Origin of the sequence: Streptomyces sp. NPDC005302, from assembly GCF_040607345.1 — a bacterium.
Lineage (GTDB): Bacteria > Actinomycetota > Actinomycetes > Streptomycetales > Streptomycetaceae > Streptomyces.
Window position 1 is genome coordinate 1 of sequence record NZ_JBEXGN010000005.1, and the last position, 57,671, is coordinate 57,671.

Annotated in this window: 43 protein-coding genes and 2 tRNA genes (1 of these 45 running past the window's edge); 12 read left to right on the forward strand and 33 right to left on the reverse strand. The window is 70.6% G+C overall.

Annotation, left to right across the window (positions count from 1 at the left end; genetic code table 11):
• Positions 1 to 259 precede the first annotated feature (259 nt).
• From obgE to ABZT74_RS08790, 6 genes are all read right to left on the reverse strand, one after another.
• Positions 260 to 1,696, reverse strand: coding sequence for a GTPase ObgE (gene obgE / locus ABZT74_RS08765; RefSeq protein WP_356434067.1), 1,437 nt, complete (start codon positions 1,694 to 1,696; stop codon positions 260 to 262).
• 188 nt (positions 1,697 to 1,884) lie between these two features.
• On the reverse strand, positions 1,885 to 2,139 hold the full coding sequence (rpmA, locus tag ABZT74_RS08770) for a 50S ribosomal protein L27 (RefSeq protein WP_037618784.1): 255 nt from the start codon (positions 2,137 to 2,139) through the stop codon (positions 1,885 to 1,887).
• 16 nt (positions 2,140 to 2,155) lie between these two features.
• Complete coding sequence (gene rplU, locus ABZT74_RS08775) at positions 2,156 to 2,476, reverse strand: 50S ribosomal protein L21 (protein WP_081221565.1); 321 nt, start codon at positions 2,474 to 2,476, stop codon at positions 2,156 to 2,158.
• Positions 2,477 to 3,000: 524 nt separating this feature from the next.
• The gene (locus tag ABZT74_RS08780; protein WP_356433830.1) at positions 3,001 to 6,951 is read right to left on the reverse strand and encodes an Rne/Rng family ribonuclease; all 3,951 of its coding nucleotides are present in this window, start codon (positions 6,949 to 6,951) and stop codon (positions 3,001 to 3,003) included.
• A gap of 260 nt (positions 6,952 to 7,211) precedes the next feature.
• Positions 7,212 to 8,000, reverse strand: a complete 789-nt coding sequence (locus ABZT74_RS08785) for a TIGR03936 family radical SAM-associated protein (RefSeq protein WP_355863450.1) — start codon at positions 7,998 to 8,000, stop codon at positions 7,212 to 7,214.
• 48 nt (positions 8,001 to 8,048) lie between these two features.
• Positions 8,049 to 9,299, reverse strand: a complete 1,251-nt coding sequence (locus tag ABZT74_RS08790; protein WP_356433831.1) for a hypothetical protein — start codon at positions 9,297 to 9,299, stop codon at positions 8,049 to 8,051.
• 140 nt (positions 9,300 to 9,439) lie between these two features.
• Here ABZT74_RS08790 and ABZT74_RS08795 point away from each other — a divergent pair, with 140 nt between their 5' ends.
• Positions 9,440 to 10,129, forward strand: coding sequence for a DUF899 family protein (locus ABZT74_RS08795; RefSeq protein ID WP_356433832.1), 690 nt, complete (start codon positions 9,440 to 9,442; stop codon positions 10,127 to 10,129).
• A 78-nt stretch (positions 10,130 to 10,207) separates the two neighbouring features.
• Here the strand turns inward: ABZT74_RS08795 and ABZT74_RS08800 are convergent, their stop codons facing one another.
• From ABZT74_RS08800 to ABZT74_RS08850, 11 genes are all read right to left on the reverse strand, one after another.
• Positions 10,208 to 12,172: a TIGR03960 family B12-binding radical SAM protein gene (locus ABZT74_RS08800; RefSeq protein ID WP_355863444.1), complete on the reverse strand. Its 1,965-nt coding sequence runs from the start codon at positions 12,170 to 12,172 to the stop codon at positions 10,208 to 10,210.
• Positions 12,173 to 12,268: 96 nt separating this feature from the next.
• Entirely contained in the window at positions 12,269 to 13,825 is a 1,557-nt protein-coding gene (locus tag ABZT74_RS08805) for a CYTH and CHAD domain-containing protein (protein WP_356433833.1), read from the reverse strand.
• A 121-nt stretch (positions 13,826 to 13,946) separates the two neighbouring features.
• Entirely contained in the window at positions 13,947 to 15,143 is a 1,197-nt protein-coding gene (rodA, locus tag ABZT74_RS08810; protein ID WP_355863440.1) for a rod shape-determining protein RodA, read from the reverse strand.
• A gap of 34 nt (positions 15,144 to 15,177) precedes the next feature.
• Positions 15,178 to 17,442: a penicillin-binding protein 2 gene (gene mrdA, locus ABZT74_RS08815; RefSeq protein WP_356172865.1), complete on the reverse strand. Its 2,265-nt coding sequence runs from the start codon at positions 17,440 to 17,442 to the stop codon at positions 15,178 to 15,180.
• A gap of 140 nt (positions 17,443 to 17,582) precedes the next feature.
• Positions 17,583 to 18,254 (reverse strand): rod shape-determining protein MreD, encoded by a 672-nt coding sequence (mreD, locus tag ABZT74_RS08820; RefSeq protein WP_355863436.1) that lies wholly within the window; start codon positions 18,252 to 18,254, stop codon positions 17,583 to 17,585.
• Between the two features lie 18 nt (positions 18,255 to 18,272).
• Positions 18,273 to 19,211 carry a rod shape-determining protein MreC gene (mreC, locus tag ABZT74_RS08825; protein WP_356433834.1) on the reverse strand — a complete coding sequence of 313 codons (939 nt, stop codon included), beginning with the start codon at positions 19,209 to 19,211 and terminating at the stop codon, positions 18,273 to 18,275.
• Between the two features lie 220 nt (positions 19,212 to 19,431).
• Positions 19,432 to 20,451 carry a rod shape-determining protein gene (locus ABZT74_RS08830; RefSeq protein ID WP_164369335.1) on the reverse strand — a complete coding sequence of 340 codons (1,020 nt, stop codon included), beginning with the start codon at positions 20,449 to 20,451 and terminating at the stop codon, positions 19,432 to 19,434.
• A gap of 384 nt (positions 20,452 to 20,835) precedes the next feature.
• The gene (gene ndk, locus ABZT74_RS08835; RefSeq protein ID WP_355863432.1) at positions 20,836 to 21,249 is read right to left on the reverse strand and encodes a nucleoside-diphosphate kinase; all 414 of its coding nucleotides are present in this window, start codon (positions 21,247 to 21,249) and stop codon (positions 20,836 to 20,838) included.
• Positions 21,250 to 21,407: 158 nt separating this feature from the next.
• Positions 21,408 to 21,761: a DUF4233 domain-containing protein gene (locus tag ABZT74_RS08840; RefSeq protein ID WP_356433835.1), complete on the reverse strand. Its 354-nt coding sequence runs from the start codon at positions 21,759 to 21,761 to the stop codon at positions 21,408 to 21,410.
• Positions 21,762 to 21,766: 5 nt separating this feature from the next.
• Entirely contained in the window at positions 21,767 to 23,302 is a 1,536-nt protein-coding gene (locus ABZT74_RS08845) for a folylpolyglutamate synthase/dihydrofolate synthase family protein (RefSeq protein ID WP_355863428.1), read from the reverse strand.
• A 174-nt stretch (positions 23,303 to 23,476) separates the two neighbouring features.
• Positions 23,477 to 26,101: a valine--tRNA ligase gene (locus tag ABZT74_RS08850; protein WP_356433836.1), complete on the reverse strand. Its 2,625-nt coding sequence runs from the start codon at positions 26,099 to 26,101 to the stop codon at positions 23,477 to 23,479.
• Positions 26,102 to 26,237: 136 nt separating this feature from the next.
• On the opposite strand from ABZT74_RS08850, the gene ABZT74_RS08855 reads away from it, so the two are divergent.
• A complete protein-coding gene (locus ABZT74_RS08855) occupies positions 26,238 to 27,221 on the forward strand; it encodes a hypothetical protein (protein WP_356433837.1) in 984 nt (327 codons plus the stop codon).
• Positions 27,222 to 27,289: 68 nt separating this feature from the next.
• Here ABZT74_RS08855 and ABZT74_RS08860 read toward each other — a convergent pair whose 3' ends face one another.
• The 6 genes from ABZT74_RS08860 to ABZT74_RS08885 form a co-directional block, all read right to left on the reverse strand.
• Entirely contained in the window at positions 27,290 to 27,562 is a 273-nt protein-coding gene (locus tag ABZT74_RS08860; RefSeq protein ID WP_356433838.1) for a hypothetical protein, read from the reverse strand.
• A 212-nt stretch (positions 27,563 to 27,774) separates the two neighbouring features.
• A complete protein-coding gene (gene clpX / locus ABZT74_RS08865) occupies positions 27,775 to 29,061 on the reverse strand; it encodes an ATP-dependent Clp protease ATP-binding subunit ClpX (RefSeq protein WP_081221566.1) in 1,287 nt (428 codons plus the stop codon).
• Positions 29,062 to 29,221: 160 nt separating this feature from the next.
• Positions 29,222 to 29,902 carry an ATP-dependent Clp protease proteolytic subunit gene (locus ABZT74_RS08870; protein ID WP_355863422.1) on the reverse strand — a complete coding sequence of 227 codons (681 nt, stop codon included), beginning with the start codon at positions 29,900 to 29,902 and terminating at the stop codon, positions 29,222 to 29,224.
• 117 nt (positions 29,903 to 30,019) lie between these two features.
• Entirely contained in the window at positions 30,020 to 30,625 is a 606-nt protein-coding gene (locus ABZT74_RS08875) for an ATP-dependent Clp protease proteolytic subunit (RefSeq protein WP_060897745.1), read from the reverse strand.
• 448 nt (positions 30,626 to 31,073) lie between these two features.
• Positions 31,074 to 32,459, reverse strand: a complete 1,386-nt coding sequence (tig, locus tag ABZT74_RS08880) for a trigger factor (protein ID WP_356433839.1) — start codon at positions 32,457 to 32,459, stop codon at positions 31,074 to 31,076.
• 201 nt (positions 32,460 to 32,660) lie between these two features.
• Positions 32,661 to 32,737: transfer RNA gene (locus ABZT74_RS08885), tRNA-Pro, on the reverse strand.
• 162 nt (positions 32,738 to 32,899) lie between these two features.
• Here ABZT74_RS08885 and ABZT74_RS08890 point away from each other — a divergent pair.
• Positions 32,900 to 32,973 (forward strand) — tRNA-Gly (locus ABZT74_RS08890).
• A gap of 214 nt (positions 32,974 to 33,187) precedes the next feature.
• Here the strand turns inward: ABZT74_RS08890 and ABZT74_RS08895 are convergent.
• Positions 33,188 to 33,382, reverse strand: a complete 195-nt coding sequence (locus tag ABZT74_RS08895) for a hypothetical protein (protein ID WP_016435177.1) — start codon at positions 33,380 to 33,382, stop codon at positions 33,188 to 33,190.
• Positions 33,383 to 34,029: 647 nt separating this feature from the next.
• On the opposite strand from ABZT74_RS08895, the gene ABZT74_RS08900 reads away from it, so the two are divergent.
• A complete protein-coding gene (locus ABZT74_RS08900) occupies positions 34,030 to 35,229 on the forward strand; it encodes an acyltransferase family protein (RefSeq protein ID WP_356433840.1) in 1,200 nt (399 codons plus the stop codon).
• A gap of 191 nt (positions 35,230 to 35,420) precedes the next feature.
• Here the strand turns inward: ABZT74_RS08900 and ABZT74_RS08905 are convergent, their stop codons facing one another.
• A complete protein-coding gene (locus tag ABZT74_RS08905; protein ID WP_355863416.1) occupies positions 35,421 to 35,876 on the reverse strand; it encodes an HD domain-containing protein in 456 nt (151 codons plus the stop codon).
• 113 nt (positions 35,877 to 35,989) lie between these two features.
• The gene (locus tag ABZT74_RS08910) at positions 35,990 to 37,162 is read right to left on the reverse strand and encodes a PP2C family protein-serine/threonine phosphatase (RefSeq protein WP_355863414.1); all 1,173 of its coding nucleotides are present in this window, start codon (positions 37,160 to 37,162) and stop codon (positions 35,990 to 35,992) included.
• A 170-nt stretch (positions 37,163 to 37,332) separates the two neighbouring features.
• On the opposite strand from ABZT74_RS08910, the gene ABZT74_RS08915 reads away from it, so the two are divergent.
• Positions 37,333 to 38,562, forward strand: coding sequence for a GNAT family N-acetyltransferase (locus tag ABZT74_RS08915; RefSeq protein ID WP_356172843.1), 1,230 nt, complete (start codon positions 37,333 to 37,335; stop codon positions 38,560 to 38,562).
• Positions 38,563 to 38,598: 36 nt separating this feature from the next.
• On the opposite strand, the gene ABZT74_RS08920 is transcribed toward ABZT74_RS08915, so the two are convergent.
• Together ABZT74_RS08920 and ABZT74_RS08925 are read right to left on the reverse strand one after the other, a co-directional pair.
• A complete protein-coding gene (locus tag ABZT74_RS08920) occupies positions 38,599 to 39,408 on the reverse strand; it encodes a DNA-formamidopyrimidine glycosylase family protein (protein ID WP_356172841.1) in 810 nt (269 codons plus the stop codon).
• A 64-nt stretch (positions 39,409 to 39,472) separates the two neighbouring features.
• Positions 39,473 to 39,961: a ribose-5-phosphate isomerase gene (locus ABZT74_RS08925; protein WP_081217270.1), complete on the reverse strand. Its 489-nt coding sequence runs from the start codon at positions 39,959 to 39,961 to the stop codon at positions 39,473 to 39,475.
• Positions 39,962 to 40,221: 260 nt separating this feature from the next.
• On the opposite strand from ABZT74_RS08925, the gene ABZT74_RS08930 reads away from it, so the two are divergent.
• On the forward strand, positions 40,222 to 41,709 hold the full coding sequence (locus ABZT74_RS08930) for an amino acid permease (RefSeq protein ID WP_355863408.1): 1,488 nt from the start codon (positions 40,222 to 40,224) through the stop codon (positions 41,707 to 41,709).
• 137 nt (positions 41,710 to 41,846) lie between these two features.
• On the opposite strand, the gene ABZT74_RS08935 is transcribed toward ABZT74_RS08930, so the two are convergent.
• Entirely contained in the window at positions 41,847 to 44,804 is a 2,958-nt protein-coding gene (locus ABZT74_RS08935) for a protein kinase (RefSeq protein WP_356433841.1), read from the reverse strand.
• Positions 44,805 to 44,990: 186 nt separating this feature from the next.
• On the opposite strand from ABZT74_RS08935, the gene ABZT74_RS08940 reads away from it, so the two are divergent.
• Positions 44,991 to 45,710, forward strand: coding sequence for an LPXTG cell wall anchor domain-containing protein (locus ABZT74_RS08940; protein WP_356173042.1), 720 nt, complete (start codon positions 44,991 to 44,993; stop codon positions 45,708 to 45,710).
• A 139-nt stretch (positions 45,711 to 45,849) separates the two neighbouring features.
• Here ABZT74_RS08940 and ABZT74_RS08945 read toward each other — a convergent pair whose 3' ends face one another.
• Positions 45,850 to 46,434 carry a biotin transporter BioY gene (locus ABZT74_RS08945; protein ID WP_356172835.1) on the reverse strand — a complete coding sequence of 195 codons (585 nt, stop codon included), beginning with the start codon at positions 46,432 to 46,434 and terminating at the stop codon, positions 45,850 to 45,852.
• A 513-nt stretch (positions 46,435 to 46,947) separates the two neighbouring features.
• On the opposite strand from ABZT74_RS08945, the gene ABZT74_RS08950 reads away from it, so the two are divergent.
• Positions 46,948 to 48,342: an amino acid permease gene (locus ABZT74_RS08950; RefSeq protein ID WP_356433842.1), complete on the forward strand. Its 1,395-nt coding sequence runs from the start codon at positions 46,948 to 46,950 to the stop codon at positions 48,340 to 48,342.
• Positions 48,343 to 48,931: 589 nt separating this feature from the next.
• Positions 48,932 to 49,138, forward strand: a complete 207-nt coding sequence (locus ABZT74_RS08955; protein WP_355863400.1) for a hypothetical protein — start codon at positions 48,932 to 48,934, stop codon at positions 49,136 to 49,138.
• An 81-nt stretch (positions 49,139 to 49,219) separates the two neighbouring features.
• Here the strand turns inward: ABZT74_RS08955 and ABZT74_RS08960 are convergent, their stop codons facing one another.
• Positions 49,220 to 49,888, reverse strand: coding sequence for a DsbA family protein (locus tag ABZT74_RS08960; RefSeq protein ID WP_355863398.1), 669 nt, complete (start codon positions 49,886 to 49,888; stop codon positions 49,220 to 49,222).
• Between the two features lie 197 nt (positions 49,889 to 50,085).
• On the opposite strand from ABZT74_RS08960, the gene pepN reads away from it, so the two are divergent.
• The 3 genes from pepN (at position 50,086) to ABZT74_RS08975 (ending at position 54,823) form a co-directional block, all read left to right on the forward strand.
• Positions 50,086 to 52,689 carry an aminopeptidase N gene (gene pepN / locus ABZT74_RS08965; RefSeq protein ID WP_356172832.1) on the forward strand — a complete coding sequence of 868 codons (2,604 nt, stop codon included), beginning with the start codon at positions 50,086 to 50,088 and terminating at the stop codon, positions 52,687 to 52,689.
• 282 nt (positions 52,690 to 52,971) lie between these two features.
• Positions 52,972 to 54,024 carry a hypothetical protein gene (locus ABZT74_RS08970; protein ID WP_356172829.1) on the forward strand — a complete coding sequence of 351 codons (1,053 nt, stop codon included), beginning with the start codon at positions 52,972 to 52,974 and terminating at the stop codon, positions 54,022 to 54,024.
• A 232-nt stretch (positions 54,025 to 54,256) separates the two neighbouring features.
• Positions 54,257 to 54,823 carry an isochorismatase family protein gene (locus tag ABZT74_RS08975; protein WP_356173039.1) on the forward strand — a complete coding sequence of 189 codons (567 nt, stop codon included), beginning with the start codon at positions 54,257 to 54,259 and terminating at the stop codon, positions 54,821 to 54,823.
• 15 nt (positions 54,824 to 54,838) lie between these two features.
• Here ABZT74_RS08975 and ABZT74_RS08980 read toward each other — a convergent pair whose 3' ends face one another.
• Both ABZT74_RS08980 and ABZT74_RS08985 read right to left on the reverse strand, forming a co-directional pair.
• The gene (locus ABZT74_RS08980) at positions 54,839 to 56,011 is read right to left on the reverse strand and encodes a serine hydrolase domain-containing protein (protein ID WP_356172827.1); all 1,173 of its coding nucleotides are present in this window, start codon (positions 56,009 to 56,011) and stop codon (positions 54,839 to 54,841) included.
• Positions 56,012 to 56,102: 91 nt separating this feature from the next.
• Positions 56,103 to 57,671, reverse strand: the 3' portion of a protein-coding gene (locus ABZT74_RS08985; RefSeq protein WP_356172824.1) for a TIGR03767 family metallophosphoesterase. 216 nt of this gene lie beyond the right edge of the window; the window shows 1,569 of its 1,785 coding nt (coding positions 217-1,785); the start codon falls outside the window, past its right edge; its stop codon occupies positions 56,103 to 56,105.

Here is a 57,671-nt window from a genome sequence, read left to right on the forward strand (position 1 = left end):
GGGGCCCCCGGCCGGCCGCCGGCCCCCCCCCCCGCCGCCCCCCCCCCCCCCCCCCGCCGCCCCCCCCCTCTCTGCGTGTGCCTCCCCGGACCGGAGGCGGAGGCGGGGGTGGAGCGAACCCGCGATCCGCCGGTGTGACGCGATCCGCCGGTGAGACGCGGGCCGCCGCAGCGGCGCGGGCCCGGCCTCCGGAGAGGTCGGGCCCGCGGTGCTGCTCCGGCTGTCCCGCCGTCCCCGGGGGACGGCTCGCGGCCGTCGTCTAGAACGGCTCGAAGTCGTCGTACTCCTGCTCCGACTCGTCCCGCTCGGCCTGCTTGTCCCGGCGGCGCTGGGCGGAGGGACGCGGAGCCTCGAAGCGGTGGTCCTCACCGCGTCGGCCCAGCATCTCGGCGCCGGCCATGACGGTCGGCTCCCAGTCGAAGACGACCGCGTTCTCCTCGGGGCCGATCGCGACGCCGTCGCCGGAGCGGGCGCCCGCCTTCATCAGCTTCTCCTCGACACCGAGGCGTGCCAGCCGGTCGGCGAGGTAGCCGACGGCCTCGTCGTTGTTGAAGTCGGTCTGGCGCACCCAGCGTTCGGGCTTCTCGCCGCGCACGCGGTAGAGACCGTCCTCCTCCTGCGCGACGGTGAAGCCGGCATCGTCGACCGCCTTCGGGCGGATGACGACGCGGGTCGCCTCCTCCTTGGGCTTGGCGGCACGCGACTGGCCGACCACCTCGGCGAGGGCGAAGGACAGCTCCCGCAGGCCCGTGTGGGCGACCGCGGAGACCTCGAAGACGCGGTAGCCGCGGGCCTCCAGCTCGGGGCGCACCATCTCGGCCAGGTCCTTGCCGTCCGGCACGTCGATCTTGTTGAGGACGACCATGCGGGGCCGCTTGTCCAGGCCGCCGTACTGCGTCAGCTCCTCCTCGATGATGTCGAGGTCGGAGACCGGGTCGCGCTCGGACTCCAGGGTGGCCGTGTCCAGGACGTGGACGAGGACGCTGCACCGCTCGACGTGGCGCAGGAACTCGAGGCCGAGGCCCTTGCCCTGGCTGGCACCCGGGATGAGGCCGGGGACGTCGGCGATCGTGTAGACGGTCTCGCCCGCGGTCACGACGCCCAGGTTCGGGACGAGGGTCGTGAAGGGGTAGTCCGCGATCTTCGGCTTGGCGGCCGACAGGACGGAGATGAGCGAGGACTTGCCGGCGCTCGGGTAGCCGACGAGGGCCACGTCGGCGACGGTCTTGAGCTCCAGGACGATGTCCAGGAAGCCGCCGGGCACACCGAGCAGCGCGAAGCCGGGCGCCTTGCGGCGGGCCGAGGACAGGGCCGCGTTGCCGAGACCGCCGCGGCCGCCTTCGGCCGCGACGAACGAGGTGCCGTGTCCGACGAGGTCCGCGAGGACGTTGCCCTCCTTGTCGAGGACGACCGTGCCGTCCGGCACCGGCAGGATCAGGTCCTGGCCGTCCTTGCCGGAGCGGTTGCCGCCCTCGCCGGGCTTGCCGCTGGTGGCCTTGCGGTGCGGCGAGTGGTGATAGTCGAGCAGCGTGGTGACGGACTGGTCGACGACCAGCATCACGTCACCGCCACGGCCGCCGTTGCCGCCGTCCGGGCCGCCGAGCGGCTTGAACTTCTCCCGGTGTACGGAGGCACAGCCGTGACCTCCGCTACCCGCGGCGACATGCAGCTCGACGCGGTCCACGAAGGTGGTCATGTGGGGTGCCTCCAGCACTTCGGTACTTCTTGTACGTACGGAATGTCTCTTACGTAACACGCGAAAGGCGGACCCTCTTCCCGTGGGGGAAGTGAGGTCCGCCTCGCGAAGAACTCTGTTCTGCGGAGCCTGGGCCCCGAGGCATGGGGTCCGTCCGCGGGGGACGGATCAGCCTCGACGGGACTGGATCAGGCGACCGGAACGATGTTCACGACCTTGCGGCCACGGTGCGTGCCGAACTCGACCGCACCGGCGGCCAGCGCGAACAGCGTGTCGTCCTTGCCACGGCCGACGCTGACGCCGGGGTGGAAGTGGGTGCCACGCTGGCGGACCAGGATCTCACCGGCGTTGACGGTCTGACCGCCGAAGCGCTTCACACCGAGCCGCTGAGCGTTGGAGTCGCGACCGTTCCGAGTGGACGATGCGCCCTTCTTGTGTGCCATGTCTCAGTCCCTACCCTTACTTCGCAGCCGCGGGGATCTCAGTGACCTTGATCGCCGTGTACTGCTGGCGGTGGCCCTGACGACGGCGGTAGCCGGTCTTGTTCTTGTAGCGAAGGATGTCGATCTTGACGCCCTTGTGGTGATCCACGATCTCGGCCTGGACCTTGATGCCGGCCAGGACCCAGGGGTCGCTCGTCACGGCTTCGCCGTCGACAACGAGCAGGGTCGAGAGCTCGACCGTGTCGCCAACCTTGGCAGTGGAAATCTTGTCAACCTCAACGATGTCGCCGACAGCAACCTTGTGCTGGCGACCACCGCTGCGCACGATGGCGTACACGCGGATCTCTCTCTCGCTCGGAACCGAACCCCCGCAGTCCAGCCGCCGGCGGGTGCGAGCGGCCTCTACCAGGGCTCGAAGCGTGTGCGAACACGCCTGGTCCCGGGAGGAATGAGGTTTACGGGGATGTGGCGTGTCAATGGACACGCCGACGGTCCAGGTTACGAGACCGTCCCCACCGGGGTCAAACCGGCCCCGGCTCGGCCGGAGACCGTCGCGACGTACTCGGCGCAGGCCTCCCGGACGCGGTCCGGCGACAGCTCCAGGCGCCGGACCGTGAGCCGGCCGGGCCCGTCCGCGGTGCGAACTCCACGGCCCGTACGAAGGCGCACAGGGCCCGCGCCCCGGGACGCGGCTGCCCGTACCCGGGGCCGGAACCCAGTGTGGGGGCGCCCCCCGGGGGGGGGCCCCCCCACGGGAGGGGGGGGGTGAGCCCCCCGGGGGCGGCGGCCCCCCGCCCCGGGGCCCGACCCCCGGGGGGCCCCCCCCCCCGGGGGGCCACCACACTCAGGTCAGGGGCTGGTTCAGCCCTCGTCGGCCGAGGCCGTGACGGCGGAACCGGTCTGCTCCGCGGCCACGGTCTTCTTCGCCGTGGACTTGGCGGCCGTCTTCTTCGTGGTCGCCTTCTTGGCCGTGGTGGTCTTCTTCGCGGCCGTCTTCTTGGCCGCCACGGTCTTCTTGGCGGCGGCCTTCTTCGCGGGCGCCTTCTTGGCCGCCGTCTTGCGCGCGGTCTTCTTGGCGGCCGGTTCCTCGGCGTCGGCCTCGGCGGCCTCCGTCGCGGCGGGCTCGGCGGCCGGTTCGGCCGCGGCCGACGGGACGACCGTGACGGCCGCCTCCTCGGACGCGGTCGGCGCGGTGGCCTTGCGAACGGCACGGCGGCGCGGACGGGCCGGGGCGGCGCTCTCGGCGGCGGCCTCGGCCACCGGCTCGGGCTGCGCCTCGGGGACCTCGGCGACCGGTGCCGGAGCGGGCTCCGTGACCGTCACCACGGTCTCCTTGGGCGAACCGGCGGGCGCCGACACCTTCCGGGTGGCACGACGGCGCGTACGGCCCTTGGGGGCGGCGTCCTCCTCGACGACGGCGGCCGGAGCCGCCTCGACGGGAGCCTCGACGACCGGCTCGGCGACCGGCTGCTCGGCGGCAGGGGCCTCGACGACCGGGTCCTCGATGGCGGCCGGCTCGGCCTCCGCGGCCTCGCGGGACCGGGCGGCTGCCCGCTCGGCCCGCTCCTCACGGCGGCTCCGCGGAGCGCGCTCCTCGGCCTTCGGCGCACCGGCCGGAGCCGACGCGCGCCGGGTGGCACGGCGCCGCGAACGACCGCGGCCTGCCGCGGCCTCCGCCTCGGCGGCGCTGCCGTACAGCTCCTCGTCCGGCTGGAAGTCGGGCTCGACGGCGATGGGCGCTGCGACCTCGGCGGCGACCTCGGCCTCCGTCTCGACCGTCTCCGGCTCCTCGGCCGTGTCGTGCGTGTCGTGGTCGTGCTCGTGGACCTGCTCGGCGCCACCACGGCCGCGCTTCTTGCGCTTGCCGCCACCGCCGACGGACGTCGGCTGCTCCATGTGCACGATGACACCGCGGCCGTTGCAGTGGACGCAGGTCTCGGAGAACGACTCCAGCAGGCCCTGGCCGACCCGCTTACGGGTCATCTGGACCAGACCCAGCGAGGTCACCTCGGCGACCTGGTGCTTCGTACGGTCGCGGCCCAGGCATTCCAGCAGGCGGCGCAGGACCAGGTCGCGGTTGGACTCCAGGACCATGTCGATGAAGTCGATGACGACGATGCCGCCCAGGTCGCGCAGCCGCAGCTGGCGCACGATCTCCTCGGCCGCCTCCAGGTTGTTCCTGGTGACGGTCTCCTCGAGGTTGCCGCCCTGGCCGGTGAACTTGCCGGTGTTGACGTCGACGACGACCATCGCCTCGGTCTTGTCGATCACCAGCGAGCCGCCGCTGGGCAGCCAGACCTTGCGGTCGAGCGCCTTCATCAGCTGCTCGTCGATCCGGTAGGTCGCGAAGACGTCGACCTCGGAGGTCCACTTCGAGAGGCGGTCGGTCAGGTCGGGCGCCACGTGCGCGACGTAGCCGTGGATGGTGTCCCACGCCTCGTCACCGCTGACGATGACCTTGGAGAAGTCCTCGTTGAAGATGTCGCGGACGACGCGGACGGTCATGTCCGGCTCGCCGTAGAGCAGCGTCGGGGCGTTGCCGCTCTTCGCCTTCTTCTGGATGTCCTCCCACTGCGCCTGCAGACGCTCGACGTCGCGGCGCAGCTCGTCCTCGCTCGCGCCCTCGGCCGCGGTGCGCACGATGACGCCCGCGTCCTCGGGGACGATCTTCTTGAGGATGGTCTTCAGACGCGCGCGCTCGGTGTCGGGCAGCTTGCGGCTGATACCGGTCATGGAGCCCTCGGGCACGTACACGAGGTAGCGGCCCGGGAGGGAGACCTGGCTGGTCAGACGCGCGCCCTTGTGGCCGATCGGGTCCTTGGTGACCTGCACGAGGACCGACTGGCCGGACTTGAGGGCGGACTCGATGCGGCGCGGCCCGTGGGCCATGCCGAGCGCCTCGAAGTTGACCTCACCGGCGTAGAGCACGGCGTTGCGGCCCTTGCCGATGTCGATGAAGGCGGCCTCCATCGACGGCAGCACGTTCTGGACCTTGCCCAGGTAGACGTTGCCGACGTACGAGGTCGACTGCTCCTTGTTGACGTAGTGCTCGACGAGCACGTTGTCCTCGAGGACGCCGATCTGGGTGCGCTCACCGCTCTGGCGGACGACCATCACCCGCTCGACGGCCTCACGGCGGGCCAGGAACTCGGCCTCGGTGATGATCGGGACGCGGCGGCGGCCCTGCTCGCGGCCCTCGCGGCGGCGCTGCTTCTTCGCCTCCAGACGGGTCGAGCCCTTGATGGACTGGACCTCGTCCACGGCGTCGGCCCGCTCGTCCTTCTTGCTTCGGGGCTCACGGACCTTGACGACCGTGCGCTCGGGGTCGTTGTCGCCCGGCTCGCTGTCGCCACCGGAGTCACCGGCGCGACGGCGACGGCGACGGCGCCGACGGCTGCTGCTGGAACCGCCCGACTCCCCGCGCTCGTCGTCGTCGGACTCCTCGGCGTCCTCCTCGACCTGCTCGGCCGTGTCCTCGGCGTCCTGCGCGGCCTGTTCGGCGGCGTCGTCCTCTTCGGCGTAGGCGGCGTCGCCGGACTCGTGCTCCGAGTCGGCGGACTCGCCACGACGGCGACGACGGCCGCCACGACGACGACGGCGGCGGGAGCCCGCGGACTCCTCCTCGCCGTCCTCACCCTCGGCGGTGTCCTCGGCGTCCTCGGGGGACTCCTCCGGCTGCTCCTGGACGTCCTGCGGCTCCTCGGCGGCCACGGTCACCGGCTCGTCCTCGACGGCCCGGCGACGGCGACGGTTCCGGCGGCCGCCGGTGGGCTCCTCGACCGCCTCGGCCGGCTCGGGTGCCTCGACGGGCTCGGGGGCCTCGGTGCTCGCTCCCGCCGCCTCGGCGGCGGCGGCCGCTGCGGCGCGCTCCGGCGTCTGGAACATCGGCTCGGTGAACACCGGCGCCTGGAAGACGGCGACGGCGGGACGGCCGGGACGACGCGATGAGTCGTCGGTCTCCTTCGGCGCGGGCGCCGAGAAGCCGCCCGCGGCCTTGCGGGTGGCGCGACGGCGGCCACGGCGCGGGGCACCGTCCTCGGCAGCCGCGGCGTCCGCCTGGACGGCCTCGGGACGCTCGGACTCCGCGGGCTTGCTCTCGCTGGTCACGGGCGCCTCCACACGCTCGTCGGCGGCGTCGCCCTCGGGCGCGCCGGCCGGGGCGGAGACGCGCCGGGTGGCACGACGACGGGTGGCGCGGCGCGGAGTCGCGTCCTCCTCCGCCTCCACCGTTTCGGCGGGCGCCTCGGCCTCCACGGGGGCGGCGACGGGCTCGGCGGGTGCCGTCACCGTCTCGGCGGCCTCGGCAGCGGCGGGCGCGGCGACCCGGCGGGTGGCGCGGCGGCGCGTACGGGGAGCGGGCTCCTCGACGGGGGCCGGGGTCTCCTCGGCCGCCTGGGCGGCGGGGTCGGCGACGGCCGCGGGGGCGGGCACCACGGTCTCGGCGGCCTCGTCGGCCACCGGTACACCGGCGGGGGCCGAGACACGGCGGGTGGCGCGGCGGCGCGTACGGCGCGGTGCGGCGTCCTCGGTGTCGGCCGCGGGGGCCTGGGCCGCCTCGTCCGTCTCCTCGGCCTCGGCGTCCACGGGGTCCGTGGCGGCGGGGAGGGATTCGTCCGCGACGGATTCGGCGGACGCTACGGCCGGTATGGCCGGCGCGGTGGTCTCGGCCGCGGCCTCGGAGGCGGCGGTCGGAGGACCGGCGGGGCGCGACGCCGCACGGCGGCGGCGCCGCGGCGGCAGGGTGTCGCTGGGGCTGTTGTTGTTGTCGTCGGCGCCCGTGGAGGGCTCGGCGGCTTCGGTCGGCTCGAGCATGCGGGTGGATCTCCCGTCAGGCTCCCGGGCGCCGCGCCTGGTCCGGCAGTGCCGGTGACGTCCGCGGCTCGCGCGATGCGCGGTGCCGCCGTCCGGGGCGCGGGCGCCGCACGGGAGCTCTCTGTGTCCTGTCTCGCCGGTTCCGTACGCCATGTGTGCGTACGGCCTGGCGAAAGTCTTCTGGTGGGGTGCGCTGCCCGACCCAGGTGGCTCCCGGATACGAGGGCTGCGCTACGACGTGCGTCCTTACGCGGACTTCCTTACGCCGACGCCTTCGCGGCGGCAGTTTCGGCGGCCCCTGTGCGATCGGCTGGGGCGGCTGCGACTGCCTCGCGGTCGGGCGCGAGCGGGTCGGTCACCGTGCCGGTCTCTTCATCGAACAGCCCCTGCGCCAGCCTGGTCACCGCAGCGGCGACCGGCGGCGCCAGGTCGGCCACGGCGCGAAGACCGGACAGGACGTCGTCGGGTCGAACGGCAGGCGTCACGTGCCGAACAACCAGCCGCAGTATCGCACAGGGCTGGTCGCTCGGCCTATCAGCCTGGGGACCGTGCGTCCCGGGGACCGTCTCAAGACCCGCCACGGCGCTCCGGGCATCGAACGTCCGTACGCCATTCTTGGTCTTGCGGCTGACCTCGACGGTCTCGGCCGCCGTGAACGCCGCCACCGCGCGCTCCGCCTCGGCCGGTTCCACGCCGTCGAGCCGCAGCTCCCACACGGAAGCGGTGAGCCGGTCGGCGAGACCCGAGGTGCGGGCCTCCACCGCCTCGATGATGTCGAGGCCCGAGGGCATCGACTCGTCGAGGAGCTCACGCAGCTTCTCCGGGTCGCGCGCCTCGGTGAGCGCGATCTCGAGGTACTCCGCCTCACTGCCCGTGCCGGTGGGTGCGGCATTGGCGTACGACACCTTGGGGTGCGGCGTGAACCCTGCCGAGTACGCCATGGGTACGGCGGCACGGCGCAGGGCGCGCTCGAAGGCGCGCTGGAAATCACGGTGGCTGGTGAACCGGAGGCGGCCGCGCTTGGTGTAGCGCAGTCGGACGCGCTGCACCGCCGGAGCGGGAGGCGGGCCTTCGGGCTGTCGCTTGCCCAGTGTCGTTCAGTCCTTCGTGAGTGCGGTCGTACTGCTACCTAGAGTACGTGTCCCGCCCGCGACTGGTTCCCGCGGACCGGGCGGCTCCGTCTCCCGGGGGATGCCGGCCCATGGTTCGGGGGGTGCTGCGGGCCGTGATTCCGGCGCCGCGACGAGCTGCGGCTCCCGGGGTGTGCCGAAGAGCAGACGGCGGAAGTCGCGGGCGGCGGCCAGCGCCTGGCGCGCCGTCCGCCCCGCGCTGCGCGCCGCCTCGGCGGCGGGCTTGAGCACCAGGTCGCGGACGGTGTGCCCGACCGGCGTCAGCACCGTCCGGTAGGCCCAGCGTGCCGGATCCACGAGGGTCCAGCGCAGGAGCCGTCCGAGGAACCGTCCGACGGCGAGCGAGATGTGTCCGGCGACCCGCCACGCGTGTCCGAGGGCCTCGCCGACCTCCCGTCCGACGACGGCGAGGACGCGGCCGGCCGGGACGAGCACCCAGCGCCACAGCGCGAGCGCGGGCAGCACCAGCAGAAGGCGTCCCGTCCAGTAGAAGACGGCGCCGATGCCGAGCAGGATCATCCGGACGACCCATACGAGCCCGGTGAGCAGCAGGGCGACCGCCCTGGCCACGGGCGTGAGGACCCATGTGTGGAGCCATCTGGCCGGCACGACCACCAGGTGACGCGCCAGCCAGGTGACAGCCGTCCAGAGTCCGCCGCCGACAGTGGCCAGGACCAGCCCGATGCCCCTCAGCAGCGCGGCGACCGCGTGCCCGACGGGCGTGAGCAGCCGTGCGTACATCCAGCCCAGCACCACTGCGATCCCGCCGGCGAACCAGGCGAGCACCGCCGCGACCCCGCCGGCGAACCAGGCGAGCACCGCCCCGACCCGGCCGGCGAACCAGACGAGCGCGTGGCCGAGCGGGGTCAGGACGGCGCGGTACAGCCACACCGCCGGCACGACGAGCAGCACCCGTCCCAGCCAGGCCAGCGCGGTGCCGACGGGCAGGACGGCGTACCGCCACAGGGCCACCCACGGCCAGACGAACAGGGCCCGCGCCACCCAGCCGACGACCCGCCCCAGCGGGCGCAGCACGGTGTCCCGGAGAAGCCTTCCCCCGACGACGCACACGTCCCACAGCATGCGCACCGGCACGACCAGCACGAGCACCACGATCCGGACGGGAACGCGGATCGCGACGGCGAGACAGCCCTCGGCCGCCACCCCGGGCGGCCCGGGCGGCCCGGGCGACGTGGCGGGCGGTTTTTCCAGATCCATACCTGCCTAGACGCAGCGACCACCCCGATGGATGCGCCGCACGGGCACTCGGCGCGCGTGCGGCGGCCGATGAGTTCCCGTCGCTCGCGGAGTCTGAGTCTGCGCAAGGGAACGTCGCGTACGAGCTCTGTGAGGGGACCATGAGCGCACTACCACCCGTCGTCGACACGGCGACCTGGGAGAACCGGCTGGAGTCGCTGCGAGCGCGGGAGAAGGCCGCGACGCGGGAGCTCGACGCCGTCGCCGCCGAGCGCCGCCGGCTGCCGATGGTCGAGATGCCCGCGTACACGCTGGAGGGCGCGGACGGACCCGTCCGGCTCGCGGACGTCTTCGAGGGCAAGCGGCAGCTGATCGTCTACAACCACATGTGGTCCGCCGGCCAGGAATGGCAGTGCCCGGGCTGTACGGGGTTCACCTCGCAGTACACCCGACTGGAGTTCCTCGACCAGTACGACGCCCGCTTCGTCGTCGTCACCCAGGGCCCCATCGAGGAGGCGCTCGCCTACAAGGAGCGGGTCGGCAACCGGATGACGTGGTACTCGACGGCGAACAGCACGTTCGGCGCGGACGTCGGTGCCCCGCCCGGCGGCGGCTACGCGGTCAACGTGTTCCTGCGCGACGGCGACACCGTCCACCGCACCTGGCACACCGACGGCCGCGGCACCGAGCAGCTGAGCCACACCTTCGCGCTCATCGACCTCCTGCCGTACGGACGCCAGGAGGAATGGCAGGACTCCCCCGACGGCTGGCCCCAGTCCCCCACCTACAGCCGCTGGGCCGCGTCGAAGGACATCGCGGCGGCCTACGGCCCGGGGACGGGCCACGCCTGACCCAGGCCCGCGCACGACGAGGCGCCCCCCTCCCGTCGGGAAGGGGGCGCCTCGTTCGGTTCCGCGGTCAGCCGGCGCTCAGTGCGCGTGACCGCCCGCCGCAGGAGCGGCGTTCTTGACCGTCAGCGGCAGCAGCTTCTTGCCGGTCGGGCCGATCTGGATGCTCGTGTCCAGCTGAGGACACACCCCGCAGTCGAAGCAAGGGGTCCAGCGGCAGTCCTCGACCTCGGTCTCGTCGAGGGAGTCCTGCCAGTCCTCCCAGAGCCAGTCCTTGTCGAGACCGGAGTCCAGGTGGTCCCAGGGCAGGACCTCCTCGTAGGAGCGCTCGCGGGTCGTGTACCAGTCGAGGTCCACGCCGAAGTCGGGGAGCGTCTTGTCGGCGCAGCGCATCCAGCGCTCGTACGAGAAGTGCTCGCGCCAGCCGTCGAAGCGGCCGCCGTCCTCGTAGACGGCGCGGATGACGGAGCCGATGCGGCGGTCGCCGCGGGACAGCAGTCCCTCGATGATGCCGGGCTTGCCGTCGTGGTAGCGGAAGCCGATCGAGCGGCCGTACTTCTTGTCGCCGCGGATCTTGTCCCGGAGCTTCGTGAGGCGGGCGTCCGTGTCCTCGGCGGAGAGCTGCGGCGCCCACTGGAAGGGGGTGTGGGGCTTGGGCACGAAGCCGCCGATCGAGACCGTGCAGCGGATGTCGTTCTGGCCGGAGACCTTGCGGCCCTCGGCGATCACCTTCATCGCCATGTCGGCGATCTGCAGGACGTCCTCGTCCGTCTCGGTCGGCAGGCCGCACATGAAGTACAGCTTCACCTGGCGCCAGCCGTTGCCGTAGGCGGTGGAGACGGTCCGGATGAGGTCCTCCTCCGAGACCATCTTGTTGATGACCTTGCGCATGCGCTCGGAGCCGCCCTCGGGCGCGAACGTCAGGCCCGAGCGTCGGCCGTTGCGGGTCAGCTCGTTCGCCAGGTCGACGTTGAAGGCGTCCACGCGGGTGGAGGGCAGCGACAGACCGACCTTGTCCTCCTCGTACCGGTCCGCGAGGCCCTTGGCGATGTCGGCGATCTCCGTGTGGTCGGCGGAGGACAGGGAGAGCAGGCCGACCTCCTCGAAGCCGGTCGCCTTCAGGCCCTTCTCCACCATCTCGCCGATGCCGGTGATGGACCGCTCGCGCACCGGACGGGTGATCATGCCCGCCTGGCAGAACCGGCAGCCGCGCGTGCAGCCGCGGAAGATCTCCACCGACATGCGCTCGTGGACGGTCTCGGCGAGCGGCACCAGGGGCTGCTTCGGGTACGGCCACTCGTCGAGGTCCATGACGGTGTGCTTGGAAACCCGCCACGGCACGCCCGACTTGTTGGGCACGACGCGCGCGATGCGGCCGTCGGCGAGGTACTCGACGTCGTAGAAGGCCGGGATGTAGACGTTGCCGGTCTTCGCCAGGCGGAAGAGGACCTCCTCGCGCCCGCCGGGGCGGCCCTCCGCCTTCCAGGTCCGGATGATCTCCGTCATGTCGAGCACGGCCTGCTCGCCGTCGCCGATGACCGCCGCGTCGATGAAGTCGGCGATCGGCTCGGGGTTGAACGCGGCGTGACCGCCGGCCAGCACGATCGGGTCGTCGAGGGTGCGGTCCTTCGACTCCAGCGGGATGCCGGCCAGGTCGAGGGCGGTCAGCATGTTCGTGTAGCCCAGCTCCGTGGAGAAGGACAGGCCGAACACGTCGAAGGCCTTCACCGGGCGGTGGCTGTCCACGGTGAACTGGGGGACCCGGTGCTCGCGCATCAGCTCCTCCAGGTCGGGCCAGACGCTGTAGGTGCGCTCGGCGAGGACGCCCTCGCGCTCGTTCAGCACTTCGTAGAGGATCATGACGCCCTGGTTGGGCAGGCCGACCTCGTATGCGTCGGGGTACATGAGCGCCCAGCGGACGTCGCACTCCTCCCACGGCTTCACCGTGGAGTTGAGTTCTCCGCCGACGTACTGAATGGGCTTCTGCACATGCGGGAGCAGGGCTTCGAGCTGTGGGAAGACCGACACAGCGGTTTCGGCAGACATCTCGCGAACCTTCGTGAGCCGACAGGGGTGACCATCCAGCGTAACGCGGACGGGAAGCCCCTTCGCCCACGGTCGTCCGTCGGCGGACGGTGGACGTCAGACGGACGTCTGCTCCAGCGTCGCCCTCCAGGCCTCCGGCAGGCCCGCCTCGACCGCCGCCGCGCGCTGCTCCTCGCGCCCGTACAGCACGCCGTAGGTGAAGGAGCTCTCCCCCGCCGCGTGGGCCAGGGCCGCCAGTTCCCGCAGTGCCTCACGGGTCATCACGCTGTCCTGGTGGTCGCCGAGGAGGCTCTGGAGGGACTTCATCGCCCTGGCGAGACGGGTGGCCGGCGCGCCCAGTGCGGGGACGGCGGCCTCGGCGGCGTAGCGGGCGCGCTTGGCCTTCTTGCGGGCCTCGTGCACGGCGAGGTCACGGTCGGTGCCGGGCTGCCCGTCGATCGCCTGCGCGACGAGTTCGGAGACCCTCGCGAAGTCCTTGCGGACTGCCTTGGCGATCACCTTTTCGGGGTCCCCGGCGGCGGCGTCGAGCAGCGGCGGGTCGGTCACGAGGGCGTCGAGGGCCGTCAGCAGCGCCAGGTACCGCTTGCCGTCGAGGACGGCGAGCAGGCGACGCCTGGAGCCACCGTGGCGGGCGTGCGCCCAGGTGCGCAGCCGGGTGCGGACGGGCCCGCCGACCAGGGTGCGGGGCAGTTCGGCGAGGGCCTGGGTGAGGCGCTCGGTGAGGACCTCTCGGTCGCGGTCGACGCCGAGTTCGCCGGCCAGCCATTTCAGCTCGTCGCCGATGGGTCCGGTGACGGCGGGGTCGAGGACCTTGGCGTACGAGCCGAAGGTGCCGCGCATGCGGCGGGTGGCGACCCGCATGCTGTGCACGGAGTCGTGGACGTCGCGGCGGACGGCGGGGTCGAGTTCGATGATGGCGTCGCGCTGGGCGCGCAGGTGCGCGAGGACGTGGTCGCCCGCGGTGACGGGGTCCGTCGCGGGGGCCGGCGTCGCCGCGCGCCCGCCCTCCGCTGCCCGCTTGCCTGACCGCTTGCCGGCCCGTCTGCCCGTCTCGGCCAGGGCCTTGGCGAGTTTGGAGGGTGCGGCGGAGCGGTGGAGGCCGGCCTTGCGGAGCTTCTTCTCGACCTTGTCGAGGAAGGCGGGGTCGCCGTCGTCGGCCAGTTCCACCTCGATCTCGGTCCAGGCGGCGGTGCCCCCGCCCCCGTCGAGCCGCTCCGCGCGGACCCGGTCGAGGCTGACCTCGGCGAGCAGCGCGCCGGAGCCGTCGACGAGATGGCGGACGTCGCGGGCGGACAACAGCCGTACGAGGGGGACGAGTTCGGTGTCGCGCACGCGGGAGCGGACGAGGCCGGACAGGACGCGGGGCACGGTGTCGGAGAGGGGCGCGCGGATCTCGTCGCGGACGCCCTCGGAGACGGGGAGTTTGAGGTGCCAGCCGGCGTCCGCGCCGCCGGTGCGGCGGCGCAGGGTGAGGGAGGCGGCGGCGAGGCGCTGGTCGGGGGTGTCGTAGTAGGTGGCGTCGAGTTCGGCGAGGCCCTTGTCGACGACGGCCGCGACTCCCGGGACGCCGCTGAGGTCCGGGAGGCCGTCGGCGCCGTTCTCGGTTGCGGGACCCTCGTACTTGCGCTCGATCTCGCGTTTCGTGTCCGCCATGAACCGAATCTAGACGTGATTCGGAGCCCTGGGCAGTACCCGATCAGCCTCTCCTGGCCGGCTTGCGCTCCCGGCCGGTGCGGCGGGCGGCCGGGGTCACCGCCCCGGCCGCCCGGAGCACCTAGGCCGACATCGGCCGTTGCACCCTGATCGACTGCAACAGCCCCACCGCGACCCAGACGGCGAACATGGAGGACCCGCCGTAGGAGACGAACGGCAGGGGGAGACCGGCGACCGGCATGATGCCGAGCGTCATACCGATGTTCTCGAAGGCCTGGAAGGCGAACCAGGCGATGATGCCGGCGGCGACGATCGTGCCGTACAGCTCGGTCGTCTCGCGGGCGATGCGGCAGGCGCGCCACAGGACCACGCCGAGGAGCACCAGGATCAGGCCCGCGCCGACGAAGCCGAGTTCCTCACCGGCGACGGTGAAGACGAAGTCGGTCTGCTGCTCGGGCACGAACTGGCCGGTCGTCTGCGAGCCCTGGCCGAGGCCGGTGCCGAAGAGGCCGCCCGAACCGATGGCGATGCGGGCCTGGTTGGTGTTGTAGCCGACGCCGGCCGGGTCGAGGTCGGGGTTGGCGAAGGCGGCGAAGCGGTTGATCTGGTACTCGTCGAGGATCTTGAGCTGCCAGACGGCGATGGCGCCGAGGGCACCCGCGCCGATCAGGCCGAACACCCAGCGGTTGGAGGCACCGGAGGAGAGCAGCACGCCGAGCACGATGATGACGGCGACCATGATGGTGCCGAGGTCGGGCATGAGCAGCACGATCATCATCGGGACGGCCGCGAGGCCCAGTGCCTGGAGCACCGTGCGGTGGTCGGGGTACTGCTTGTCGCCCGCGTCGACGCGGGTGGCCAGCAGCATCGCCATGCCCAGGATGATCGTGATCTTGATGAACTCGGCGGGCTGGAGCGACAGACCGCCCGCGACGAGCCAGTTGCGCTGGCCGTTGATGGTCGCGCCGAGCGGGGTCAGCACCAGCAGGATCATGAAGACCGAGAGGCCGTACAGGATCGGCACGGCCGTGCGCAGGGTGCGGTGGCCGAGCCAGATCGTGCCGATCATCAGGCCGATGCCGATGCCCGTGTTCATCAGGTGGCGGAGGAGGAAGAAGTACGGGTCGCCCTGGTTGATCTCGGTGCGGTTGCGGGTCGCCGAGTAGACGAGGGCCGCGCCGATCAGGGAGAGCGCGACGGCCGAGAGCAGTATCGGCCAGTCGAGCCGGCGGGCGAGCGAGTCGCGGGCGAACAGCCGCGTCCAGCCCGCGCGCTCGGGTCCGTACCCGGAGACGGAGAAGTTGTTGGCTCCGGTCATGTGAGGATCCTCAAGCCGTTGGTCGGCGCGGTCGTCATGTCAGGACCCTCTTCCCCCGCGGCTTCCCCCGGCGGGCCGTGCGCCTGCGGGTGTCCCGGTTGGCGGCGGTCGGCGAGGGCGTGGTGCCCGCGGGCAGGTCCTGGCCGGGGTCCGTGGTCCCGTCCCGGAGGGCGTCGTTGGCCTTCAGGTCCTTGACCGGGTCCTTGGAGACGTCCGGGGAGTCGATGGAGCCGTCGTGCTCGATCTTCGGCAGGCTCTTCTGCGGGGTGGGCAGCAGGGCCTTCTTCTTGTCGATGTCGCCGTCGGCGGAGACACCGTAGAGGGCGTTGTAGATCTTGCGCACGGCCTCACCGGACGCTCCCGAGCCCGTACCGGCCTGGGAGATCGTCATGATGATCGTGTAGTCCTTGGAGTACGTGGCGAGCCAGGACGTCGTCTGCTTGCCGTAGACCTCTGCGGTACCGGTCTTGGCGTGCAGCGGGATCTTGTCCTGGGGCCAGCCGCCGAACTTCCAGGCGGCGGTACCGCGGGTGACGACGCCCGCGAAGGCATCGTTTATCCCCCTCAGCGTCGCCTGGTCGACCGGCAGTTTGCCGTTCTTCTTCGGCTTGATCTCCTGGACCGTCTTGCCATCGGGGCTGACGAGGGCCTTGCCGATGGTCGGGGCGTACAGGGTGCCGCCGTTGGAGACGGCGGAGTAGATGGCCGCCTCCTGGATCGGGGTGACGAGGGTGTCACCCTGACCGATGGAGTAGTTGATCGAGTCGCCCTCGCGCATCCGGTTGCCTTCGAGGCAGTTCTCGTACGCGATCTGCTGGACGTACGTGCCGCCCTTCTTGCCGGTCTTGCACCAGACGGCCTTGTTGGCCTTCCAGTAGTCGGCCTTCCACTTGCGGTCGGGGACGCGGCCGGTGACCTCGTTGGGGAGGTCGATGCCGGTCTCCTTGCCGAGTCCGAACTGGTGGGCTGCCTTGTAGAAGTAGTCCTTGGGGGTCTTCTTCGGGCTGATGCCCCCGTCCCGCTTCCACTCGTTGTCGGAGAGACCGTAGAAGACGGTGTCGCAGGAGACCTCGAGCGCCCGGCCCAGGGAGATGGGACCGAAGCTCTCCCCCTCGAAGTTCTTGAAGACCTGGCTGCCGACGGAGTACGAACTCGTGCACGGGTAGTGGCCGTCGAAGGCGTATCCGGCCTCGACGGCGGCGGCCGTGGAGATCACCTTGAACGTCGAGCCGGGCGCGGACTGGCCCTGGATGGCCCGGTTCAGCAGGGGGTAGTTGGACTTCTTGCCGGTGAGGGCGGTGTAGTCCTTGCCCGAGATGCCGCCGACCCAGGCGTTCGGGTCGTACGACGGGTTGGACGCCATGGCGACGACGCGGCCGGTCTTGGCCTCCATCACCACGACGGCACCGGAGTCGGCCTTGTAGTTCTCGCCGGTGATCTTGTCGAACTGCGTACGGGCGACCTTCATGGCGTCGTTCAGCTCGTACTCCGCGACCCGCTGGACCCGGGAGTCGATGCTGGTGACGAGGTTCTCGCCGGGCTCGGCCTTGTCGCTCTTGGCCTGGCCGATGACGCGGCCGAGGTTGTCGACCTCGTAGCGGGTGACGCCGGCCTTGCCGCGCAGTTCCTTGTCGTACTCGCGCTCCAGGCCCGAGCGTCCGACCTGGTCGGAGCGCAGGTACGGGGAGTCGGTGTCCTTGGCCTTGGTGATCTCGTCGTCGGTGACGGGCGAGAGGTAGCCGAGCACCTGGGCGGTGTTGGCCTGTCCGGGGGCGGCGTAGCGGCGGACGGCCTCGGGTTCGGCGCTGATGCCGGGGAAGTCCTCGGAGCGCTCGCGGATCTGGAGGGCCTGCTTGGGGGTGGCCTCGTCGGTGATGGGGATGGGCTGGTAGGGCGAGCCGTTCCAGCAGGGCTGCGGCGTCTTGGCGTCGCAGAGCCGGACCTTCTCCATGACCTCCTTGGGCTTCAGGCCCAGGACCCCGGCGAGCTTGGTGAGGACGGCCTGGCCGTCGTCCCGCATCTTCAGCAGGTCGGTGCGCGAGGCGGAGACCACGAGCCGGGTCTCGTTGTCGGCGATCGGCACGCCCCGCGCGTCGAGGATCGAGCCGCGCACGGCGGGCTGGACGACCTGCTGGACGTGGTTGCCGGAGGCTTCCTTGGCGTATTCGTCGCCGTTGCGGATCTGGAGGTACCAGAGGCGGCCGCCCAGGGTGCCGAGGAGGGAGAGTACGAGAATCTGGATGACGACGAGCCGGATCTGGACCCGTGGGGTCCGGCCGGTCTCCGGGATGTTGGTCACTGCTTGTGCCTCCCCCTCTCAGTGTGTGTACGTGACATACGAGTACACGGCGAACCTGTGCGCGGCGAGCCCGCGGTCGGCCAAGTTCCGTGATCCGTGCGGCGCTTGGGACGACGGCCGGATGGATCTCCCCGGTGTCCTCACAGGCGCTTCACCCCCTTGATACGTCCCGCGCGGGCGACCCGCGCCTTGGCCGCCTTCACGCGCAGTCCGCTGCGCTGGCTGCCGATGCGCAGTCCGGTGCCGGAGGACAGCCAGCCCGTCGACACGTCCGTGCCCTTGGCGGCCGAGCCGGCCTCGGCGAGCGGGTCGTTCTCGGCGCGCCGGGCGAGTGCCATGACCACGGGGACGACGAACGGCGCGAGCAGCAGGTCGTAGAGGGCGGCGGTGAACAGCAGGCTGGTGAGCCCGACGTGGCGGGCGGCGGTGTCGCCGACGAGGGCGCCGACTCCCGCGTAGAGAAGGGTGGAGCCGATCGCGGCGACGACGACCACGGCCATCGGGCCGGTGGCCGACTTGAGCCGGCCGTTCTCCGGCTTGACCAGGCCGACGCAGTAGCCGATGACGCACAGGACCAGGGCGTAGCGCCCGGCGGCGTGGTCGGCGGGCGGGACGACGTCGGAGAGCAGACCCGCGCCGAAGCCGATGAGCGCGCCGCCGACATGGCCGTAGACCATGGCGAGGGCGATCACGGTCAGGAGCACCAGGTCCGGGACGGCGCCCGGGAGATGGAGACGGGCAAGAACGCTCACCTGGATCACCAGGGCGACGACCACCAGGGTGACGGAGAGCAGCATCCTGTTGAAACGCATGGGATTCGGCTCCTCCTGCTACTGCTGCTGGCCGTCGACGGGGGCGCTCGCCGAGGGGGTGACCGTGACGGTCACCGTCGGCGTGGGCGTGGGTTTCGGTTTCGGGGGCAGCACGGCGTCGCGCGGGTCGCTCTTCGGGGCGGTCACGACGACCCCGAGGATGTCGAGCTTGGTGAACGAGACGAACGGCTTGACGTAGACCGTGCGGGTCAGGTCGCCGCCGGAGGGGTCGACCCGGAAGACGGTGCCGACGGGTACGCCGGGCACGAACGGCTTGTCGGCCTGCGAGCCGAAGGTGATCAGCCGGTCGCCCTTCTTGATCTTCGCCTTGGCGTTGAGGAGTTCGACGCGCAGCGGGCTGTCGCCCTGTCCGGAGGCGAAGCCGAGTTCGTCGCTCGACTCCATGCGCGTGCCGACGGTGAAGTCGGGGTCGTTGGCGAGCAGGACCGTGGCGGTGTCCGGGCCGACGGTGGTGACGCGGCCGACGAGTCCGTCGCCGTTCAGGACGGTCATGTCGCGCTTGATGCCGTCGTGGGCGCCGACGTCGATGGTGACGGTCCAGGAGAAGCCCTGGGCCGCTCCTATGGCGATCACTTCGGCGCCCTTGATCCCGTACTGGCCCTCGCCCGCCACCTTGATCATCTTGTCGAGCTGCTTGAGGCGGCTGCGGTTGCGGTCGTCGCTGCCGAGCTTCGCCTTCAACGCCGCGTTGTCGTGCTCCAGTTGGGCGACGCGGTCGTGACGGTCGCCCGAGTCGCGGACCGCGGCCACGGCGTTGCCGACGGGGTCGACCGCGGACGACACCCCGTTCTCGATCGGGCCGAAGACCGTCGCGGCGGCCTGTCGGGCACCGTCGACCGGTGAGTCCTGCCCGCCGCGGATGTCCACCGTGATCAGTGCGAACGCGATGGCGATCAGCAGCACCAGGAGCAGCCGGCTCTCTCGTGTGTCCCTCACGTGCGGCGGCCGTGCCTTCCTCGTCGAAATGGGTCAACAGGGGCGCACCCCGGGCGAGAAGCCGGCCCGTGGGTGCGGTGAGGCTGGGGTGATGGGGTGGCGGACGGGGTGAGTGTTATGGGAGAGGTTATGTCTCTATGTCGCAGGAGTTTATGCCTCCACACCAATGATCCGCCGTACGAGAAGGGGTCATCTCGTACGGCGGAATCGAAGCGTTACGTCATCTGCGCGGCTGGGCGTCCAGAACCTGCTGGAGCGCCTCGAATTCCTCGACGCACTTCCCGGCGCCGAGCGCCACGCTGTCGAGCGGGTCCTCGGCGATGTGGATCGGCATGCCGGTCTCGCGGCGCAGTCGCTCGTCCAGGCCGCGCAGCAGGGCTCCGCCGCCGGTCAGAACGATTCCGCGGTCCATCACGTCACCGGAGAGCTCCGGCGGGCACTTGTCGAGGGTCGTCTTCACGGCGTCGATGATCGCGTTGACCGGCTCTTCGATGGCCTTGCGCACTTCGGCCGCGGAGATGACGACGGTCTTGGGCAGCCCGGAAACGAGATCCCGGCCGCGGATTTCGGTGTGTTCGTCATTGTCGAGGTCGTACGCCGAACCGATCGTGATCTTGATCTGCTCGGCCGTCCGCTCACCGAGAAGGAGGCTGTACTCCTTCTTGATGTGCTGGATGATCGCGTTGTCCAACTCGTCGCCCGCGACGCGGATGGACTGCGCGGTCACGATGCCGCCGAGCGAGATGACCGCGACCTCCGTGGTGCCGCCGCCGATGTCCACCACCATGTTGCCCGTGGCCTCGTGGACCGGCAGACCGGAACCGATGGCCGCGGCCATGGGCTCCTCGATGATGTGCACCTGGCGGGCGCCGGCCTGGGACGACGCCTCGATGACGGCACGGCGCTCGACACCTGTGATGCCGGAGGGCACGCAGACGACGACACGGGGACGGGCGAGGTAGCGCCGCTTGTGGATCTTCAGGATGAAGTAGCGGAGCATGCGCTCGGTGATCTCGAAGTCGGCGATCACACCGTCCCGCAGCGGACGCACGGCAACGATGTTGCCGGGGGTCCGCCCGATCATCTTCTTCGCTTCGGCGCCGACCGCGAGGATGCCACCGGTGTTGGTGTTGATCGCGACGACGGACGGCTCGTTGAGTACGATCCCGCGACCCCTGACGTACACCAGCGTGTTGGCGGTCCCGAGGTCGACAGCCATGTCACGGCCGATGAACGACATTGAGTTCCCCATCAGGATTCGTCTGGCCTTCCCAAGTGGAGCTTTGACGGCTTTTTAGGACGGCGAGGTGGGTGCAGTGACGTGAAGGCTTCCATCGTAGACGCGCCTGCCCGAACACTGCGCGAGGGTCTTCGCCATTGTCAGCAGATGGCGAGCCGCCTCGCTTGTGGAGACGGGCCATCAGGGGCACGCGTTCCCCCGATCGGCACGCATATGCCACGGGACGGCCGGAAATTCCACGGCCGCCCCAGGTCAGGCTGTCCGAGAGCGGCTGACGCCCCCTCAGAAAAATTCTCGAAAATTTGCCACGCGACGCGCTCGGAAGATCCACCGGACGGCCGACGGGACCCTTCGTGCGCGGCAACGCGGCGGCGTCGCGAACGCTCAGCCGCGGCCGGGGAAGAAGATCTTCACCTCGCGCTCGGCGGACTCCTCGGAGTCGGAGGCGTGGATCAGGTTCTCGCGGACGATCACGCCGAAGTCACCGCGGATGGAACCGGGGGCGGCGGCGATCGGGTCGGTGGGACCGGCGAGGGCGCGGACGCCCTCGATGACCCGCTCGCCCTCGACGATCAGCGCCACGACGGGGCCGGAGGCCATGAACTGCACCAGCGGCTCGTAGAAGGGCTTGCCCTTGTGCTCGCCGTAGTGCTGCTCCAGCGTCTCCTGGTCCAGGGTCCGCAGCTCCAGCGCGGTGATCTGCCAGCCGGCCTTCCGCTCGATACGGCTGATGATCTCGCCGGTCAGGCCGCGACGGACGGTGTCGGGCTTGAGGAGGACGAGGGTGCGCTGGCTCACTGGGTGGCTCCTTCAGGTCACAAATGTGCGGGTGACCGAGGCTACAGGGCGTGTCGGGGGCGCTGTCACTCAGCGTCAGGTGATACGGGCACGCATCACCCTCCCGTCCCACGACCGGCCTACGCCGGTGTGTCGCCGCCCCCTCCCGACGGGCAGGCCTAGGCCGGCGTGCCGCCCGCCTCCGCCTGGGCGGCGAACCGCGCCTTGGCCTCGTCGATCTTCCGCCCGTAGTGGACGGACGCCCACCACAGGGCGGCGAAGATCGCGCCCAGGACGAACATCGACGGGACGAAGAAGCCCCCGGCGATCAGCAGGATCTGCAGCGCCCAGCCGAGCTGGACACCGCCGGGCCGCGTGATCATGCCGCACAACAGCACGCTCAGTGCCATCAGGGTGCCGCAGACCGTCCAGACCGTGGCCGTGGACAGATCCGGTTCCTTCATGGCGACGAGCCCGGCGAAACCGATGACGAAGAACTCGCCGATCAGCGTGGAAGCACAGAGCATACGCACGACAGTCAGCCCCTCCCCAGGAGCAGTCGGGCCTCGCCGACCGTGATGACGGATCCGGTGACCAGCACGCCGCCGCCCGCGTACTCGCCCTCTTCCTCGGCGAGCGTGATCGCGGCCTCCAGCGCGTCGTCGAGCCGCGGCTCGACCTGCACCCGGTCGTCGCCGAAGACCTCGACGGCGATCCCGGCCAGCTCGTCCGCGTCCATCGCGCGGTGGCTGGAGTTCTGCGTGACGACGACCTCGGCGAAGATCGGCTCGAAGGCCTCCAGGAGCTCCCGCACGTTCTTGTCGCCGCTCGCTCCGACGACCCCGATGAGCCTGCTGAAGTCGAACACCTCGCTCACCGCCTCGGCGGTGGCCCGGGCGCCGGCCGGGTTGTGCGCGGCGTCGAGCACCACGGTCGGCGACCGGCGCACGATCTCCAGGCGTCCCGGCGAGGTGACGGAGGCGAACGCCTTGCGCACGGTGTCGATGTCCAGCCGCTCGGCGTGCGCCGAGCCGACGCCGAAGAACGCCTCGACCGCGGCGAGCGCCACGGCCGCGTTGTGCGCCTGGTAGGCACCGTGCAGCGGCAGGAACACCTCTTCGTACTCGCCGCCCAGACCGCGCAGCGTGAGGAGCTGTCCGCCGACCGCGACGTGGCGGGCGACGAGGCCGAACTCCAGACCCTCGCGGGCGACTGTCGCGTTGACCTCAACGGCCTTCTTCAGCAGCACCTGGGCCGCGTCGACCGGCTGCTGGGCCAGGATCACGGTGGAGTCCTGCTTGACGATCCCGGACTTCTCGACGGCGATCTCACCCGGCGTCTCGCCGAGCCGGTCGGTGTGGTCGAGGTCGATGGGGGTCACGACGGCGACGTCGCCGTCGATCACGTTCGTGGCGTCCCAGCTGCCGCCCATGCCGACCTCGACGACGGCGACGTCCACGGGAGCGTCGGCGAAGGCCGCGTAGGCCATGCCGGTCAGCACCTCGAAGAAGGACAGCCGGTACTCCTGCTGACCGTCGACCATCTCGATGTACGGCTTGATGTCGTTGTACGTCTCGATGAACCGCTCGGCGGAGATCGGTGCCCCGTCCAGGCTGATCCGCTCGGTGACCGACTGGACGTGCGGGCTGGTGTAGCGCCCGGTGCGCAGGTCGAAGGCGCTCAGCAGCGCCTCGATCATGCGGGCCGTGGAGGTCTTGCCGTTGGTCCCCGTGATGTGGATCGAGGGGTACGCGCGCTGCGGCTCGCCGAGGATGTCCATCAGCGCGGCGATGCGGTCGACGGAGGGCTCCAGCTTGGTCTCGCCCCAGCGGCCGGCCAGCTCCGTCTCGACCTCGCGCAACGCCTTGTCGACCTCGGGGTCGGCGGGGCGCGCGGGCACATCGGCCTGCCGGCCGTCGTGGCCCTGGGTGCGCAGGGTGCGGCTGCCTGCCGCGATCACCGCGAGATCGGGGTCCCGGTCGGTCTCGGCCTCGACGATCTCCTCGAAGAGACCGAGCGGATCACGCTCCGGATCGTCGGACGCGCTGCTGTCGTGCGGGGGGAGGTCGCTCACGGGGGCCAGTCTACGGAGAGGGCGGGGTGTGCGGGCGTGTGGGGGTTTGCGCCTCCTCCGGAACCTGAGGAGCGGGGTTCGGGCGGAGGGGGCGAGCAAGGGGCTGGCCCCGCAGGGCGAAGGCCCCCGGGACCGAGCGGTCCGGGGGCCTTCGTGTCTCCGTGGGGCCGGCGACTACGCCTCGGGGAGGCGGGTCAGCTGGTCCTGGATGCGGGCGATGTCCTCGTCCGCCTTGGCCAGGCGGGTGCGGATCTTGTCGACCACCTGATCGGGAGCCTTCGCGAGGAACGCCTCGTTGCCGAGCTTGGCGTTCGCCTGGGCCTTCTCCTTCTCGGCGGCGGCGAGGTCCTTGGCGAGCCGCTTGCGCTCGGCGGCGACGTCGATCGTGCCCGACAGGTCGAGCGCGACCGTCGCGCCGGCCACCGGCAGGGTCGCCGTGGCCGCGAAGCTGTCGCCCTCCGGCTGGAGGCGCAGCAGCTGGCGGATGGCCGCCTCGTGCGGGGCCAGCGCCGTCCCGTCGAGGACCAGCCGGGCCGGGACCCGCTGACCGGGCTGGAGACCCTGGTCGTTGCGGAAGCGCCGGACCTCGGTGATCACCGACTGGAGGGACTCGATCTCCCGCTCGGCGGCGGTGTCGCGGAAGCCGCTGTCCTTGGGCCACTCGGCGATGACGACGGACTCGCCGCCCGTGAGGGTCGTCCAGAGCGTGTCCGTGACGAACGGGACGATCGGGTGGAGCAGCCGCAGCGTGACGTCGAGGACCTCGCCGAGGACGCGACCGGAGACCTTCGCCGGCTCGCCGCCCGCCATGAACGTCGTCTTGGACAGCTCGACGTACCAGTCGAAGACCTCGTCCCAGGCGAAGTGGAACAGGGCGTCCGACAGCTTGGCGAACTGGAAGTCGTCGTAGAGGGCGTCCACTTCGGCGACCGTGGCGTTCAGCCGCGACAGGATCCAGCGGTCGGTGGCCGACAGCTCCTCGGCGGGCGGGAGTTCACCCTCGACCGTCGCGCCGTTCATCAGCGCGAAGCGGGTGGCGTTCCAGATCTTGTTCGCGAAGTTGCGCGAGCCCTGGACCCAGTCCTCGCCGATCGGCACGTCGACACCGGGGTTGGCACCACGCGCGAGCGTGAAACGGAGGGCGTCGCTGCCGTACTTGTCCATCCAGTCCAGCGGGTTGACCGCGTTCCCGAAGGACTTGGACATCTTCTTGCCGAACTGGTCACGGACCATGCCGTGCAGGGCGATGGTGTGGAACGGCGGGGTGCCGTCCATCGCGTACAGGCCGAACATCATCATCCGGGCGACCCAGAAGAAGAGGATGTCGTAGCCGGTGACGAGGACGGAGTTCGGGTAGAACTTCGCGAGGCTTTCGGTCTGTTCGGGCCAGCCGAGCGTGGAGAACGGCCACAGGCCGGAGGAGAACCAGGTGTCGAGGACGTCGGTGTCCTGGTGCCAGCCCTCGCCCGTGGGGGCCTCCTCGTCCGGGCCGACGCAGACGATCTCGCCGTCCGGCCCGTACCAGACGGGGATGCGGTGGCCCCACCACAACTGCCGCGAGATGCACCAGTCGTGGAGGTTGTCGACCCAGTCGAAGTAGCGCTTCTCCATCTCCTGCGGGTGGATCTTGACCTTGCCGTCGCGGACCGCGTCGCCCGCGGCCTTCGCGAGCGGGCCGACCTTGACCCACCACTGCATGGACAGCCGCGGCTCGATGGTGGTCTTGCAGCGCGAGCAGTGGCCGACCGAGTGGACGTAGGGCCGCTTCTCGGCGACGATCCGGCCGTCGGCGCGCAGGGCGGCGACGATCGCGGAACGGGCCTCCAGGCGGTCCAGGCCCTGGAAGGGTCCGGAGACCGTGATGACGGCGTGCTCGTCCATGACCGCGATGTTCGGCAGGTTGTGGCGCTGCCCGATCTCGAAGTCGTTCGGGTCGTGGGCGGGCGTCACCTTGACGGCGCCGGTGCCGAACTCGGGGTCGACGTGCTCGTCCGCGACGACCGGGATGGACCGCTCGGTCAGCGGGAGGCGGATGAGCTTGCCGACGAGGTGCTTGTACCGCTCGTCGTCGGGGTGGACGGCGACGGCGGTGTCACCGAGCATCGTCTCGGCACGGGTGGTGGCGACGACGATGGCGTCGTCCCCGTCCCCGTACTTCATGGAGACCAGCTCGCCGTCGTCGTCCTGGTACTCGACCTCGATGTCCGAGATGGCGGTCAGACAGCGGGGGCACCAGTTGATGATGCGCTCGGCGCGGTAGATCAGCTCGTCGTCGTAGAGCTTCTTGAAGATGGTCTGGACGGACTGGGAGAGACCCTCGTCCATGGTGAAGCGCTCGCGCGACCAGGCGACGCCGTCGCCGAGGCGGCGCATCTGCCCGGAGATCTGTCCGCCCGACTCGGCCTTCCACTGCCAGACGCGCTCGACGAACGCCTCCCGGCCCAGGTCGTGCCGGGACTTGCCCTCCTTGCCGAGCTCCCGCTCGACGACGTTCTGCGTGGCGATGCCGGCGTGGTCCATGCCGGGCTGCCACAGCGTCTCGAAGCCCTGCATGCGCTTCCGGCGCGTAAGGGCGTCGATGAGGGTGTGCTCGAAGGCGTGCCCGAGGTGGAGGGAGCCCGTGACGTTCGGCGGCGGGATGACGACCGTGAACGGCGGCTTGTCGCTCTTGGCGTCCGCCTCGAAGTAACCCCGTTCTACCCAGCGCTCGTAGAGCGGCCCCTCTACATCGGCCGGCGCGTACTGGGTCGGCAGTTCGGAGGTGGGCGCTGCTTGCGGCTGCTGAGAGTTCTCGGTCACGGGGTCAGTTTAGGGGCGTCACGCCCGTGTCCCGAAACGGGATTACTTCGTAACGGTGCGGCCCCCGGAGACCTGGCCCCTCGCCCGGTGCGCCAGGATGTCAGGAACACATAAGCATCTGGAGGGGAACCCAGAAATGAGCTACAACCAGCCGGGCCCGTACGGCGGGCAGCCCCAGCAGCCCGGACCGTACGGTCAGCCGGGCGGCGGGCAGCCCCCACAGCCGGGGCCCTACGGCCAGCCGGGCCCCTACGGCCAGCCGCCGCAGCAGGCTCCCCAGCCGGGCTACGGATACCCGCAGCAGGCTCCCCCGGCGCAGCCTGGTTACGGCTACCCGCAGCAGGCCCCGCAGCCCGGCCAGCCGCAGACCCCTCCCTACGGCCAGCAGCCCCCGTACGGCCAGCCCCCGTACAACACCGCCCCGATGCCGCCGGTGCCGTCCGGCGGCAAGAAGAAGACGGGCCTGATCATCGGCGGCGTCGCCGTGGTCGCGGCGATAGCCGTGGCCGTGTACTTCGCGATCGGCGGGGGCGGCGGCGGCGCGAACGTCGCCGACGACGGCCCCCACAAGCTGACGACGCCGGCGACGGTCCTCGGCGGTGAGTACAAGAAGTCCAGCGACGCCGACAGCGGCGGCTTCGACGCGAACGATGTCAAGGACGCCGAGAAGCACGGCGTGAAGAACGCCCAGGAAGTGCACGCCGGATACCAGTCCGGGGACAAGAACAACCCGCTGGCGCTGAAGATGATCAACTTCATGGGTGTGTACGGCGACATCGCCGACCCCGAGGCGGTCGTCGACGGCATGTTCGCCGAGATGAAGAAGGGCGCCACCAAGGACGGTGACGGCGAGGTCGTCGGCAGCCCGAAGGCGTACACGCCGAGCGGTCTCGACGGCGCGGTGCTCAAGTGCCAGGAGACCAAGGTCAAGGACACCGACACGTCCGGCTCCGGTCCGAGCGAGATCCACATGCCGGTGTGCATCTGGGGCGACCACAGCACCCTCGGCGTCATCATCGACGTCGACCTGGCCGCCGCCATGACGGGCAAGAGCCCCGACCTGAGCCAGGCGGCCGACCTCACGGCCAAGTTCCGCAAGGACGTCCGCGTCAAGGCCTAGCCCTTCGCCGCACATGAGGAGGGGCGCGGCCGGTCGGCCGCGCCCCTCCGTGCGTATCCGCTACGCGCTCAGGCCCGCTGACAGGCGGTGTTCGCGACCTCGTACCGGACACCGGCGAGCATCAGCTTCTGCAGGCACATGGCGTTGGCCTGCCCGCCGACGTGCGGCCAGCCACACGCCGTCTTCACCTTCGGGCCCACGACGTATCCGGCATGACTCACCACGGCTGTGCACTGCTTGACGGTGGCGGACGCGGGGCTCGCCGCGACAAGGGGTACAACCCCCAAGGCCGCGACGACACTTGCCACCATGGAGGTGCGCCTGACCTTCTGCGACTTCATACCGAGTCCTCCCGTTTCTCTGCCTACCTAATCGAACGCACGGTCGATGCGAACGCGGCGACTAGATCACGCGGAGCGGCGCGGTTACAGGACTTCCCACGAACCTGACTCGATCGTTTCGACCCGCGTCGCGAGAGCCGTCCGTACTTGGCCAAGAGAAAGGGGCGCCCGGCGGAATTCCGCCGGGCGCCCCTTCCGCGTCAGGTGTCGCGTTACGCCGTCTTCTGCTCGCCCGGACCGCCGCGGCGGGCGTCCCTCGGGATCAGGGTCGGGTTGACGTTCGACAGGACGACGTCGGCGGTGATGACGACACGGGCGACGTCCTTGCGGGACGGAACCTCGTACATCACGGCCTGGAGGACTTCCTCCATGATCGCGCGCAGACCTCGCGCACCGGTCTGGCGCAGGATCGCCTGGTCGGCGATGGCCTCCAGGGCCTCGCGCTCGAAGTCCAGCTCCACGCCGTCGAGTTCGAAGAGCCGCTGGTACTGCTTGACCAGCGCGTTGCGCGGCTCGACCAGGATCTGCAGCAGGGCCTCGCGGTCCAGGTTGTGGACCGAGGTGATCACCGGGAGACGACCGATGAACTCGGGGATCATGCCGAACTTGACCAGGTCCTCCGGCATGACGTCCTCGAACTGGTCCTTGGACTCCAGCTCCCGCTTCGAGCGGATCGTCGCGCCGAAGCCGATGCCCTTGGCGCCCGCCCGGGACTCGATGAGCTTCTCCAGGCCGGCGAAGGCTCCGCCCACGATGAACAGGACGTTCGTCGTGTCGATCTGGATGAACTCCTGGTGCGGGTGCTTGCGGCCGCCCTGCGGCGGGACCGAGGCCGTCGTGCCCTCGAGGATCTTCAGCAGGGCCTGCTGGACGCCTTCGCCGGACACGTCACGCGTGATCGACGGGTTCTCGCTCTTGCGGGCCACCTTGTCGATCTCGTCGATGTAGATGATCCCGGTCTCGGCCTTCTTGACGTCGTAGTCGGCGGCCTGGATGAGCTTCAGCAGGATGTTCTCGACGTCCTCGCCGACATACCCCGCCTCCGTCAGCGCCGTCGCGTCCGCGATGGCGAACGGGACGTTCAGCATGCGCGCGAGGGTCTGGGCGAGCAGCGTCTTGCCGGAGCCCGTGGGGCCCAGCAGAAGGATGTTGGACTTCGCCAACTCGATGGCGTCCTCGCGGTTCTGGCCCGCGCTGTTCTCGCCGGCCTGGACGCGCTTGTAGTGGTTGTACACCGCGACGGAGAGCGCCTTCTTGGCGGACTCCTGTCCGACCACGTACCCCTCGAGGAACTCGTAGATCTCACGGGGCTTGGGGAGTTCCTCCCAGCGCACCTCGCTCGTCTCCGCGAGTTCTTCCTCGATGATCTCGTTGCAGAGATCGATGCACTCGTCGCAGATGTACACACCGGGGCCTGCGATGAGCTTCTTGACCTGCTTCTGGCTCTTGCCACAGAACGAGCACTTGAGCAGATCGCCGCCGTCACCGATGCGTGCCACGGTGTGCTTCCCCTTCGCCTGGGAGTCGCCTGGGTCCAGCGGCTCCTGGTGCTGCCTTATGTCCGACGGTACCTTGCCGAGCCCCTCGTTCGGGCCCCCCTTGGCGCGGTTCACTTCGCAGCGAACCGCGCCAGGGAACGGCAGACGATACAGCGGTACGTCAGACAACCGCCGAGTTGTTCATCTTCCGGGTGGAGATGATCTGGTCGATCAGGCCGTACGCGAGCGCGTCCTCGGCCGTGAGGATCTTGTCGCGCTCGATGTCCTCGCGGATCTTCTCGATCGGCGTGGTCGAGTGCCTGGCCAGCATGTCCTCCAGCTGCGAACGCATCCGGAGGATCTCCTTGGCGGCGATCTCGAGGTCCGAGACCTGTCCGCGGCCGGTCTCGCTGTAGGGCTGGTGGATCAGCACACGGGCGTTCGGGAGCGCCATGCGCTTGCCCGGGGTGCCGGCGGCCAGCAGGATCGCGGCGGCCGAGGCGGCCTGGCCCATGCAGACCGTCTGGACGTCCGGCTTCACGAACTGCATCGTGTCGTAGATGGCCGTGAGGGCCGTGAACGAACCACCGGGGCTGTTGATGTAGACCGAGATGTCACGGTCGGGGTCCATCGACTCCAGGCACAGCAGCTGCGCCATGACGTCGTTGGCTGAGGCGTCGTCGATCTGCACGCCGAGGAAGATCACGCGCTCCTCGAACAGCTTCGCGTACGGGTCGTACTCACGCACGCCCTGCGAGGTGCGCTCGACGAAGCGCGGGATGACGTAGCGGGACTCCGCACGAGGACCGGTGTACTCGGCCTCCGTGCGGGCGAAGAGGCCGCTGCCGGGGAAGTCGTTCACTGTGTCTCCTGAAAAGCCTGAAAAGGGCTGAGCGGTCGGCTGGGGGCCGCGCCGGGGCCCTGTGTCGCCCGGGGGCGACGAGGGGCCCTGTGCCGCCTCCGGGGGCACTGGAGGGGCTTACGCCGCCCCGGTGCCGCCGCCGCCCGGCATTCCGGCAGCGGTGGGCATGATGTCGTCGATGAGGCCGTACTCCTTGGCCTCGATCGGGTCGAACCAGCGGTCGCGGTCCGAGTCACGAGTGATCTGCTCGACGGTCTGACCGGTGTGGAAGGAGGTCAGCTCCGCCATCCGCTTCTTGGTGTGCAGCAGCCGCTCGGCGTGGATCTTGATGTCCGAGGCCGAGCCCGCGAGACCCGCGGACGGCTGGTGGATCAGGATCTCGGCGTTCGGCAGGGCGAAACGCTTGCCGGGCGTACCCGCGCTGAGCAGGAACTGGCCCATCGAGGCCGCCATGCCCATCGCGATCGTCACCACGTCGTTCTTGATGTACTGCATGGTGTCGTAGATCGCCATGCCGGCCGTGATGGATCCGCCGGGGCTGTTGATGTAGAGGTAGATGTCCTTGTCCGGGTCGGAGGCAAGGAGCAGCAGCTGCGCCGTGATCTTGTTGGCGATGTCATCGTCGACCGCCTGGCCGAGGAAGATGATCCGCTCGCCGAGCAGTCGGTTGTAGACCTGGTCGCCGAGGCCACCACCGATGGGGTCGCCGGCAGCTGTGGGCATCAGATTCGTCACGTATCCACCTGCTCGTCTTACGACGGCGCCGGGCCGTCTCACGTCTTCTGCTGGGGGCGTGGGACCCCGGTGCTGTACACCGCTCGGGGCGGCTTCGGGGACTCCCCTGCCCTCGTCTTCATGGACCCTAACGCGCGGGTCCCTCCGGGGAATCCCGCAGAGGGAACTGTTCGCTGTGAGCGCATGCGCTGCGCTGGCCTGACCGGGGTTTTGATCCCGTCCCCGGAGGGGCTCAGGGAGCCCGTCAGGGCCTCGGAGGACCGCGCCGTCCGATGGCCCCGGGGCCCTTGGCGCGGCTGCGGGGCGGTGGGGGTCGCTCGCGCGGTTCCCCGCGCCCCCGGTAGGCCGATGGGCCCCGGAGACGAGAACGTCTCCGGGGCCCATCGACATACAGAGCTACCGGCGTACGGATCTGCCGGCGTACAAGATGAGGTGATCAGGCCTCGGGCTTGTCCTCGGCCTCGGCCTCGGCCTCGGTGGTGGCCTCGACGGTCTCGGCCGTCTCGTCCTCGTCGTCGTCCAGGTCGACGACCTCACCGTTGGTGTCCTTGACCGTGGCGGCCTCGACGACGACCGCGAGGGCCTTGCCGCGGGCGACCTCGCCGACGAGCATCGGGACCTGGCCACCCTCGACGACGGCCTGGGCGAACTGGTCGGGGGACATGCCGGAGGACTGCGCGCGCCGCATGAGGTGCTCGGTGAGCTCCTCCTGGTTGACGTTCAGCTTCTCCTTGTTGACGAGCTCGTCGAGGACGAACTGCGTCTTGATGCCCTTGACCGCGGCGTCCTTGGTCTCGGCGTCGAACTCTTCCTCGGTCTTGCCCTGGATCTCCAGGTACTTCGCGAGGTCGAGGCCCATCTGGCCGAGCTGGTGGTGCTCGAGGTTGTGCTTGCGGGTGTTGATCTCGTCCGCGAGCAGCTTCTCGGGAACGGGCACCTCGACCAGCTCGAGCAGCTTCTCCAGGACGCGCTCCTGGGCCTGCGTGGCCTGGTCGTACTGCTTCATGTTCTCGAGGCGCTTGCGGCTGTCGGCCTTCAGCTCGTCGAGGGTGTCGAACTCGGAGGCGAGCTGCGCGAACTCGTCGTCCAGCTCGGGCAGTTCACGGGCGGCGACCTGGGTGACCTTGACGATGACCTCGGCCTCCTTGCCCGTGGCGGAGCCGCCCTTGAGCTCGGAGGTGAAGGTGGTCTCGCCACCGGCCTCCAGGCCCTTCACGGCGTCGTCGATGCCGTCGAGCAGCTCGCCCGAGCCGATGGTGTACGAGACGCCGCTGGCGACGCCGTCCTCGAGGACCTCGCCGTCGACCTTGGCCTCCAGGTCGAGGGTGACGACGTCGTCGTCCTGAGCGGCGCGCTCGACCGGGGAGGTCGAGGCGAAGCGCTCACGCAGGTCGGACACGGCCTTCTCGACGTCCTCGTCGCTGACCTCGACGGCGTCGACCTCGACCTCGATGCCGGAGTAGTCCGGGATCTCGATCGCGGGACGGATGTCGACCTCGGCGGTGAAGTTCAGCGTCTCGCCGTCCTTCAGCTCGGTGATGTCGACCTCGGGCTGGCCGAGGACGTTCAGCTCAGCCTCGTTGACCGCTTCGGTGTAGAACTTCGGGAGCGCGTCGTTGACGGCCTCTTCGAGCACGGCGCCGCGACCGAACCGCTGGTCGATGACGCGCGCCGGGATCTTGCCCTTCCGGAACCCCTTCACCGTGACCTGCTGGTTGATCTTCTTGTACGCCGCGTCGAGGCTGTCCTTGAGCTCCTCGAAGGGCACCTCGACAGTGAGCCGAACCCGGGTCGGGTTCAGGGTCTCCACGGCGCTCTTCACGGTTCGGTCTCCTTGTGGCTGACTTCTTGGGGGGTTCTGCTGCGTGCTTCCGCCGGTCGGGCAGGTGCCCGGGGCGGATGCGCGGCCCTTGAGAGACGTAACAGTGCAGACATACGGGCACGCAGTTTGCATACTAGCCGCAGGCAGTACACGCCCCAAAAGGTGATCTTGCCGAGGCAGGGCCCCGGCTGGTTCTGCCGGTGGTCGGGGTGGCGGGATTTGAACCCACGGCCTTCCGCTCCCAAAGCGGACGCGCTACCAAGCTGCGCCACACCCCGTCGGTGCGACACGTAGGGTACATGCCCGCAAGCGGTGCGGCTGCCGCATTTCGCCGGGCCGACACGGCGGGCGACGCGGAAGGAAACGGGGTGTGCGCCGAGGGGGGCCGACCCGCTACGATGCATCCAGTGCCGCGGTCGCTGACCTGCGGCGCACCCTGTGCGGGCGTAGCTCAATGGTAGAGCCCTAGTCTTCCAAACTAGCTACGCGGGTTCGATTCCCGTCGCCCGCTCCATATGACGTAGGGCCAGGCCAGAGGTTCGTTCCTCTGCCTGGCCCTTGGTCGTTCCCGGGGCTTTGCGCGTGCCGGCCGGCCGCCGCTCCTCTCGCACGGCCCGTCGAGGGCCCGAGGGCCGCATCAGGGGTGCCGCACGCAGAAGGTCCCCCGACGCCGACGCCGAGGCGACCCCCGTCGCAGGTGTCCGCGCAGGGTTCGGTGGCCGGTGGCCTCAGAAACTGATCGAGTTGATCGTCTCCGCTATCGAGTTGAGGAACCGGTTGATGGACGGGGCCATGCCGGTCGACGCGAGGAAGAAGCCGAAGAGCACCGCGACGATGGCAGGTCCCGCCTTGATCGATCCTCCTCGGATCAGTACCACGAGGATGATCGCCAACAGCAGCACCACTGACAGCGAAATGGCCACAACTGATCACACCCTACGGTCGGTCCCGCACTCCCGGCCCGGAGGTGCAGCCCCGCACACCCCCGCCAGAACCATCGTGCCACCAACGAGCCGTTCGTATGCGGCAGGTGACGCATCGTTGGCCAAGGACAGACCCAAGAGCTGCCCAAGGACCCACCGGTTCACGGCGGCTCCCGCACGTGCGCGCCCTCGCGCCGGGAGCCGACTCCGAAGCCCCGTACGGCAATTCGGCAGTACCCCTCACAGAAAATTAATAGAGGTCGTTGCCATGTCCACACACCCTGTTCGCAGGTAATTCGAATTGTTGCCACAGGCACACCGCGGACGCCCGAGACGGGTAACTAAAGCCTAATGAACCGGACATATGACCAGAGTCGCCCGCGGGCGTTATGCACTATTTAGTCAGGATGAAGCGGGACAGAACACCCCTTCCTGGCAAGGGAATCGGCATACGCGATCTTGTGCGAATCCACAGGCACACATCTTCAAATCCGGGGTAGACGCAGGCGATAAGCAGGAATGAGATCGAAGGTTTTACGAGAACACACAGAGAACGCTAGGGTGCCTCAGATGTCCCACGACGCCACGTCTCCCGTATGCGCAGCGAGGCTCAGGACCGTCCCCGGAAGTTCGTGGCGGGAGGGCCTGTGACCAACACACTCCGACCCCAGGGCCGCACCGGGTCGCCACTCCCTCCGGCGGTGCAGCCGAAGGACGGGGTGCCGAGTCAGCGCTCGCCCCAGCCGCCTCCCGCGGCGACCTCCGCGACCGCGGGCCCGGCACCGGGCGGCAAGCCCGGCAAGAGCCGCGACGCCTTCTTCGACAACGCCAAGTACCTGGCGATCGTGCTCGTGGCCATGGGTCACACCTGGGAGCCGTTGAAGGGACAGAGCCGCACGGTCGACGCGCTCTATGTCGTCGTCTACGGCTTCCACATGCCGGCCTTCATCATCATCTCCGGCTACTTCTCGCGGAACTTCGACATGCGCCCCGACCGCCTGAAGCGGCTCGTCACCGGCGTCGTCGTCCCCTACGTCCTCTTCGAGACCGCGTACTCGCTGTACGACCGCTATGTCGGAGGCAACGCGGACCAGTCGATCAGTCTGCTCGATCCCTGGTATCTCACCTGGTTCCTGATCGCACTCTTCATCTGGCGGCTGACGGCCCCGCTGTGGAAGCTGGTCCGCTGGCCGGTGCCGCTGGCGCTGGGCCTCGCCGCGCTCGCGTGCGTCTCGCCGGAGATCGGCAACGACCTGGACCTCCAACGGGTCCTGCAGTTCCTGCCCTTCTTCGTCCTCGGTCTGGTCATGAAGCCGGAGCACTTCCAGCTGGTGCGCCGCCGAGAGGTGCGCGTCCTGTCGGTGCCCGTCGTCGCCGTCGCCCTGGCCGTGGGCTACTGGGCGGCGCCGCGCATGAACGACTCCTGGTTCTACCACCGTGACGCGGCACAGGAACTCGGTGCTCCGTGGTGGGCGGGTGTGGTCATGACGCTGGCGCTCTTCGGCTGCTCGCTCCTGCTCACCGCGTGCTTCTTCGCCTGGGTCCCCGGGCGCCATTACTGGTTCACGGCGCTCGGCGCCGGCACGCTGTACGGCTACCTCCTGCACGGCTTCGTGGTCCGCGCCTCCCGGCAGTGGAACTGGCTGGACCACAGCTGGGTGCAGACCCCCGTCGGGGAGATCTTCGTGACGGTCGTCGCGGCGGCGTTGATCACCGTGCTGTGCACCCGGCCGATCCAGCGGATGTTCCGCTTCGCGATGGAGCCGAAGATGGCGTGGGCCTTCAAGCAGGACGCGGCGGAACTGGCCCGGGAGCGGGCCAAGGTCAACGCCGGCGCCAACGCCTAGGGAGACGCGCACGACCGGCCGGCGGGACCCGACCCGCCACTGCGCGGCCGGTCGGCGAGGGACATGACGCAGGGCGGGCCCGGGAGAGATCCCGGGCCCGCCCTCGTGCGTGGGCGCGGGTGTGCTCTCCGGTGGGCGGCACGAAGCGGCCGACGAGCAGCGCGGACACGTGGCGGCGCGGGCAGGGCCGTTCAGGCGGGCGGGAGTCCCAGCAGGGAACGCATCGCCGTGTACTTCTTCGTCAGGCGGGCCCGGGTGTGCTCGTCGAGGACCGCGAGCCGGACCGGGTCCGCGTTGTGCGCCAGGTCGGACGCCTTGACCAGGAGGGCGCCGCGGGTGGTGCGGATGCGGCGCGCGTAGGCCTCCGCGGACTCGCCGTCCTGTTTGGTGAGCGCCAGCACGATGTCCTTCGTACGAGGGGTCAGCGCGGCCTCGGTCAGCCACTCCTCGGAGAGGGCGTCGTCCTCGACCGCGTCGTGCAGCCAGGCCGCCGCTATCTGGTCTTCGTCGCCGCCGCGTTCGCGGACGCCGTCCGCCACCGCCTGGAGGTGCTCGGCGTACGGGCGGCCGGCCTTGTCGGTCTGGGCGGCGTGCGCCGTGCGGGCGAGCGCCTCGACTTCGGCGAGGGTCAGGAGAGGTTGCGTCACGGGTTCAGTGTCCCCTCGGAACACGTCGCTGCCTCCTTCTTGCCGAAAACCGTGATGTCCGGGGCCTGCCGTCCCGACCGGGCCCCGGATCGGACCCGGGCCCGGGTCCCGGTTCAGCGCGCCGAGGTCAGGCCCTCGCGGCAGATCAGCAGCAGGGCCCGGTCGTCGTTGACGTCCTTGGCGACGGCCTCGATGAGATGCCAGGCGGCTCCGTGGAAGCCGCCGGCGACATAGCGGTCGGCCTCGCCGGTGAGCCGGTCGATGCCCTCGACGATGTCGCGTTCGGCGGTTTCGACCAGACCGTCCGTGAACAGCATCAACACGTCTCCGGGCCGGAGCGAGCCCTTCACCGGGTCGAACTGGGCGCCGTCGTACACACCCAGGAGGGGGCCCTCCGCGGCCTTCTCCTCCCAGCGGCCGCTGCCCGCGCTGAGCTGGAGGCCCGGCGGGTGGCCGGCGGAGAAGAGTTCGTAGTCGCCCGAGTCGAGGTCGAGCACCAGGTGGATCGAGGTGGCGAAGCCCTCGTCCCAGTCCTGCCGCAGCAGATAGCCGTTGGCGGCGGTCAGGAAGGCGTGCGGCGGGAGCGAGCCGAGCAGGCCGCCGAAGGCTCCGGACAGCAGCAGGGCGCGGGAGCCGGCGTCCATGCCCTTGCCGGAGACGTCCGTGAGCACGACTTCGAGGGTCCGGCCGCCGTTCGTCCGGGCGGCCACGACGAAGTCGCCGGAGAAGGACTGGCCGCCCGCCGGGCGCAGCGCCATCTCGCGGTGCCAGCCCACGGGGAGCTGCGGCAGCTTGCTCTGTACCCGGATGCGTTCGCGCAGGTCGAAGAGCATGGTGCCGCCGCGTCGCCACGGCACGCCGACCCGGCTGCGGAACTGGGCGATCAGCAGGCCGAAGAAACCGCAGGCCGCGACGACCAGGACCACACCGGGGGTGACCCGGGAGGGGCCCTCTGTGTAGGGGCCGAGCTTCACGGACTCGACTATCAGCGCGGTGGCGGCCGCCGCGTACAGCCCGAGCAGGCTCGCGGGGCGGAGCAGCAGGCCACCGGCGACGATCGGCAGGACGAGGACGGCGGGTGAGCACCACACCGAGTTCACCAGCGTGGTGGCGGCGATCAGGGGGATCGTGATGAGCAGGCCGGCGAGCGCGATCCAGTCGGAACCGTCGCCCCGGAAGTAGTCCACGGCGGATCTGCGCAGCGCTGTGCGGGCCCGGTGCCACTGCTTCTTCAACCGGGCCGCGAACGTATCGGCCTCCGAGCGCCGCTCTCGTCCTGCTGCCATTAGTTCGGGACCCTATCCATCGGACCAGGTGCTTGGCACGGGAGGTCCCACTTGTCCCCCGTCCGAGCGCTCAACTTCACAGAGAACTTCACCGACACGTTCCGGTCCGGGGGCTCGGCGACGGGCGAAATTCCCTCGCTCGTACCGCATTGCCCTGGTAGGCATGGGCTATGACGACTGACGTCCGGGTGCTCCGGCAGGCCGACTGGGACAAGTGGTACGAGAACCTGATCCGCGCGTTCGGAGGTGTGGCGGAGTCGTCCGAGGAGCGCGAACTGTGGAACGCGCTCACAGAGTACGACCGTTCGCTCGGCGTGTGGGACGGCGAGGAGTGTGTGGGTACGGCGGGGGCCTTCTCCTTCCGCGTCACCGTCCCGGGCGGCGCCTCGGTGCCGGCCGCCGGAGTGACGATGGTGAGCGTGGCCGCGACGCACCGGCGGCGCGGGGTGCTCACCGCGATGATGCGGCGGCAGCTGGACGATCTCCGTGCGGGAAACGAGCCGATCGCCGTGCTGACCGCGTCGGAACCGGCGATCTACGGCCGGTTCGGCTACGGCATCGGGACCCTGCAGATCAACGCCGAGATCGACACCGGACGCGTCCGGCTGTCCGTGCCGCCCGGGACGGACGACGTACGACTGCGGTACGCGGCGCCGGGCGATGTCCTCGACGTGTGCGAGGCGGTGTACGCGCGGCGGGTGCCGGAGCGTCCGGGGATGCTGGCCCGCCAGCCGGGCTGGGAGCGGCTCCAGGTGCTCGACCCGGAGGGCGAGCGGGACGGCGCGTCCCCCCTGCAGTGTGTGGTCGCGGAGCGGGACGGCTCGGTGGTGGGCTACGCGCGCTTCCGGGTCAAGCCGGGCTGGAGCCCGGCGGGGCACGACGGCGTGGTGCGGCTGGAGGATCTGGAGGGGATCGACCCGCCGGCGCGGGCCGCCCTGTGGCGGTTCCTGCTCGACGTCGACCTGACGACGACGTTGCACACCCGGGGCCGGCCCGTCGACGAGGACTGGCAGCACCTGGTCTCGGACATCCGGCGCTGCCGGGTACGGATGAAGGACGCGCTGCATGTGCGGCTCGTCGACGTCGGCGCGGCACTGGAGGCGCGGACCTATCAGGCCCCGGTGGACGTGGTGTTGGAGGTCGAGGACTCCTTCTGCCCCTGGAACGAGGGGCGTTGGCGGCTCATCGGGGACGCGAAGGGCGCCTCGTGCGTGCGGACCGGCGATTCACCCGATCTGGCGCTGTCCGTGAGGGAGTTGGGTGCGGTGTATCTGGGCGGTGTGCCGCTCGCCTCGCTCGCGGCGGCGGGGCGGGTGCGGGAGCTGCGCCAGGGTGCGCTGGCGGAGACGTCGATGGCGTTCACGTCGGTGGTCGCGCCCTGGCTGCCGCACGGGTTCTAGCGGAGAGCGGGGCACTGGCTCCGGGCCGGGCCGGTGTCAGGCCTGCTGGCAGGCCGGGCACCAGAACAGGTTGCGGGCGGCGAGACCGGCGGTGCGGATCTCGCCGCCGCACAGGTGACAGGGCAGGTTGGCCCTGCGGTACACGTAGACCTCACCGCCGTGGTCGTCCACGCGCGGGGGCCGGCCCATGACGTCGGGGGTGTGTTCCGGGCGGACCGTGTCGATGCGGTTGGTGCGGACGCCCTCGCGCATGAGGTCCACGAGGTCCGCCCAGATCGCGTCCCACTCCCCCGCCCGGAGGTCCTTGCCCGCGCGGTAGGGATCGATGCCGTGCCGGAAGAGGACCTCGGCGCGGTAGACGTTGCCCACGCCCGCGATGACCTTCTGGTCCATCAGCAGGGCGGCGATCGTCGTACGGCTGCGGGAGATCCGGCGGTAGGCCGCCGCGGGGTCGGCGTCGGGGCGCAGCGGATCGGGGCCCAGCCGGTCGTGTATCGCGCCCTTCTCCTCGTCGGTGATGAGGGCGCAGGTGGTGGGGCCGCGCAGGTCGACGTACGCGGTGTCGTTCGCGAGGCGCAGGCGGACGGTGTCGGTGGGCGGCGGGGCGGGGGTGGCGCCGAAGCCGACCTTGCCGAAGAGGCCGAGGTGGATGTGGATCCATTCGGCGTCGCGGAAGCCGAGGAAGAGGTGCTTGCCATGGGCTTCGGCGGTGGTGAGGGCGGACCCGTCGAGGAGGGCCGCGGCGTCGCTGAACTTGCCCTGGGGGCTGGTGATCCGGGCCGCCCGGCCGCCGAACGCGCCGAGGTAGTCCTGGGCGAGCCGGTGAATGGTGTGCCCCTCGGGCACGGGTCCTCCTGGTTGTCCTTCGTCCCGGGGCCCGGTTTCCCGGGCCCGGAACGGTTCCGCGGTCCTACGGCTGCTGCGGGTGGTGGGCCGGGATGGGCGGGAGTTCCCGCGTCGTCTCGTAGTCCGCGAGCATCTGGATGCGGCGGACGTGCCGCTCCTCGCCGGTGAAGGGGGTGCCGAGGAAGGTCTCGACGAACTTCGTCGCCTCTTCCTCTGTGTGCATGCGGGCGCCGACGGACATGACGTTGGCGTTGTTGTGCTCGCGTCCCAGAGCGGCGGTCTCCTCGCTCCAGGCGAGTACGGCCCGTACGCCGGCGACCTTGTTCGCGGCGATCTGCTCGCCGTTGCCGGAGCCGCCGATGACGATGCCGAGGGAGCCCGGGTCCGCCACGGTGCGCTCGGCGGCGCGGAGGCAGAACGGCGGGTAGTCGTCCTGGGCGTCGTAGATGTGGGGCCCGCAGTCGACGGGCTCATGGCCCGCGGCCTTGAGCCACTCGACGAGGTGGTTCTTCAGTTCGAGACCGGCATGATCGGAGCCGAGATACACACGCATGGTCCGAGTGTGTCACGCCGGTCCCGGTCCGGTCTCGTCGGGGCCGACGGCCGAAAAACGTGAGCAATACTACAGAACCTCAAGGAAACCTCAAGTAACGATCTGGATTCAAAGGTTCACGAATTCCTTTGCCTCCGTTTCACTGGACCAACTCGTACGCCGGTCCACACGATGGAGCGACGCGTTCCCCATACACCGCTCGTACGGATGGGACGCCGTGTACGGGAATCTGCTCATCCGGCGCAAAGGAATCCCCCCTCATGACCTCGCAGCCGACCCCCACGAAGGCCGCACAGGCCCCAGGAGGCCCCGGAGAACCCGGTGGCGGCCTCCAGGCCGGACTCAAGAACCGTCACCTGACGATGATCGCCATCGGCGGTGTCATCGGAGCCGGACTCTTCGTCGGGTCCAGCACCGGCATCGCCACCACGGGCCCCGGCATCCTCCTCTCCTACGCGCTCGTCGGCACGCTCGTGGTGCTGGTGATGCGGATGCTCGGCGAGATGTCCGCCGCCAACCCGACCTCGGGCTCGTTCTCCGCGCACGCCGACCGCGCGCTCGGCCGCTGGGCCGGCTTCTCCATCGGCTGGCTGTACTGGTTCTTCTGGGTGGTGGTGCTGGCCGTGGAGGCCACCGCCGGCGCCACGATCCTCGAAGGGTGGATGCCCGCCGTACCGCAGTGGGGCTGGGCGCTCATCGTGATGATCGTCCTGACCGCGACGAACCTGGTCTCGGTGGGTTCGTACGGCGAGTTCGAGTTCTGGTTCGCCGGGATCAAGGTCGTGGCGATCGGCGCGTTCATCGTCGTCGGCGCCCTCGCGATCTTCGGGGTGCTGCCCGGTGTCCACGCCGACAAGGCGGGGGTGGGCAACCTGACCGAGCACGGCGGGTTCCTGCCGCACGGGCCCGGCGCGATCCTCACCGGTGTGCTGCTGGTCGTCTTCTCCTTCATGGGCAGCGAGATCGCGACGCTCGCGGCCGGCGAGTCCTCGGACCCGCAGCGGGCCGTCACCAAGTCGACGAACAGCATCATCTGGCGTATCGCCGTGTTCTACCTGGGCTCGATCCTCGTCGTCATCACGCTGGTGCCGTGGAACGACCCGTCGATCAAGGGCAAGGGCTCGTACGTCGCCGCCCTGGACTCCCTCGGGATCGCGCACGCCGGTCAGATCATGAACTTCATCGTGCTGACCTCGGTGCTGTCCTGCCTCAACTCCGGTCTCTACACGGCCTCCCGGATGGCGTTCTCGCTCGGTGAGCGCGGGGACGCGCCCAAGGCCTTCGCCCGGACGACCCGCCGCGGTGTGCCGATGATCGCCATCGTCGTCTCGGTCGTGTTCGGCTTCGTCGCCGTCTTCTTCAACTACAAGTTCCCGGACTCGGTCTTCCTCTTCCTGGTGAACTCCTCCGGTGCGGTCGCCCTGTTCGTGTGGCTCGTCATCTGCTTCTCGCAGCTGCGCATGCGGAAGATCATCCAGCGCGAGGCGCCGGAGAAGCTCGTCGTGAAGATGTGGCTCTACCCGTACCTGACGTGGGCGACCGCGGCGGTGATCGTCTTCGTCCTCGGTTACATGCTGACCGACACCGAGCACGACGGCCGTACGACCGTGCTGCTGTCGCTGCTGGTCGCGGCGATCGTGCTGGTCATCGCCGTCGTCCGGCAGAAGCTCGGCGCAGGTTCTTCCTCGGCCGCGCGACCGCTCGCGAGCGCGTCCCGCGACGAGGAGCAGGCCGAGGTCGGCGCCTGACCCGCCCTCCCGGCCTGAAGGGAGAGGGGCCCGCGGCACTGCGCCGCGGGCCCCTCTCCCTGTATCCCCGGTGTGTGCTCGGTCCTTCTTCCTTGTGCTTCCTCTTCCTTTTCCGTGCGCGCTGCCGCCGGGGGGGTTCACAGCACGGTGAAGCTCTTCTTGACCCGGTTGTAGGTCGCGACGGCCTGGTCCTCGACGTCCCGGTGGTACCAGGTGTTGATCTGGTACGACTTCCCCTCGACGTCGAAGCCGAGCAGCCGGGCGTGCCAGCTCACGCCCTTTATCGTGAACGTGTACTCCCAGACGATCGCGGGCCGGCCCTGGAACGTCGTCTCCTCCAGCCGGATCTTCCGGTAGTCCCGGCCCTGCCGGGCGTTCTGCTCCGAGGTCTGCCAGGTGTCCATCAGGTTCCCCTTGGCCAGGGAGGACTTGGCCGCGAGTTCCTGTGCGCCGTCGGGCGAGGTGTAGTGCACCTCCGAGCCCGTCTGCGGCTCGCGCCGCCAGTCCTTCGGCGTCACCCACGCGTATCCCCCGGCCTCCCGGTGCGCTCCCGGGGGCAGGCTGGGCGGGCGCGAGGTGCCCTCGACGGTGGGCGAGGCGTTCGTGGGGCCTCCGCCCGTGGACGAACCCGTGGGCGAGCCGGTCGCCGCGGACGAGGCTCCCGGCGAGGCGGCACTCCCGCCCTCGGGTGATCCGCCGCCCGACAGCGCGATGACGATCCCGGCGACCGCCCCCGCGAGGACCACGCCGGCGGCCGCCAGGACGACACGGCGCCTGCCGCCCCGCCCTCCCGGCGCGGTGCCGTCGCCGCCCCGACCGCCGTTGCCCACGACGTCGACGTCGCCGTACCCCGCTCCGGGCCCCGGCGCCGACTGCGGTGCGGGGCGCGGGAGTTCACCCTGTGCCGGCAGTACGGACACCGGGGCGGTGGGCAGGTGGGACGGGGTCTCCGAGCGGGGTTCCCCGCTCGGCTCGGACGCGGCTTCGGTGGAGGCGTTGGCCGTGGCCGGTTGTTCGCCGTCCCGGGTGACCGCCTCGGCGTGGCTCGCCGGAACGTCCTCCGCGGAACGTGCCCGGCGCCGCTTGCGGAAGTCGGGCGCACTCCTACGGGTCGGCGTACGCGGGACCGGGACGGCGTCCTGTACGGAGTGGTCCTGCCGTGGAAGGGAGGCGGGTGTTCCCTCGCCCGTGCGGACATCCACCCCGGGCGAGGAGTCCTCCACCGGGTCGTCCGTCGGTGACTCCTCCGGGGGCGGCACGGCTTCGGGAAGGTCCGCCGGAAGCTGCGTCGCCCGGACGCGCCGGGCGTCCAGCAGCGCGCGCGTGGGCGACGGGGCGGGCCCGGACTCCGGGCCGGGAGCCGGCTCCGGTCCCTGTACCGGATCGGCCTCGGGAGGAGCCGGCTTGTCCGTGGGATCCGGGGCGGCCTCGGACATCTGCCCTGCTTCGGGGGCGGGTTGACGCGAGCCATGGCGTTCGCGGCCGGGCTCGCGCGTCGGCGACGGGCCGGGGAGGGGCTCCGAGGCCGGTTCGGGAGTGGTGGCCGAGACCTGGCTCCGGGCTGTCACGGGCCGGTGCGTGGGGTGCGGTTCGGATGCGGATACGGAGGGGGAGCCGGACGCGGACGGCGTGGGGATGGGCGGTTCCGGCACAGGGGTGGATGGAGCGGTGGGCCGGGAATCGGGCTCCCGCACGGGCGGCGCCCCAGTGCGCTCGGGGATCGGCTCGCTCGGGGAGACGACAGTGGGGCGGTAGCCCGGGCCGGCATCCGGTCCCCGGCGAGGACGGGGGGCGCGGTCGGCGCCGGGTTCGCGATCCGGACTCGGGGTCACCCCGGAGCCCTCGCCGTGGCCGGTGCCCGGCGGGGGTGCGGACCCGGGAGCCTGCGCGGAACGCGGACCGGCGGTGCGGGCGGGCTCCGGTCCGCGATCGGGACCCTGGGCCGTCGCCGGGGGCCGACCGTGCTCGGTGGCCGGAGGAGCCGCGTGGCCTCGTCCGTCTCCCGCGCCCGGAGTCGCCGGGCCGTGTACCGGAGTCGGGGGCCTCTGGGGGGTCCGGTCCTGCTCCGGGGCCGAAGGACCGTGGGGGGCCGGGCCGTTGCCGGGGGCGGAGGTGCGGCCCGGGTGGTGCTCGGGGGTCGAAGGTCGCCGGGGTCCGGGCCCGTGCCCGGAATCCGGAGGGCGCTCGGCGGCCTCGTCACGTGTCCGGCCGTACGCGGGGCCGAACTCGACGCCCTGGGTGAAGTCGTACTCCGGGCCCTCCGTCGACGGGCGGGTGGCTGCCGTGCCGGGGGCCGGCGGCCGGGCGATCTCCCCCAGGGCGGCCTCCAGTTCCTCCAGGCCGGGCCGGGTGTCCGGCTCCTTCTCCAGGAGGGCGGCCAGGATGTCCCGCAGCGCACCGGCTCCCGCGGGCAGGACCGGCTCCTCGTAGAGGACGGCGTGCAGGGTCGCGTACGTGGTGGCGCGGGAGAACGGGGAGCGGCCGCCGAGGGCCGCGCACAGGGTGGCGCCGAGCGACCACACGTCGGACGGCGGCCCCTGCGGGCGGCCGGAGATCCTCTCGGGCGCCATGTAGTCGGGGGAGCCGACGAGCATGCCCGCCATGGTGAGCGCCTCGGCGTCCTGCAGCGCGGCGATGCCGAAGTCGGTGAGGACGACACGTCGCCGGCCGGCGCGCTCGACCAGCACGTTGCCCGGCTTGATGTCGCGGTGCAGCACTCCCCCGGCGTGCACCTGCCGCAGCGCACCGACCAGTTCGAGACCGACGCGGGCCGCCTCGCGCGGGTCCAGCGGGCCGTCCTCGGCCACGACCCGTTCGAGGGAGCGGCCGGCGACGAGTTCCATGACGATCCACAGCCGCTCGCTCGCGTCCACCACGTCGTAGATGCGGACGACGCCGGGATGGTCGATCCGGGCCGTGGCCCGTGCCTCGCGCAGGGTGCGCTCCCGACGCGTGCGGGTGTCCTCGGGATCGAGTCCGTCTATGCGCATTTCCTTGACCGCGACCTGCCGGTCGAGCATTTCGTCGGCGGCGCGCCACACCCGCCCCATTCCCCCCTGGCCAATACTCTCGACCAGTCGATAGCGCCCGGTCACCAGTAATCCCGGAACACCACCCTGTACGTTCGCCGACAATCCCCCCACCCCCTCAACATCAGCCACATTCGCCCGTAACAGCAGAAACACAATGGTCACACTTCAGGCCGTACCAGCATAGTGCGGAGAAATCTTGTGGTACCTCTTCAAGTACTGCGAATTCAGGCGCAGCCAAGGGGGGCGAACATGCGTTCTCGTCACACGGCGACCATTACGGGATCTCTGCTCACGGCCTGTTTCTCGGCCGTGGTGATCCTTTCCCACACCGCCGTCGCGGACGACCAGGGACCGGGCAGCGGCAAGGGCGGCAAGGCGATGGACAAGGCGCCGGCGGGCGTCGAGGTGACCACGTTGCTGCCGTCGAAGATCTCGGTCGACAACAGTACTCAGAAGACGGCAATTACCGCCACGGTGAAGAACGAAGGGACAAAGGAAAGCGGCGACATCAGGCTTTTGGTGGTCGGTTTCGACGGCCTGAAGGTCAAGAACGTGAAGGGCTGCACGGCGATGGGAGGAAAGGATCTCCCGGAGGGTTCGAACAGCGGTTTCTTCTGTTCCGTCGGCAACCTCGCGGTGGGCAAGTCGAAATCGTACGCCGTCGATGCCACGTTCGATCTGGGAAAGACAGGAAAGATCTGTCTTCCGGTCCAGACGAGCGACGGGAAGAAGACCTACTGGCAGCAGGGACCGGTTCCGTTCGGGACGACGAACCCGTCGCCCAACGCCCCGGCGACCCCGCTGCTGCTGGGTACGGACAACAAGCCGGTGGCACCGGGCGGGGACTCGCTGCCGAAGACCGGCCCGGGGAGTTCGGTCCTGCCGTTCGGTGCGGCGGGCGCTGCCCTGATCTCGGCGGGAGCGGCGGGAATGTGGTGGGTGCGCCGGAGGCCGCGCGAGGAGGCGTGACCGCCGGACACGACCACGGATGAGAACACGGAAGAGGCCCGCCGGAGGGATGGGACACCCCCGGCGGGCCTCTTCCGCTGAACGTCACGCCCTACAGGACGTCACTTCTCGCTCGGCGCGCTCCACTCCGCGCCGGGCGTCACTTCTTGTCGATGAGCTTCCACGCCGTCGGCAGCACGCCCATGGCCAGGGCGGCCTTGAGGGCGTCCCCGATCAGGAACGGCGTGAGGCCCGCCGCGACGGCCGCGCTCGCCGACATGCCGGTGGCCAGGGCGAGGTAGGGGACGCCGATCGCGTAGACGATCGCCTCGCCGATCAGCATCGTGCCCGCCATGCGCAGGACCGAGCGGTCGGCGCCACGGCGGGCCAGGGACCCGACGACCGTCGACGCGAGCAGCATGCCGAGGACGTAGCCGAAGGACGGCGCCGCGGCACCCGAGCCGCCGCCCGCGAACCACGGGACGCCGGCCATGCCGACCAGCGCGTACACCGCGAGCGACAGGAAACCGCGGCGCGCGCCGAGTGCCGTGCCGACGAGCAGCGCGGCGAACGTCTGGCCGGTCACCGGCACGGGGGACCCCGGGACGGGCAGCGAGATCTGGGCCGCGATTCCGGTGAGCGCGGCACCGCCCATCACGAGGGCGACGTCGCGGACGCGGGAGGCCGGGAGGAGGTCGGCGAGGACCTCGCCGGGTCGGGAGGACGTGGCGACAGCGGTGCTCATGGGGACTCCGGCGAAGGGGATACCCCCGGGCTCCTGGGGAGTTCGGGGGGAGGGCAGGTCGGGACACGGTGACGCTATCCCAGGGGCCTAGGGGTGATCACCGTCAGCGCTCGACAAAGGGCGGATCGGGAGCTTGGTGGGCTCCTCACAAAGAACGGCCGGTACACCCACGCCGAGGTGATGCTGGTCACTGCGGTGACGTGGTCCGTGCCGCGTTCCGGTGCCGGGCGCGACTGTGGGGACTCACCAAAGAGGTCGCGGCGATCCCGCCGAAGGGGAACGCACGGCGCTCGCACCACCCCCGCAGGACCCCCGATCCCAGCCCCTCCCTCCTACCTCCGACCCGGACCCCGACTCCGACCCCGACCCCGACCCCGAAGTAAACGGAACCTCACGCTCCGTACGGATCGCGTCCGCATGCTGGGCGGCCTTGCCCTCCCGGTGGTGGGGCTGCCCAGACTGTGGGCGTTTTGCCGCTCGCACGCACTCGCACGTAAGGGACCACCCGCTCTCATGTCCCGCACCACCCTCGACACCCCGCCCGGCTCCGCCGACGCCGAGGCGCCCCTGTCCCACGGTCTGAAACAGCGCCACCTCTCGATGATCGCCCTCGGCGGTGTCATCGGCGCCGGACTGTTCGTCGGCTCCGGTGCCGGAATCGCCGCGGCCGGTCCGTCCATCGTCATCGCGTACGCCGTCTCGGGTCTGCTCGTCATGCTGGTGATGCGGATGCTCGGCGAGATGTCGGCCGCGTATCCGTCGTCCGGATCCTTCTCGGCGCACGCCGAGCGGGCCATCGGACCCTGGGCCGGCTTCACGGCGGGCTGGGCCTTCTGGGTGCTGCTGTGCACGGCCGTCGGCCTGGAGGGCATCGCCGCCGCGAAGATCGTCACCGGCTGGCTGCCCGGCACGCCCGAGTGGGGGTGGGTGGCGCTGTTCATGGTCGTCTTCTGCCTGGCCAACCTCGCCGCGGTGAAGAACTTCGGTGAGTTCGAGTTCTGGTTCGCGGCCCTCAAGGTCGGCGCCATCGCGCTGTTCCTCGTGCTCGGCGTGCTGGCCATCACCGGCGTCCTGCCGGGTACGGACGCACCTGGCACCGCACATCTCACGGGCGACGGCGGCTTCCTGCCGAACGGCGGCGAGGGGCTCGTCATCGGACTGCTCGCGTCGGTGTTCGCCTACGGCGGCCTGGAGACCGTGACGATCGCGGCGGCCGAGTCGCAGGACCCGGTCAAGGGTGTCGCGAGCGCGGTCCGCACCGCGATGTGGCGCATCGCGCTCTTCTACATCGGCTCGATGGCCGTCATCGTCACGCTCGTGCCGTGGAACTCCGAGGCGGTCGTCACGAGCGGCCCGTACGTCGCCACCCTCGAACGCCTCGACATTCCGGGCGCCGGGCAGCTGATGAACGTGGTCATCTTCGTGGCGCTGCTGTCGGCGATGAACGCGAACATCTACGGCTCCTCGCGCATCGCCTACTCCCTGGTCGGGCGCGGGCAGGGCCCGAAGGCGCTCGGCCGCGTCTCGGCGGGAGTGCCGCGGGTCGCCGTGCTCGTCTCCTGCGTCTTCGGCTTCGCCTGTGTCGTCCTCAGCTACTGGCGTCCGGACGACGTCTTCCCGTGGCTGCTGAACATGATCGGCGCGGTGATCCTGGTCGTCTGGATGTTCATCGCGGTCTCGCAGCTGCGGCTGCGCCGCCGACTGGACCGGGAGGCTCCGCAGAAGCTGGTCGTGCGCATGTGGGCGTTCCCCACGCTGACCTGGGTCGCGCTGGCCGGCATGGTGGCCGTCTTCGTCCTGATGGCCCGGGAGCCGGACACCCGCGCGCAGCTCTACTCCACGGGCGGCATGACGCTGTTCCTGGCGGCGGCCGGCTACGCCCGTCAGCGGGCCCGCGCCCGCGGCTGACCGGCCCTGTCGCCTCACCGAAGGGGCCCTCGCGCGAGGACGACGTCGCGCGGGGGCCCCTTCGCGCACCCGGGGCGCGATTGCGGCCCTTCATGGATCCGGTGCGCGCCCGGGGCACACACTCCCCTCCTGTTGCTGCTAGCGTGCAGTTGCGACCTATTCGCAATAAAGGCGGAAGTGGTGTGCCCGTCCGTACGCACTCCGGACGCCGGGGCCGTGAAGCGTCCTGCTCGTGATCGTCTTCTCACCTTTCACGGAGCGGGCGGAAGAAGGGAAGCCCCCGCGAGGACATGACTCGCGGGGGCTCTCCCGTTCCCGGGGCCCATGTCCTCCCGCGTGGACAGGGGCCCGGCTCCGGGACACGCGCGGCCGGAACCGGCACCTCGTCCGCGCGGCGCCTCCCGATGGGAGCCGAACATGCTGCGCAGGGGGCGCTCGAAGGGAAAGGGCGTCGCCGCGGGATGGAATTTGGGACCGTGGGCCCACCCAGGGAGCGCATACGCTCGCGGGGCCGGCGTCCGGCACCCGGACGCTTCCGGCCCTCGTGCCCGCTCTCTCCCCCGGACCGGTTCCACACGGAGGTGTCGCCGTGGACGTGCGCTGCCCGAACTGCGGAGGGCCGCTGCGGCGGTTCCGCAAGCTCACCAAGGACGAGGAGGCGCACGTGCGCCGGATCCTGGAGGTGGACGACCCGGCCGCCTTCCACCGCTGCACCAGGAAGGGCTGCCGCCGCTTCCAGCGCTGGATCAACTGGCGGGACGGCGGCGACTTCCCCGAGGCGCAGGCCGCCACCTGACACGCGAACGGGGCCCGGCGTACGCCGGGCCCCGGGAACGACAGGGGGGTGGCCCGGCGGAGCGCGCCGGGCCGGGACCGGCTACAGGTTGCTGAAGTCCGGACCCGCGGAACGGGAGCGCTTGAGCTCGTAGAAGCCCGGCACCGAGGCGACCAGCAGCGTGCCGTCCCAGAGCTTCGCGGCCTCCTCGCCCTTGGGCGCGGGGGTGACGACGGGGCCGAAGAACGCGATCTGCTCGCCGTCGGCGCCGGGCACGGCGATGACCGGGGTGCCGACGTCCTGGCCGACCTTCTCGATGCCCTCCTTGTGGGAGGCGCGCAGCTCGGCGTCGAACTCGAAGTCGTCCTGGTCGGCGTAGTCGATCAGGTCCGCGGGGAGCCCGACCTCGTCGAGGGCGGCCACGATGGCCTCCCTGGTCGGGCCGGCGCCCTCGTTGTGGATGCGGGTGCCGAGCGCGGTGTACAGCGGGCCGACGATGTCGTCGCCGTGCTTCTGCCAGGCGGCGGTGACCACACGGATCGGCTGCCACGCGGTGGTCGTGAGCATCTCGCGGTAGTTCTCGGGCAGCTCGTCCAGCTTCGGCTCGTTCAGGACGGCGAGGCTCATGATGTGCCAGCGCACCTCGATGTCGCGGACCTTCTCCACTTCGAGCACCCACCGCGAGGTCATCCAGGCCCAGGGGCACAGCGGGTCGAACCAGAAGTCGACGGGGGTCTTGCCGGAACTGGGCTGAGCGGTCTGCTCGGACATGGCTCTCCTCGGAACGCGGTCTTTGTTCCTCCAACGCGCGAGGCCGTCCACACCATTCCCGCCCGGCGCCCCCACTCCGCCCGTCCCGCCCGCGCCGTCCCGCCGGCGTCCCCGGCGCCGCACTGTCCGGTGACAGGAGCACATGGCAGGATCGGTCCTGTTCACACATGTCTATACCGCCATGAGGGAGTGCAGCCGTGCCCGGTGAGAACCTGTCCCGCGACGAGGCCCAGGAGCGGGCGGCACTGCTGTCCGTCGACAGCTACGACGTCTTCCTCGACCTGCGCTCGGCCGTCGGCGAGACGGAGCCGGGCGGCGCGGACGGCGGTCCCCGCACCTTCCGGTCGGTCACCACGCTCCGCTTCCGCTGCGCCGAGCCGGGCGCCGCGAGCTTCGCGGACCTGATCGCGCCGAGCGTCACGGCCGTCTCGCTCAACGGCAGGGACCTCGACCCGGGCGAGGTCTTCGACGGCGCGCGGATCCGGCTGGAGGACCTCGCCGCGGAGAACGAACTCGTGGTGGACGCCCAGTGCGCCTACTCCCGCACCGGCGAGGGCATGCACCGCTTCGTCGACCCCGAGGACGGCGAGGTCTACCTCTACACGCAGTACGAGCCGGCGGACTCGCGGCGCGTGTTCGCCAACTTCGAGCAGCCCGACCTCAAGGCGCCGTTCCGATTCGCGGTGCAGGCACCCGCCGGCTGGACGGCCTGGAGCAACGGTGCGGGCGAACTCGCCGACGGCGTCTGGCAGTTCGCCGAGACCAAGCCGATCTCGACGTACATCACGGCCGTCGTCGCGGGCCCGTACCACTACGTGACGGACTCCTACACACGCACCTTCGACGACGGTACGACGCTGGAGATCCCGCTCGGCGCGATGTGCCGCAAGGGCCTCGCCCCCCACTTCGACGCCGACGACGTGTTCCTGGTGACCAAGCAGGGACTGGACTTCTTCCACGACCACTTCGACTACCCGTACCCCTTCGGGAAGTACGACCAGGCGTTCGTGCCCGAGTACAACCTCGGCGCGATGGAGAACCCGGGCCTGGTCACCTTCCGCGAGGAGTACATCTTCCGCGGCAACGTCACGCAGGCGTCGTACGAGGCCCGGGCCAACGTCATCCTGCACGAGATGGCGCACATGTGGTTCGGCGACCTCGTCACCATGGTGTGGTGGGACGACCTGTGGCTGAAGGAGTCCTTCGCCGACTTCATGGGCACGTTCGCCAACGTCGGAGCGACCCGCTTCACCGACGCCTGGATCACCTTCGCCAACCGCCGCAAGGCCTGGGCCTACCGCGCCGACCAGCTGCCCTCCACGCACCCGATCACCGCCGACATCCGCGACCTCCAGGACGCCAAGCTCAACTTCGACGGCATCACCTACGCCAAGGGCGCCTCCGTCCTCAAGCAGCTCGTCGCGTACGTCGGACAGGACGCCTTCCTGGAGGGCGCCCGCCGCTACTTCAAGCGGAACGCGTACGGCAACACGCGCCTCGGCGACCTGCTGTCGGTCCTGGAGGAGACCAGCGGACGGGACATGGCCGTCTGGGCCCGCTCCTGGCTGCAGACGGCGGGCGTCAACTCGCTGACCCCGCAGGTGGTGTTGAGCTCCGAGGGCCGCGTCACCGAGCTGGCGGTGCTCCAGGAGGCCGCCGAGTCCCACCCCGAACTGCGCCCGCACCGCGTGGCCGTGGGCCTCTACCGGCGCGAGTCGCTGCGCGAGGGCGGCGACGGCGCGCTCGTCCGGTACGCCCGCGCCGAGGTGGACGTCGACGGTCCGCGGACGGTCGTCGCGGACCTGGCCGGCTCCGAGGCCCCCGACCTGGTCCTCGTCAACGACGACGACCTCACGTACTGCAAGATCCGCTTCGACGAGGGTTCGCTGGCCGCCCTGCGGGACGGACTCGGCGAGATGACCGACCCGCTCGCGCGGGCCCTGTGCTGGTCGGCCCTGTGGAACCTCACCCGTGACGCGCTGATGCCGGCCCGGGACTTCATCGGTCTGGTGCTGCGTTTCGCCGGCCGCGAGTCCGACATCGGCGTCCTCCAGACGCTGCACGGCTGGGCGGACGCCGCGCTCGTCCACTACGTGGCGCCCGCCCGGCGCACCGAGGGGGCACGGCTGCTGGCCGAGGGCGCGCTCAAGGAGCTGCGGCTCACCGAGCCGGGCAGCCAGCACCAGCTGGCGTGGGCCCGCTTCTTCGCGCACGTCGCGTCGAGCGAGGCCGATCTCCAGCTGCTCCAGGGCCTGTTGGAGGGCGCGGCGAAGATCGACGGGCTGGAGGTGGACCAGGAACTGCGCTGGGCGTTCCTGGAGCCGCTGGCCGCGCACGGCGTGGCCGACGAGTCGGTGATCGCCGCCGAACTCGCCCGCGACGACACGGCGTCGGGCAAGCGGCACCAGGTCCGCTGTCTGGCGGCCCGCCCCTCGGCAGCGGTCAAGGCGCAGGCCTGGGCGGCCGTCGTCGAGTCGGACGCGCTGTCCAACGCCCTGGTCGAGGCGACCATCTCCGGCTTCGCCCAGCCGTCCGGGCGCGAGCTGCTCGCGCCGTACACCGCCCGCTACTTCGCCGCGATCGACCGGGTCTGGGCGGAGCGGTCCATCCAGATCGGCATGGACGTGGTCAGGGGCCTGTTCCCCGGACTCCAGGACTCCCCGCAGACCCTGGAGGCGACGGACGCGTGGCTCGCCGCGCACGAGGACGCGGCCCCCGCGCTGCGCCGGCTGGTACTGGAGTCCCGCGACGACCTGGCCCGGGCCCTGCGCGGCCAGGCCTGCGACATCGCCGCGGGCTGAACACCCGCACGACGCACACCGCTTCGAGGGCACCGGCGCTCCACGCGTCCGGTGCCCTCGCCGCGCCCGCACCCGCTTCCGGTATCCACTCCGGTGACTTCATCGGACGGATGCACTGGTGACGAAATACAGGTATTCAGAGCCGTAACCCCTATTAATTCCCCTCCGGACCAGCGCCTTTCGGCACTCGAACGCCCGTACTTTAGTACGTGCTTGTCCGGATTTGTCGACGAGCGTGTAACAGCGGTTAGAGGGCGGGTTCCGGGCGGGAAACCCCGGATCATGAACCACAACACCCCGCTCTCCCCCCGCCCCCTCCGTCACCTGTCCCACGTGCAGCGCCGGGTCCTGACGACAACTCAGCTGCGCAGCCACGGCGTCACGGCCGCCGAGACGAACGAGCAGTGCCGGGCGGGCGGAGCCTGGCAGCAGATCCTTCCGGGTGTGGTCCTGCTCCACCCCGGCCCGCCCACCGCCGAGGAGCGGCTGCACGCCGCGCTGCTGTACACCGCCCGCTCCCCCGCCCCCCAGCGGGTGGCCTCCATCCCGGTCCAGCCGGGCGCCGAGGGGCCGCACGCCCCCCAGCCGTTCGCGGACGTGCTGGTCACCGGCCTGGCGGCGCTGGCCCTGCACGGGTTCAGCACGGCGCCGCCGCTGCTCTCCCTCGAAACGATCGACGTGCTGGTGCCCCGGCTGCGCCGGCTGCGCTCGACGGGCTGCGTCCGGATCGTGCGGACGCCCTCGCTGCCCGCCCCCGCGTTCGTGACCGGCGTCCCGGTCGCCCCGGTGCCCCGTGCGCTCGCCGACGCGGTCGCGGAACTCACCGACGCCGACGTCGTGCGCCGGCTGCTGACGGAAGCGGTGCGCGGGGGCCACTGCGAACCGGCCGTCGTGGTCCGTGAGTTGACGGCTGCCCGGCTGCTCGGCCGGCCGCACGTGGTGGACGCGGTCGACTCGCTGCTCGCGGAGGGCCGGGCGATCGCGGAGGAGCGCCTGTACCGGATGGTGCACGAGCACGGTCTGCCCGACCCGGTGTGGAACGTGGACCTGCGGCTGCCCGGCGGTCCGCACATCGGGGGCCTCGACGCGTACTGGCCCGAGCAGGCGGTGGCGGTCGAGCTGGACACCCGCGCCCCGCGGCAGGACGAGGACGCGCTGTGGTCGGAGTACGCCCGCAAGCGTGAGGTGCTGGAGCGGCTCGGGATCACCGTCGTCCACATCACGCCGAAGAAGCTCCGTGAGGCGATGGAGCAGCAGGCCACGGTCGTCCGTACCGCGCTGATGGCGTCGGACGACCGCGATCCCGCGGCGCATGTCGTGGTGCTGCCCCGGTAGTGACGGACCGGGGTGGTGGCAGGAGGGGAGGGAAGGGGCTCGCGCGACGGCGTGGGCCCCTTCCCGTGCGCCGTCCTCCCGCTTGTCCGCGCGGCCCTCGTCCGCGAGTCCGTCGTCCGCGAGGCATTCGTCCGGAGGCGTTGTCAGTGGGCCGTTCTACTGTGGGGCCGACAGGAGTTCCATGGCCCGACGTACCTGCCGTGACGAGCAGGACGCCAGACGGGAGAGCCCGATGACGACCCTGCCCGGTCGCCCGAACACCGCACTGCTGGTGGTCGACATGCAGCACGGCGCGGTGGACGCCGCCCACAACCGCGCCGAGGTGATCGAGAACATCAACACCCTGGTCGCCAGGGCCCGCGCCGAGGCGGTGCCGGTGATCTGGGTGCAGCACTCCGACGACGGGATGAAGGTCGGCAGCGAGGACTGGGCCTACGTGCCGGAGCTGGTCCGCGAGGACACCGAGCCCGTCGTCCACAAGAACTACGGCGACTCGTTCGAGGCCACCGACCTGGAGGACGTGCTCGCCCAGCGCGGTGTCGGCCACCTGGTCGTCACCGGCGCCCAGACGGACGCCTGCGTCCGCTCCACCCTGCACGGCGCGTTCACCCGCGGGTACGACGTCACCCTGGTCGGCGACGCCCACGCCACGGAGGACCTCACCGCGTACGGCGCGCCCTCCCCTGCGGAGGTCGTCGCCCACACGAACCTGTACTGGCGGGTGCAGGACGCGCCGGGCCGGCACGCGGCCACGGTCGACACCGCGAAGGTGACCTTCACGGCGCCGACCGCGGCCTAGAAGGCCCGCGGCGGGCTAGGGGGTGCGGGCCGTCCGGTCCGCACCCGGCCGCTTGCCGCAGAACTCCGCCTCGATCACCGCGTCGCTGTCGCCCGACCAGTCCCCGTTGAAGTTGAAGGCGAGGGCGTGCCGGCCGTCGGCCGTGGTGACGGCGGAGGAGGTCGAGCCGTGGATGCCGCCGTCGTGGCCCCACACGTGGACGCCGCAGCTCAGTTCGCGGTCGATGAGGCCGAGGCCGTAGCCCGCGTTCGGGATCTCGTCGACGCGGACCGTCGTCTTCATCTCGGCGAGCTGCTCGCGCGGCAGCAGCCTGCCGCGCAGGAGGGCCGTGTAGAAGCGGTTCAGGTCGGCGTTGTCGGAGATCATCCCGCCCGCCGAGGCGGCGAGCGTCGGGTTGAGGGTCGTGACGTCGTACGTCGGTCCCGTCGCGGTCCTGGCCAGCTTGGAGTAGGCCCTGCCGCTGGGCTGCGGGAGCGTCGCCGTGGTGCCGGGGACCGATGTGCCGCGCAGTCCGAGCGGTTCGATGATGCGTTCGCGGATCTCGGTGGCGTAGGAGTGTCCGGTGACCTCGCGGATCACCATTCCGGCGAGGATGTAGTTGGTGTTGGAGTAGCTCCAGGAGGCGCCCGGCGCGAACTCCGGCCGGTGGGCCAGGGCGATCGCGACGAGGTGCTCCGGTGTCGCGGTGTCGTAGCGGTGCCGGAAGAAGCCGTCCTTGGCGAAGTAGGTGTTCACGAAGTCGTCGTCGGCCGTGTAGTCGAAGATCCCGCTCGTGTGGTTGAGGAGCCGGCGGAGGGTGATCCTCCTGCCGTCGTTGCCGTTGCCCCGCACCACTCCGGGCAGCCAGTGGTCCACCGTGTCGTCCAGCGACAGCCGTCCCTCCGCCTCCAGTTGGAGCAGCACGGTGGAGACGAACGTCTTGGTGATGCTGCCGACGCGGTAGTGGTCTGCGGTGGAGCGCGGTGCGCCGGTGCGCAGGTCGCCGGTGCCCGCCGTCGCCGACCACGTGCCGTGCCGGCCGGAGGCCGTCGCCGTCACGCCCGGCACCCCGTCGTGCACGGCCGCCTCCATGGCCTGCCGGGTCGGCGCGTGGCCTGTGCCCGCGGCGGGCGCCGCGACCGCGGTGCCCGCCAGTGCCGTGGCGATCGCCACGGCGGTCGCTCCCACAAGTCCCGTACGTACCCTCATGTCTTCCCCCGTCTCACTGTCGAACGTGGTCGGGGGAACGGACCCGGGAACGCGGCGCGGGGTTGCCCGGTCCGGGCCGGTTGAGCGCTTTTCAGCCCTTCTTCAGGATCAGCTCCGTGTTGCGGTCGCGCGAGGTGCCGGCGAGGTCGGTGCGGGCCCCGGGCGTGTTGAAGGACAGTTCGCGGTAGAGCGCGGCCAGGCCCGTCTGGCTGAGGTCGGAGAAGTCCGTGGCGTGCGGGGCGGCGGACTCGATGAGGGTGGTGAACAGGGAGAGCGTGCCGTCCTCGTTGTCGACCAGCTCGATGATGCGGGCGAGCTGGGGGAAGTCGACGTGCGAGGCGGTGGAGATCTCCCAGAAGGAGCGGTTGCCGGGGGCTGCGTGCGGGGTGATGTCGTTCTTGTGGGAGTGACCGTTCACCCAGGCCAGCACGTTGCTGAAGCTCGCGAGGAGGGCGACGACCTCGTCCCCGCCGTGCCGCTTCTCGCCGGGGTGGGCCGGGTCGGCGTTCATGTTGCGCATCGTCTTGCTGGTGTGGTGGCTGAAGACGATGACGTAGGCGTCCTTGTTCTCGCGCAGCGTCTTCTCCAGCCAGCGCAGTTGCGCCGTCCCGATGGACCCCTCGTAGTGGCCGCCGGGGTCCGTGGTGTCGAGGCTGACGCCGATGACGTCCTCGGCGATGCGGAACGAGTAGTACTGGGTGCCCGCGGAGAGGTTGGCGGAGGAGTAGCCGTGGCCGATCGGGCCCGGACCGGTGTGCGCGGGGTCGAGGTGGGCCTTGAGGTACTCGGCGGGCGTGAACGGGGCCCGGTTCTCGTCCGGGGTGACCGAGCGCATCTGCCGCGTGTGCGCCTTGAGCAGCGCGTGCACCTCGGCGCCCTTGGGGCTGCTGCCCTTCTTCATGCTCTTGGCGAGCTTGTCGCACTCCGCCGCGCCCAGGGACATCAGCTTCTTGCCGCCGACGGCGAACTCGGTGAGGTACGAGTCGCCTCGCGTGCCGTAGCAGCCCAGCGGGAGCGCGTCGTGGTTGCCGACGGTGGAGTACCAGGGCAGGCTCAGGCCGGGGCTGCGCAGCTCGCCGATGGCGGCCTGCAGGAACCCCTGGATGCGCGGGAACCCGAGTTGCTTGTCGGCGTCGCGCAGGGCCGCGTCCGGCTGCCAGTAGGTCTTGAGGCCGCTGGCCTGGACCCCCTCGTAGTGCCGCGGGTCGCCGCTGTTCGGGCTGATGCGACCGCCGCTCATGACCTTCAGGAACCAGTTCAGCTCTGTCTTGGAGTTGTTGTCCGTGTTGTCGCCGGTGGTCATGACGAAGTGCAGCGGGGAGCCGGTGACGGGGGCTCCGCGCAGCGAGTTGACCCGCTCCACGAGGGAGACGGCTCCGGCGACGGTCAGGGTCTCCTGGGGGCGCCAGAAGCTCTTGTTCTGGGCGCGCAGGTACTCCAGGCGCAGCGGGTGCTGGGCGTCGGTCAGGTGCAGGTCGGTGAGCTGCACGAACGAGGCGAGCGCGGTGCGCCGGTCGGCGCGGCCCTTCTTGCCCGCGGCCAGTTCGTCCCGGACGACGCGCTGCCAGCCGGCGCCGTCGCCGAGCCGCCGGTATCCGGGGGTGCCGGAGCGCGGGACGGCGACGCCGCGCAGCGTGGTGCCGCGGGTGTAGGGGACCAG

Bases quoted from the DNA above. Each gene is read 5' to 3' on its own strand.
- obgE (WP_356434067.1), bottom strand. From the start codon at position 1,696: ATGACCACCTTCGTGGACCGCGTCGAGCTGCATGTCGCCGCGGGTAGC.
- rpmA (WP_037618784.1), bottom strand. From the start codon at position 2,139: ATGGCACACAAGAAGGGCGCATCGTCCACTCGGAACGGTCGCGACTCC.
- ABZT74_RS08780 (WP_356433830.1), bottom strand. From the start codon at position 6,951: ATGCTCGAGCCGACCGAAGCCGCCGAGCCCTCCACGGGCGCCGACGAC.
- ABZT74_RS08790 (WP_356433831.1), bottom strand. From the start codon at position 9,299: ATGGATCTGGAAAAACCGCCCGCCACGTCGCCCGGGCCGCCCGGGCCG.
- ABZT74_RS08795 (WP_356433832.1), top strand. From the start codon at position 9,440: ATGAGCGCACTACCACCCGTCGTCGACACGGCGACCTGGGAGAACCGG.
- ABZT74_RS08800 (WP_355863444.1), bottom strand. From the start codon at position 12,172: ATGTCTGCCGAAACCGCTGTGTCGGTCTTCCCACAGCTCGAAGCCCTG.
- ABZT74_RS08805 (WP_356433833.1), bottom strand. From the start codon at position 13,825: ATGGCGGACACGAAACGCGAGATCGAGCGCAAGTACGAGGGTCCCGCA.
- rodA (WP_355863440.1), bottom strand. From the start codon at position 15,143: ATGACCGGAGCCAACAACTTCTCCGTCTCCGGGTACGGACCCGAGCGC.
- mreD (WP_355863436.1), bottom strand. From the start codon at position 18,254: ATGCGTTTCAACAGGATGCTGCTCTCCGTCACCCTGGTGGTCGTCGCC.
- ABZT74_RS08830 (WP_164369335.1), bottom strand. From the start codon at position 20,451: ATGTCGTTCATCGGCCGTGACATGGCTGTCGACCTCGGGACCGCCAAC.
- ABZT74_RS08855 (WP_356433837.1), top strand. From the start codon at position 26,238: ATGAGCTACAACCAGCCGGGCCCGTACGGCGGGCAGCCCCAGCAGCCC.
- ABZT74_RS08860 (WP_356433838.1), bottom strand. From the start codon at position 27,562: ATGAAGTCGCAGAAGGTCAGGCGCACCTCCATGGTGGCAAGTGTCGTC.
- ABZT74_RS08875 (WP_060897745.1), bottom strand. From the start codon at position 30,625: ATGCCCACAGCTGCCGGCGACCCCATCGGTGGTGGCCTCGGCGACCAG.
- ABZT74_RS08910 (WP_355863414.1), bottom strand. From the start codon at position 37,162: ATGGCAGCAGGACGAGAGCGGCGCTCGGAGGCCGATACGTTCGCGGCC.
- ABZT74_RS08915 (WP_356172843.1), top strand. From the start codon at position 37,333: ATGACGACTGACGTCCGGGTGCTCCGGCAGGCCGACTGGGACAAGTGG.
- ABZT74_RS08925 (WP_081217270.1), bottom strand. From the start codon at position 39,961: ATGCGTGTGTATCTCGGCTCCGATCATGCCGGTCTCGAACTGAAGAAC.
- ABZT74_RS08930 (WP_355863408.1), top strand. From the start codon at position 40,222: ATGACCTCGCAGCCGACCCCCACGAAGGCCGCACAGGCCCCAGGAGGC.
- ABZT74_RS08940 (WP_356173042.1), top strand. From the start codon at position 44,991: ATGCGTTCTCGTCACACGGCGACCATTACGGGATCTCTGCTCACGGCC.
- ABZT74_RS08945 (WP_356172835.1), bottom strand. From the start codon at position 46,434: ATGAGCACCGCTGTCGCCACGTCCTCCCGACCCGGCGAGGTCCTCGCC.
- ABZT74_RS08950 (WP_356433842.1), top strand. From the start codon at position 46,948: ATGTCCCGCACCACCCTCGACACCCCGCCCGGCTCCGCCGACGCCGAG.
- ABZT74_RS08960 (WP_355863398.1), bottom strand. From the start codon at position 49,888: ATGTCCGAGCAGACCGCTCAGCCCAGTTCCGGCAAGACCCCCGTCGAC.
- ABZT74_RS08970 (WP_356172829.1), top strand. From the start codon at position 52,972: ATGAACCACAACACCCCGCTCTCCCCCCGCCCCCTCCGTCACCTGTCC.
- ABZT74_RS08975 (WP_356173039.1), top strand. From the start codon at position 54,257: ATGACGACCCTGCCCGGTCGCCCGAACACCGCACTGCTGGTGGTCGAC.
- ABZT74_RS08980 (WP_356172827.1), bottom strand. From the start codon at position 56,011: ATGAGGGTACGTACGGGACTTGTGGGAGCGACCGCCGTGGCGATCGCC.